Origin of the sequence: Bradyrhizobium hereditatis, from assembly GCF_020329435.1 — a bacterium.
GTDB lineage: Bacteria > Pseudomonadota > Alphaproteobacteria > Rhizobiales > Xanthobacteraceae > Bradyrhizobium > Bradyrhizobium hereditatis.
This window is the reverse complement of the sequence record NZ_JAGKJK010000010.1, coordinates 115,343-172,500: the sequence shown is the minus strand read 5'-3', so window position 1 is coordinate 172,500 and position 57,158 is coordinate 115,343. Positions and strand designations below refer to the sequence as shown.

General features: G+C 62.6%; 50 protein-coding genes and 2 pseudogenes (2 of these 52 running past the window's edge). 37 read left to right on the top strand and 15 right to left on the bottom strand.

What is annotated here, in order from left to right; genetic code table 11:
- The 4 genes in view from J6524_RS23525 to J6524_RS23510 are tightly spaced (at most 19 nt apart) and all read left to right on the top strand, a layout consistent with a single transcriptional unit that may run on beyond the window.
- Window positions 1-283 carry the 3' end of a branched-chain amino acid ABC transporter permease gene (locus tag J6524_RS23525; RefSeq protein ID WP_225674920.1) on the top strand. The gene continues 749 nt to the left of window position 1, outside the view, so 283 of the gene's 1,032 nt are visible here — the last part of the coding sequence; the start codon falls outside the window, past its left edge; it ends in the stop codon at window positions 281-283.
- Complete coding sequence (locus tag J6524_RS23520) at window positions 280-1,032, top strand: ABC transporter ATP-binding protein (protein ID WP_225674918.1); 753 nt, start codon at window positions 280-282, stop codon at window positions 1,030-1,032. Before J6524_RS23525 ends, J6524_RS23520 begins: the two co-directional genes overlap by 4 nt.
- A complete protein-coding gene (locus tag J6524_RS23515) occupies window positions 1,025-1,741 on the top strand; it encodes an ABC transporter ATP-binding protein (protein WP_225674916.1) in 717 nt (238 codons plus the stop codon). The genes J6524_RS23520 and J6524_RS23515 overlap by 8 nt, the downstream gene beginning before the upstream one ends.
- Window positions 1,742-1,760: 19 nt before the next feature.
- On the top strand, window positions 1,761-2,879 hold the full coding sequence (locus J6524_RS23510; protein ID WP_225674914.1) for a cobalamin-independent methionine synthase II family protein: 1,119 nt from the start codon (window positions 1,761-1,763) through the stop codon (window positions 2,877-2,879).
- 149 nt (window positions 2,880-3,028) lie between these two features.
- On the opposite strand, the gene J6524_RS23505 is transcribed toward J6524_RS23510, so the two are convergent.
- Window positions 3,029-4,768, bottom strand: a complete 1,740-nt coding sequence (locus tag J6524_RS23505) for a caspase family protein (protein ID WP_225674911.1) — start codon at window positions 4,766-4,768, stop codon at window positions 3,029-3,031.
- A gap of 187 nt (window positions 4,769-4,955) precedes the next feature.
- Between J6524_RS23505 and J6524_RS23500 the strand changes: the two genes are divergently transcribed.
- From J6524_RS23500 to J6524_RS23470, 8 genes and pseudogenes are all read left to right on the top strand, one after another.
- A complete protein-coding gene (locus tag J6524_RS23500; RefSeq protein ID WP_225674909.1) occupies window positions 4,956-6,308 on the top strand; it encodes a hypothetical protein in 1,353 nt (450 codons plus the stop codon).
- A gap of 57 nt (window positions 6,309-6,365) precedes the next feature.
- Window positions 6,366-7,562 carry a methionine adenosyltransferase gene (gene metK, locus J6524_RS23495; RefSeq protein WP_225674907.1) on the top strand — a complete coding sequence of 399 codons (1,197 nt, stop codon included), beginning with the start codon at window positions 6,366-6,368 and terminating at the stop codon, window positions 7,560-7,562.
- A 119-nt stretch (window positions 7,563-7,681) separates the two neighbouring features.
- Window positions 7,682-9,109: an adenosylhomocysteinase gene (gene ahcY, locus J6524_RS23490; RefSeq protein ID WP_225674905.1), complete on the top strand. Its 1,428-nt coding sequence runs from the start codon at window positions 7,682-7,684 to the stop codon at window positions 9,107-9,109.
- 409 nt (window positions 9,110-9,518) lie between these two features.
- Window positions 9,519-10,820, top strand: a complete 1,302-nt coding sequence (locus J6524_RS23485) for a hypothetical protein (protein WP_225674902.1) — start codon at window positions 9,519-9,521, stop codon at window positions 10,818-10,820.
- A gap of 54 nt (window positions 10,821-10,874) precedes the next feature.
- A pseudogene (locus J6524_RS37435) lies at window positions 10,875-10,934 on the top strand (hypothetical protein); the annotation flags it as partial.
- Between the two features lie 15 nt (window positions 10,935-10,949).
- A pseudogene (locus J6524_RS23480) lies at window positions 10,950-11,117 on the top strand (adenosylhomocysteinase); the annotation flags it as partial.
- 211 nt (window positions 11,118-11,328) lie between these two features.
- Window positions 11,329-12,795, top strand: coding sequence for a flavin-containing monooxygenase (locus J6524_RS23475; RefSeq protein ID WP_225674899.1), 1,467 nt, complete (start codon window positions 11,329-11,331; stop codon window positions 12,793-12,795).
- 169 nt (window positions 12,796-12,964) lie between these two features.
- Complete coding sequence (locus J6524_RS23470; RefSeq protein ID WP_225674897.1) at window positions 12,965-13,120, top strand: hypothetical protein; 156 nt, start codon at window positions 12,965-12,967, stop codon at window positions 13,118-13,120.
- 265 nt (window positions 13,121-13,385) lie between these two features.
- Here the strand turns inward: J6524_RS23470 and J6524_RS23465 are convergent, their stop codons facing one another.
- A complete protein-coding gene (locus J6524_RS23465; RefSeq protein WP_225674895.1) occupies window positions 13,386-13,700 on the bottom strand; it encodes an EthD family reductase in 315 nt (104 codons plus the stop codon).
- 507 nt (window positions 13,701-14,207) lie between these two features.
- Between J6524_RS23465 and J6524_RS23460 the strand changes: the two genes are divergently transcribed.
- From J6524_RS23460 to J6524_RS23450, 3 genes are all read left to right on the top strand, one after another.
- On the top strand, window positions 14,208-14,396 hold the full coding sequence (locus tag J6524_RS23460; RefSeq protein WP_249789589.1) for a hypothetical protein: 189 nt from the start codon (window positions 14,208-14,210) through the stop codon (window positions 14,394-14,396).
- Between the two features lie 51 nt (window positions 14,397-14,447).
- Window positions 14,448-15,149, top strand: coding sequence for a hypothetical protein (locus J6524_RS23455; RefSeq protein ID WP_376712065.1), 702 nt, complete (start codon window positions 14,448-14,450; stop codon window positions 15,147-15,149).
- A gap of 542 nt (window positions 15,150-15,691) precedes the next feature.
- Window positions 15,692-16,066, top strand: coding sequence for a hypothetical protein (locus J6524_RS23450; protein WP_225674889.1), 375 nt, complete (start codon window positions 15,692-15,694; stop codon window positions 16,064-16,066).
- Window positions 16,067-16,257: 191 nt separating this feature from the next.
- On the opposite strand, the gene J6524_RS23445 is transcribed toward J6524_RS23450, so the two are convergent.
- The 3 genes from J6524_RS23445 to galE form a co-directional block, all read right to left on the bottom strand.
- Complete coding sequence (locus tag J6524_RS23445; RefSeq protein WP_225674887.1) at window positions 16,258-16,959, bottom strand: fumarylacetoacetate hydrolase family protein; 702 nt, start codon at window positions 16,957-16,959, stop codon at window positions 16,258-16,260.
- A 40-nt stretch (window positions 16,960-16,999) separates the two neighbouring features.
- Window positions 17,000-18,820 carry an ABC transporter ATP-binding protein gene (locus J6524_RS23440; RefSeq protein ID WP_225674885.1) on the bottom strand — a complete coding sequence of 607 codons (1,821 nt, stop codon included), beginning with the start codon at window positions 18,818-18,820 and terminating at the stop codon, window positions 17,000-17,002.
- A gap of 104 nt (window positions 18,821-18,924) precedes the next feature.
- Window positions 18,925-19,938 carry a UDP-glucose 4-epimerase GalE gene (gene galE / locus J6524_RS23435; protein ID WP_225674883.1) on the bottom strand — a complete coding sequence of 338 codons (1,014 nt, stop codon included), beginning with the start codon at window positions 19,936-19,938 and terminating at the stop codon, window positions 18,925-18,927.
- A gap of 116 nt (window positions 19,939-20,054) precedes the next feature.
- Here galE and J6524_RS23430 point away from each other — a divergent pair, with 116 nt between their 5' ends.
- Window positions 20,055-21,113: a glycosyltransferase family 4 protein gene (locus tag J6524_RS23430; RefSeq protein WP_225674881.1), complete on the top strand. Its 1,059-nt coding sequence runs from the start codon at window positions 20,055-20,057 to the stop codon at window positions 21,111-21,113.
- On the opposite strand, the gene waaF is transcribed toward J6524_RS23430, so the two are convergent.
- Window positions 21,095-22,162, bottom strand: coding sequence for a lipopolysaccharide heptosyltransferase II (gene waaF, locus J6524_RS23425; protein WP_225674880.1), 1,068 nt, complete (start codon window positions 22,160-22,162; stop codon window positions 21,095-21,097). The two genes, J6524_RS23430 and waaF, sit on opposite strands and share 19 nt — an antisense overlap.
- A 163-nt stretch (window positions 22,163-22,325) precedes the next feature.
- Here waaF and rfaD point away from each other — a divergent pair, with 163 nt between their 5' ends.
- The 5 genes from rfaD to J6524_RS23400 all read left to right on the top strand — a co-directional run bounded on the left by rfaD (window position 22,326) and on the right by J6524_RS23400 (window position 29,333).
- Complete coding sequence (rfaD, locus tag J6524_RS23420) at window positions 22,326-23,303, top strand: ADP-glyceromanno-heptose 6-epimerase (RefSeq protein WP_225674878.1); 978 nt, start codon at window positions 22,326-22,328, stop codon at window positions 23,301-23,303.
- A gap of 18 nt (window positions 23,304-23,321) precedes the next feature.
- Entirely contained in the window at window positions 23,322-24,794 is a 1,473-nt protein-coding gene (rfaE1, locus tag J6524_RS23415; RefSeq protein WP_225674876.1) for a D-glycero-beta-D-manno-heptose-7-phosphate kinase, read from the top strand.
- Window positions 24,791-26,089 (top strand): O-antigen ligase family protein, encoded by a 1,299-nt coding sequence (locus J6524_RS23410; RefSeq protein WP_225674874.1) that lies wholly within the window; start codon window positions 24,791-24,793, stop codon window positions 26,087-26,089. Before rfaE1 ends, J6524_RS23410 begins: the two co-directional genes overlap by 4 nt.
- Window positions 26,090-26,171: 82 nt before the next feature.
- Entirely contained in the window at window positions 26,172-28,088 is a 1,917-nt protein-coding gene (locus J6524_RS23405) for an SDR family NAD(P)-dependent oxidoreductase (RefSeq protein ID WP_225674873.1), read from the top strand.
- A gap of 48 nt (window positions 28,089-28,136) precedes the next feature.
- A complete protein-coding gene (locus J6524_RS23400; RefSeq protein ID WP_225674871.1) occupies window positions 28,137-29,333 on the top strand; it encodes a glycosyltransferase family 4 protein in 1,197 nt (398 codons plus the stop codon).
- On the opposite strand, the gene J6524_RS23395 is transcribed toward J6524_RS23400, so the two are convergent.
- Entirely contained in the window at window positions 29,330-30,352 is a 1,023-nt protein-coding gene (locus J6524_RS23395; RefSeq protein ID WP_225674869.1) for an MraY family glycosyltransferase, read from the bottom strand. The two genes, J6524_RS23400 and J6524_RS23395, sit on opposite strands and share 4 nt — an antisense overlap.
- A 17-nt stretch (window positions 30,353-30,369) precedes the next feature.
- On the bottom strand, window positions 30,370-31,335 hold the full coding sequence (locus J6524_RS23390; RefSeq protein ID WP_225674867.1) for a lysylphosphatidylglycerol synthase transmembrane domain-containing protein: 966 nt from the start codon (window positions 31,333-31,335) through the stop codon (window positions 30,370-30,372).
- A 182-nt stretch (window positions 31,336-31,517) separates the two neighbouring features.
- On the opposite strand from J6524_RS23390, the gene J6524_RS23385 reads away from it, so the two are divergent.
- From J6524_RS23385 to J6524_RS23355, 7 genes are all read left to right on the top strand, one after another.
- Complete coding sequence (locus J6524_RS23385; RefSeq protein ID WP_225674865.1) at window positions 31,518-32,507, top strand: NAD-dependent epimerase; 990 nt, start codon at window positions 31,518-31,520, stop codon at window positions 32,505-32,507.
- A 7-nt stretch (window positions 32,508-32,514) separates the two neighbouring features.
- Window positions 32,515-33,927: a mannose-1-phosphate guanylyltransferase/mannose-6-phosphate isomerase gene (locus J6524_RS23380; protein WP_225674863.1), complete on the top strand. Its 1,413-nt coding sequence runs from the start codon at window positions 32,515-32,517 to the stop codon at window positions 33,925-33,927.
- 156 nt (window positions 33,928-34,083) lie between these two features.
- Window positions 34,084-35,100 (top strand): Gfo/Idh/MocA family protein, encoded by a 1,017-nt coding sequence (locus J6524_RS23375; protein WP_225674861.1) that lies wholly within the window; start codon window positions 34,084-34,086, stop codon window positions 35,098-35,100.
- Between the two features lie 26 nt (window positions 35,101-35,126).
- Window positions 35,127-36,278 (top strand): DegT/DnrJ/EryC1/StrS family aminotransferase, encoded by a 1,152-nt coding sequence (locus J6524_RS23370; protein WP_225674859.1) that lies wholly within the window; start codon window positions 35,127-35,129, stop codon window positions 36,276-36,278.
- A 53-nt stretch (window positions 36,279-36,331) separates the two neighbouring features.
- The gene (gene murJ / locus J6524_RS23365; protein ID WP_225674857.1) at window positions 36,332-37,873 is read left to right on the top strand and encodes a murein biosynthesis integral membrane protein MurJ; all 1,542 of its coding nucleotides are present in this window, start codon (window positions 36,332-36,334) and stop codon (window positions 37,871-37,873) included.
- Between the two features lie 336 nt (window positions 37,874-38,209).
- Complete coding sequence (locus J6524_RS23360) at window positions 38,210-40,519, top strand: xanthine dehydrogenase family protein molybdopterin-binding subunit (RefSeq protein WP_225674855.1); 2,310 nt, start codon at window positions 38,210-38,212, stop codon at window positions 40,517-40,519.
- 104 nt (window positions 40,520-40,623) lie between these two features.
- Window positions 40,624-41,070: a c-type cytochrome gene (locus J6524_RS23355; RefSeq protein WP_225674853.1), complete on the top strand. Its 447-nt coding sequence runs from the start codon at window positions 40,624-40,626 to the stop codon at window positions 41,068-41,070.
- 211 nt (window positions 41,071-41,281) lie between these two features.
- Here J6524_RS23355 and J6524_RS23350 read toward each other — a convergent pair whose 3' ends face one another.
- A complete protein-coding gene (locus tag J6524_RS23350) occupies window positions 41,282-41,689 on the bottom strand; it encodes a CHRD domain-containing protein (RefSeq protein WP_225675243.1) in 408 nt (135 codons plus the stop codon).
- A gap of 176 nt (window positions 41,690-41,865) precedes the next feature.
- Between J6524_RS23350 and J6524_RS23345 the strand changes: the two genes are divergently transcribed.
- On the top strand, window positions 41,866-42,792 hold the full coding sequence (locus J6524_RS23345) for a c-type cytochrome (protein ID WP_225674851.1): 927 nt from the start codon (window positions 41,866-41,868) through the stop codon (window positions 42,790-42,792).
- 21 nt (window positions 42,793-42,813) lie between these two features.
- Here the strand turns inward: J6524_RS23345 and J6524_RS23340 are convergent, their stop codons facing one another.
- Window positions 42,814-43,605 carry a J domain-containing protein gene (locus tag J6524_RS23340; protein WP_225674849.1) on the bottom strand — a complete coding sequence of 264 codons (792 nt, stop codon included), beginning with the start codon at window positions 43,603-43,605 and terminating at the stop codon, window positions 42,814-42,816.
- A gap of 420 nt (window positions 43,606-44,025) precedes the next feature.
- A complete protein-coding gene (locus J6524_RS23335; RefSeq protein WP_225674847.1) occupies window positions 44,026-44,271 on the bottom strand; it encodes an Lrp/AsnC ligand binding domain-containing protein in 246 nt (81 codons plus the stop codon).
- A 142-nt stretch (window positions 44,272-44,413) separates the two neighbouring features.
- Between J6524_RS23335 and thiD the strand changes: the two genes are divergently transcribed.
- Together thiD and ppc are read left to right on the top strand one after the other, a co-directional pair.
- Window positions 44,414-45,214 carry a bifunctional hydroxymethylpyrimidine kinase/phosphomethylpyrimidine kinase gene (thiD, locus tag J6524_RS23330; protein ID WP_225674845.1) on the top strand — a complete coding sequence of 267 codons (801 nt, stop codon included), beginning with the start codon at window positions 44,414-44,416 and terminating at the stop codon, window positions 45,212-45,214.
- Between the two features lie 122 nt (window positions 45,215-45,336).
- Window positions 45,337-48,129: a phosphoenolpyruvate carboxylase gene (gene ppc, locus J6524_RS23325; RefSeq protein ID WP_225674843.1), complete on the top strand. Its 2,793-nt coding sequence runs from the start codon at window positions 45,337-45,339 to the stop codon at window positions 48,127-48,129.
- A 163-nt stretch (window positions 48,130-48,292) separates the two neighbouring features.
- On the opposite strand, the gene J6524_RS23320 is transcribed toward ppc, so the two are convergent.
- Together J6524_RS23320 and J6524_RS23315 are read right to left on the bottom strand one after the other, a co-directional pair.
- Window positions 48,293-49,228 carry an SMP-30/gluconolactonase/LRE family protein gene (locus J6524_RS23320; RefSeq protein WP_376712070.1) on the bottom strand — a complete coding sequence of 312 codons (936 nt, stop codon included), beginning with the start codon at window positions 49,226-49,228 and terminating at the stop codon, window positions 48,293-48,295.
- A gap of 468 nt (window positions 49,229-49,696) precedes the next feature.
- Entirely contained in the window at window positions 49,697-50,611 is a 915-nt protein-coding gene (locus J6524_RS23315; protein ID WP_225674839.1) for an SDR family oxidoreductase, read from the bottom strand.
- Here J6524_RS23315 and J6524_RS23310 point away from each other — a divergent pair.
- Entirely contained in the window at window positions 50,610-50,762 is a 153-nt protein-coding gene (locus J6524_RS23310) for a hypothetical protein (protein WP_225674837.1), read from the top strand. The two genes, J6524_RS23315 and J6524_RS23310, sit on opposite strands and share 2 nt — an antisense overlap.
- Here the strand turns inward: J6524_RS23310 and J6524_RS23305 are convergent.
- Both J6524_RS23305 and J6524_RS23300 read right to left on the bottom strand, forming a co-directional pair.
- Window positions 50,759-51,898: a thiolase C-terminal domain-containing protein gene (locus J6524_RS23305; protein ID WP_225674835.1), complete on the bottom strand. Its 1,140-nt coding sequence runs from the start codon at window positions 51,896-51,898 to the stop codon at window positions 50,759-50,761. The genes J6524_RS23310 and J6524_RS23305 overlap by 4 nt on opposite strands.
- Window positions 51,899-51,903: 5 nt before the next feature.
- Entirely contained in the window at window positions 51,904-52,317 is a 414-nt protein-coding gene (locus J6524_RS23300; RefSeq protein ID WP_225674832.1) for a Zn-ribbon domain-containing OB-fold protein, read from the bottom strand.
- A 221-nt stretch (window positions 52,318-52,538) separates the two neighbouring features.
- Between J6524_RS23300 and J6524_RS23295 the strand changes: the two genes are divergently transcribed.
- The 5 genes from J6524_RS23295 to J6524_RS23275 all read left to right on the top strand — a co-directional run.
- A complete protein-coding gene (locus J6524_RS23295; RefSeq protein WP_225674830.1) occupies window positions 52,539-53,888 on the top strand; it encodes an amidase in 1,350 nt (449 codons plus the stop codon).
- Window positions 53,881-54,567, top strand: coding sequence for a DUF2848 domain-containing protein (locus J6524_RS23290; RefSeq protein ID WP_225674828.1), 687 nt, complete (start codon window positions 53,881-53,883; stop codon window positions 54,565-54,567). The genes J6524_RS23295 and J6524_RS23290 overlap by 8 nt, the downstream gene beginning before the upstream one ends.
- 198 nt (window positions 54,568-54,765) lie before the next feature.
- Window positions 54,766-55,506: a 2OG-Fe(II) oxygenase gene (locus tag J6524_RS23285; RefSeq protein ID WP_225674827.1), complete on the top strand. Its 741-nt coding sequence runs from the start codon at window positions 54,766-54,768 to the stop codon at window positions 55,504-55,506.
- Between the two features lie 12 nt (window positions 55,507-55,518).
- Complete coding sequence (gene alkB / locus J6524_RS23280; protein WP_225674825.1) at window positions 55,519-56,172, top strand: DNA oxidative demethylase AlkB; 654 nt, start codon at window positions 55,519-55,521, stop codon at window positions 56,170-56,172.
- Window positions 56,173-56,387: 215 nt separating this feature from the next.
- Window positions 56,388-57,158: the 5' portion of an MFS transporter gene (locus tag J6524_RS23275; protein WP_225674823.1), read on the top strand. Its footprint extends 453 nt past the window's final position; only the first 771 of its 1,224 coding nucleotides appear in the window; it begins with the start codon at window positions 56,388-56,390; the stop codon falls past the right edge of the window.

The window sequence follows — 57,158 nt, the reverse complement described above, 5'->3', positions numbered from 1 at the left end:
ATTCGAGCGCTCGGCCGATCTGATGCTGGTGCTCGTCATCGGCGGCACCGGCTATCTCTATGGCGGGCTGATCGGCGCGGTCGTCTTCAAGATGCTGCAGGAGCTGTTTCAGACCATCACGCCGCAATACTGGCTGTTCTGGATCGGGCTCGTTCTGGTCGTGATCGTGCTGGTCGGCCGTGATCGCATGCATCGCTGGGCGCTGTGGCTCCCGAACCTCATCATCCGGCAGATCGCCGGACGAAAAGCCGTCGTTGCCGTCCCCGAAAGCGATGCGCCATGACGATCGCACTCGAAACCAGGGGGCTGGAAAAATCCTTTGGCGGCCTGAAGGTCACGCGCGATTTGTCGCTGAAAGTGGAGCAGGGCGCCCGCCATGCCCTGATCGGGCCGAACGGCGCCGGCAAGACCACCGTCATCAACCTTCTGACCGGCGTGCTGAAGCCCAATGGAGGGCGCATCCTGCTCGAAGGCAACGACATCACCGATCTCGCCGTTCACAAGCGGGTGCTGCGCGGGCTGTCGCGCACGTTCCAGATCAACCAGCTCTATGCAGACCTGACCCCGCTCGAAACCATTGGGCTTGCCGTCTCAGAACGGCTTGGCCGCGGCGGCGACTGGTGGCGGCGGATGGGCACGCGCGGCGACGTCAACCAGGAAATCGCCGAAACGCTCGGGCGTTTTCATCTGCTCGACGTGATGAACGAGCGCACGGCGACGCTGCCCTATGGCAAGCAGCGCTTGCTCGAAATTGCGGTGGCGATTGCCACCCGTCCGCGTGTGCTGCTGCTCGATGAGCCCGCCGCCGGCGTGCCCGAAAGCGAGCGGCACGACATTCTGGCGGCGGTCGCCGCGCTGCCGCGCGACGTTACGGTATTATTGATCGAGCACGACATGGATCTGGTGTTTTCCTTTGCCGACCGCATTTCGGTGCTGGTCAACGGTGCCATGCTGGTGGAGGGCCCGCCGGACGAAGTGGCGCGGGATCCGCAAGTGAAGGCGGTGTATCTCGGCGAGGCCGTCCATGCCTGAGCTTCTCGCGATTGATGCCTTGCGCGCCGGCTACGGCGAGGCGGTGGTGCTGCCCTCGATGTCGCTGACGCTCGGCGAGGGCCAGGTGCTGGCACTCTTGGGCCGCAACGGCACCGGCAAGACCACGCTGATCAACTCGATCGTGGGCATCACGCGCCGCTTCGGCGGCACGATTGCGCTTGGCGGGCTTGATATCACCGCGATGCGGTCGGACCAGCGGGCGCGGGCCGGAATCGGCTGGGTGCCGCAGGAGCGCAATATCTTCCGCTCGCTGACGGTCGAGGAGAACATGACCGCTGTGGCCCAGCCCGGCCCCTGGACCGTGGAAAAGGTTTACGAGATGTTTCCGCGGCTGAAGGAGCGCCGCAATAATTTCGGCAACCAGCTTTCCGGCGGCGAGCAGCAGATGCTGGCGATCGGCCGCGCGCTCACCCTCAACCCGAAGGTCCTGCTGCTGGACGAGCCGACCGAGGGGCTGGCGCCGATCATCGTCGAGGAACTGCTCCGGGCGCTCGGCACGATCACCCGCTCGGGGGGCATCTGCTCCATCATCGTCGAGCAGAATGCGCAAAAGATTCTGGGGCTGGCAGATCGGGTTGTGATATTGGAACGCGGCGCGGTCGTGCATGATGCGGCCAGCAGCGCGCTAAAGGCCGATCCCGCCGTACTCGAACGCTATCTCGGCGTGGCCGGCGCCGGAGCGCACTAGATTGATGGGAGTTGAGACCATGCAGAGAACCAAGCCCCCGTTCCGCGCCGACGAGGTCGGCAGTCTGTTACGGCCGCCGCGCATCAAGGAGGCGCGCGCCAAGCTGGAGAAGGGCGAGATCACGGCGGAGGACCTGCGCAAGGCCGAAGATCTCGAGATTGAAAAGGTCGTGCACAAGCAGGCCTCGATCGGCCTGAAGCTCGCAACCGACGGCGAATTCCGCCGCTCCTGGTGGCATTTCGATTTTCTCGCCAAGCTCACGGGGTGCGAACTGTTCCACCCCGAAACGGGCATTCAGTTCGCGGGCGTCGAGACCCGCCATGACGCCGTCCGCGTCATCGGCAAACTCGATTTCCCCGACAATCACCCGATGCTGGATCATTTCCGCTTCCTGAAGAAGCATGCCGAGACCGCGCATGTCACGCCGAAGATGGCGATCCCCTCGCCGTCGGTGCTGCACTTCCGCGGCGGCCGCAAGTCGATCTCGAAGGAGGTCTATCCCGACCTCGAGGAATTCTTCCTCGACCTCGGCAAGACCTATCGCAAGGCGGTCAAGGCGTTTTACGACGCCGGCTGCCGTTACCTGCAGTTCGACGATACCGTGTGGGCCTATCTCTGCTCGCAGGACGAATTGCAGAAGGCGCGCGATCGCGGCGACAATCCCGACGGCCTGCAGGAGATCTACGCGCGCATCATCAATTATGCACTGGCCGAGCGGCCGGCCGATATGGTGATCACCACTCACGTCTGCCGCGGCAATTTCCGCTCGACCTGGATCTCCTCCGGCGGTTACGAGCCTGTCGCGGAGACGTTGTTGGCTGGCACCAATTACGACGGCTACTTCCTTGAATATGATTCCGACCGCGCCGGTGGTTTCGAGCCGCTGCGATACTTGCCGAAGGGCAACAAGGTCGTGGTGGTCGGCGTCATCACCTCGAAGTTCGGCGAGCTCGAGAAGAAGGATGACGTCAAGCGCCGCCTCGAGGAGGCCGCCAAGTTCGCGCCGCTGGAGCAGCTTGCGGTCTCGCCACAATGCGGCTTTGCCTCGACCGAGGAAGGCAACATCCTCTCCGAGGAGGAGCAGTGGGCCAAGCTCAGCCTCGCGGTAGAGGTGGCGAACGAGGTGTGGGGGAAGTAAGTCTCTCTGCCCGTCATTGCGAGAAGCTCGCGACACAATTGCAGAGCAATTTTGCGCTGAAGCAACGAAGCAATCCATCTGTCCCCCGTGCGGAGAGATGGATTGCTTCGCTTCGCTCGCAATGACGGGGTGAGGGTCGTGCACACTTCTCATTTCTCTGCCAGATAGACCTCCCCCAGCAGCGACGAATTCGACCACGGCACCTGCTTGCCTTTGGTCGCGGCGACGACTTCGGCGCGCACTCGCGTCAGCATCTGCTGCACTTCCAGCCCCGGCGTGCCGATGTGGCGCGACAGCGCCGCGGAGAACGGGCTGTTGGCGCCTTCGCCGTCGAGCGCGACCTGGCCAGGCGCGGTGGCAAATGCGATCAGCGTGCCCGCGCCGCGCGTCGCCCCCGTACCGAGCGTGGCGGGGGCGGCCAACCCCGAGCCGGCTTCGATATCGCGTGCCGGGCCGGCGGAAGCCAGTTTCGGCGCCATCGGATTGTTGCGGCAGGCATCGAGGATCAGGATGTTGGTGCGGATCTGATCATCGAGACCGGCCATGATCGTATCGAGGTCCATCATCGTTTCGGTGACGCCGCTGCCGGGGCGAAGCTGGATGTCGATCGGCACGAGGTAATTGCGGCCGTCGATCTGCACGCCGTGCCCGGCAAAATAGACTACCGCCACCTGCGCCCGCGCCGCGTTGCGCAGGAAGTCGCGGATCGTGGCTTGCATCGCGATGCGGTCGAGATCGGTGCCTTCGGTGACCACGAAGCCGATGTCGCGCAGACTCTTTGCCATCGCGCGCGCATCGTTGGTCGGATTGGGTAACGGCTTGACATGCGCGTAGGCGCCGTTGCCGATCACTAGCGCCACGCGCCGGCTTGTCTCGGCACGCTGGCGCTGCTCCGTGGCGCGAGGTGGGGGCGGGCTTGCCGTATCCGCAGACGCGGCCGGTGCCGCCGCACTCGGCGCAGCCACCGCCTCCTTTGCCATTCGCTGAGAGGCCGGCGCGATCGCCTCCGACAATAGCGACAGGCGAACCTTGGCGGTTGCCTGATTGGCCTTGCTGCCGGCGTCGGAAGCCTTGCCTTCGAGCAACGCAGCGTAATCCTGCCTGGCGCGGATCAGATCGCCCTTCGCCTCGTAGGCGAGGGCGCGCTGGCTGTAGGCCGAAATCAGCACGCTGCCGGGCGGGGTCATGATGTTGGTCGGCGCCTTGGCCTTGGCGAGCCGGATCGCCTCCGTAGTATCGGCGATGGCGCGATCGAAATCGCCCCTGGCGCGCCAGATCACCGAGCGGCTGGTCAATGGCTGCGGCAATTGAGGATCGAGGCGGATCGCTTCATTGATGTCGGCCAGCGCGCCGTCGAGATCGCCGAGCGCGCGTTTCGATATGCCGCGGTTCTGCCAGGAGAAGGCAGATGGCGGACCGAATTTGACCGCTTGATCGTAGTCGGCGATCGCCTTGGCGTATTCGCCCTTTTCGCGCCAGGCGTTGCCGCGGTTGTGATAGATGATGCCGCTCGGCGGGCCCATCCGCAGCCCGTCGTTGAAGTCGGCAATGGCGATGTCGTACTCGCCCTTGTCGTAATAGGCGGAGCCGCGCAGATTGTAGGCGGCGACGCTGGCGTGCAGGCGGATCGCCTCGCTGGCATCGGCGATCACCTGCGTGTAGTTACCCTTCCTGTTCCAGCCGATCGCGCGCCAGAAATAGATGGTCGCGAGCTTCTCGCCGGAAAACACCTTCAGCGCGATGATCTTGTTGCAGGCGTCGATCTGCTGATCGGCCGGCGTGGTGTCGGTCGTGCAAAGCGGCCCGAGCTGGTTGCGTAGCTGGGCGAGGGAAGGCGCTGGCCATAACGCGGCGGCGAGCAGGGCAAGTAACGGGATTGCGCGGCGCATCAGGTCCCCATGATTGGCAGTCGCAAGTGGCGGATACCGCTTTGTTGCCTCCCGCGGAACCGGGGTTCAAGGCTGGCGCAGGTGCGTGCCTCGCCACCCGGCGTGGGGCTTCCTTCGGTGGGCAGATCGTGGTAGGACGATTTGGTCACCTGGTGCTGCCCACCAGCGCTTCCCAAAACCTTGCCCGATGAAGAACGACCAGATTCTTAGCCAGATCACCGAGTTCTGCCGCCACGCCGACATGGCGGAGACGACGTTTGGCCGCCGGGTGGTCAACGATGGCAAGCTGGTGCATCGGCTGCGCGAGGGCAAACGCATCACCATCGACACGCTGGACCGCATCCAGTCCTACATCGCCGCATCCACCGGTACGCTTCCGCCGCCCCGCGGCCTCGAAGTGCCGCCTGAAAAGCGCGATCCGCGGGGTAATTTCCGGTTTTTCGAGAACCGGCAGAAATACCTGCTGTTCGTCCATACCTGCAGCGAGAAGCGGGTGATTGCCGAGCGGGTGGCGCTGGAGCTCTCCAGCCTACATCCGCGCCCGCCCGCGCTGCGGGTGTTCGATGCCGGCATCGGCGATGGCACGGTGCTGGCGCGGGTCATGCGCGCGATGCACGGCCGTTTCCCTCACATGCCGTTCTATATCGCCGGCAAGGAGCTCAGCTTGGAGGACGTCCGCCTGACGCTCGACAAGGTGCCGGACCGGCTGTTCGAGCACCCGGCGACCGTCGTCGTTCTGACCAACATGCATTATGCGGAGGCGCCCTGGCTGACGCCCGCCTCTCCAGCTGCGGCCGCCGGCATGATCTGGCATGAGGTCGCCCTGCGGGGGGCCTCTTCGGGCGAATTCGAGGCCCAGATCGCCGAATTGGGACCGTTCCTGGAGCAGAACTGGCGGGCCAATGTCAGCCCCAAATCGGGCATGCCGATCTATGAACGCCCGGTGGCGCTGGTCCTCTACCGCGAGGACCACCGGTTCCTGCTTGATTCGATCATCCCGCGGGCGGGTCGGACCGAGGCCAATTTCGACCTTGTGATCGCTTCCCAACCCTATCGGGCCAAATCCTCTGTGAATTTCCGCGCCAAGCGGATCATTGCGCCGCTGGCTCGGTCGTTGCGGGCAGGGGGCCGCTTGATTGGAATCCACTCCTACGGCCACGATCCGGGCCTGGAAATCATCCAGACGGTCTGGCCGGGAGAAAATCCTTTCGCCGTGAGCCGTCATGAGATACTGCGCGCGGTGAAATACGAGCTGGGGTCGGTGGGGCGTGACCTCAACTTTAATGCCTACGCCGATAACCGTTCGATCTTCCGCTATGATATGGAAGCGCTGCCCAACGAGGTCACCGGTTCGATCGGAACCTCGACGGCTTTTGCAGCGTGGAATGCGGCGGTGTATGTCGCCCAGATCGAGGACGACCGGTTGGCGGAAATGACGGAAAACAGCCGAGCCCTCGATGCCACGCGAGAGGTTCTGCGCAAGCATAATGGGCTTTGGTTTTACGACGAATCCTATGTCATTTCGCGTCGTCGCGACTGACATTCCGGGATAGATCACACACAGCCGCCGGCAAGCGGCGGAAACAAGGGGTTGTTGATGCGCGCGTCTTATCTTTTCACCAGCGAGTCGGTTTCCGAGGGGCATCCGGACAAGGTTTGCGACCGTATCTCGGACGAGATCGTCGACCTGTTCTACCGGGAAGGGCCGAAGGCGGGCATCGACCCCTGGCAGATCCGCGCAGCCTGCGAAACGCTCGCCACAACCAACAAGGTAGTGATCGCCGGCGAAACCCGGGGACCGAAATCGGTCACCAATGAGCACATCGAAAGCGTGGTGCGCGATGCCATCAAGGACATCGGCTACGAGCAGGAAGGCTTCCACTGGAAGACCGCGGATATTGAGATCCTGCTGCATCCGCAGTCGGCCGACATCGCACAGGGCGTTGACGCGCTGCAGCCGGGCGAGAACAAGGAAGAGGGCGCGGGCGACCAGGGCATCATGTTCGGCTACGCCACCAACGAGACGCCGGACCTGATGCCGGCGCCGATTTTCTACGCGCACAAGATCCTGCGTTTGATTTCCGAAGCGCGCCACTCCGGTCGCGAGAAGGTGCTGGGACCGGACTCCAAGAGCCAGGTCACCGTGCAGTACGAGAACGGCAAGCCGGTCGGCGTCCGCGAGATCGTGGTCTCGCACCAGCATCTCGTGGAGGACCTGACCTCCAATCAGGTTCGAGACATCGTCGAGCCCTATGTGCGCGAGGCGCTGCCGAAGGAGTGGATCAACGGCAAGACCATCTGGCACATCAACCCGACCGGCAAGTTCTACATCGGCGGTCCCGATGGCGATTCCGGGCTCACCGGCCGCAAGATCATTGTCGATACCTATGGCGGCGCGGCCCCGCATGGCGGCGGCGCCTTCTCCGGCAAGGATCCGACCAAGGTCGACCGTTCGGCCGCCTATGCCGCGCGCTACCTCGCCAAGAACATCGTCGCCGCTGGTCTTGCCGACCGCTGCACGCTGCAGCTCGCCTATGCGATCGGCGTGGCGCGGCCGCTGTCGATCTATATCGATACCCACGGCACCGGAAAGGTGTCGGAGGACACGCTCGAAAAGGCGGTGGCTCAAGCCATGGATCTGACGCCGCGCGGCATCCGCACCCATCTCGACCTCAACCGTCCCATCTACGCGCGCACCTCGGCCTACGGCCATTTCGGCCGCACGCCGGACAATGAAGGCGGCTTCTCCTGGGAGAAGACCGACCTCGTCGAACCGCTCAAGCGCGCGGTTTAGCCAACACGTCGTTCCGGGGCGCCGCGATAGCGGCGACCCGGAATCTCGACCTTCTGGATTCCGGGTTCGCTCGTTTCACGAGCGAGCCGGAATGACGAGCAAACAAACAGGAAGCTCTCATGAACGCCCCCACCAAGTCCGCCTTCACCGACTACATCGTCAAGGACATTTCGCTCGCCGATTTTGGCCGCAAGGAAATCTCGCTGGCCGAGACCGAAATGCCCGGCCTGATGGCGACGCGCGAGGAATATGGCCCGAAGCAGCCGTTGAAGGGCGCGCGCATCGCCGGCTCCCTGCATATGACGATCCAGACCGCGGTCTTGATCGAGACGCTGGCGGCGCTCGGCGCCGACATCCGCTGGGTGTCGTGCAACATCTATTCGACGCAGGACCATGCGGCGGCTGCGATCGCGGCGCGCGGCATTCCGGTGTTCGCGGTGAAGGGCGAGACGCTCACCGAATACTGGGACTACACCGCCAAGCTGTTCGACTGGCACGGCGGCGGCACGCCCAACATGATCCTTGATGACGGCGGCGACGCCACCATGCTGGTGCATGCCGGCTACCGCGCCGAGCAGGGCGACACTGCCTTCCTCGACAAGCCGACGTCCGAGGAAGAGGAAATCTTCTACGCGCTCGTCAAGCGCCTGTTGAAGGAGAAGCCGAAAGGCTACTTCGCGGAGATCGCCAAGAACATCAAAGGCGTCTCGGAAGAGACCACGACGGGTGTTCACCGCCTTTACGACATGGCGAACAAGGGCACGCTGCTGTTCCCTGCCATCAACGTCAATGACAGCGTCACCAAGTCGAAGTTCGACAACCTCTATGGTTGCCGCGAGTCGCTGGTCGACGGCATCCGCCGCGGCACCGACGTGATGATGTCGGGCAAGATCGCAATGGTCGCGGGTTTTGGCGACGTCGGCAAGGGCTCGGCCGCCTCGCTGCGCCAGGCGGGCTGCCGCGTCATGGTCTCCGAAGTCGATCCGATCTGCGCGCTGCAGGCGGCGATGGAAGGCTATGAAGTCACTACCATGGAAGACGCCGCGCCGCGCGCCGACATCTTCGTCACCGCGACCGGCAACAAGGACATCATCACGATCGACCACATGCGCGCGATGAAGGATCGCGCCATCGTCTGCAATATCGGTCACTTCGACAACGAGATCCAGATCGCGGGTCTGCGTAACCTGAAGTGGACCAACATCAAACCGCAGGTCGATGAGATCGAATTCCCCGACAAGCACCGCATCATCCTCTTGTCGGAAGGTCGTCTGGTGAACCTCGGCAACGCGATGGGGCATCCGTCCTTCGTGATGTCGGCGTCGTTCACCAACCAGACGCTGGCGCAGATCGAGCTGTTCGCCAACAACAAGGACGGCAAGTACGAGAAGAAGGTCTACGTGCTGCCGAAGACGCTGGACGAGAAGGTCGCCCGCCTGCACCTCGCCAAAATCGGCGTCAAGCTGACCGAACTGCGTCCCGACCAAGCCGAGTATATCGGCGTCAAGCCGGAAGGCCCGTACAAGTCGGATCACTATCGGTATTGAGGGAACGATCAGATCATCGGCGTTGCGGTGGCCGGGGCTTGCTCCGGCCATTTTTTTTGAGTGATAGTGAAAATGGGGCTCATGATCCGTCCCGTGGCAGTCATGGAGTCGCGAACGACCAGCCAGCCGTTGGGGATTGGCTACGTTTACGCGATGTTGATGTCTTGGACATCGAGTGCCGTTGATTAACTTCTCGCGGTTTGTTGACGCGACCGGACCAAAGATCGAATGCCGAACGTTGGCGTAGCGGCATTGCCTCGAAACAATCGGGAGCCAAACGCTTCGGAACGAAGCCAGTGAATCTCTCGCGGGGCATGCGGAATTTGCGATGACTTGGTTCGTAACATAATGTTATTTCTGATTGATAATGTAAGTGCTCGCGTGAGTTGATTGCAGGTCGGAGGGGGAATTGGCTGAAGGATTCAACGAAGCTCGTCGAAATATTGTTACGTTTCTATCGTCCCTGCGGCAGTCGATTGATCGCCCCTTCCGGGTACGGCTGCCGAAGGAAGCTGGAGATCGTGAACGGTTGATGCAAGCCATAATGATGGTGGAAGAAGCACGTATCCGCTTCAACATGTACACCCGTTATCAGCAAGAGCCGTCAGCCGATGAATGGGCGGCGGCTCGCCAGGAACTCGTGAAAGTTGTTAACTTATTTGCACGCACGTATGCAGTAGATACGTTGATTTCCGATCGACGCTTTATCTTTAGGCCACTATTGAGTGCGGAGCGTGAAAACCCCACGCCGTTCATGCAAAAGATGCTGGATCCGGAAAAGTCACTCCCTGTGATGGAAGCGTTGGCCATATTCCGTGAATACCTCGAACAAGTTGGAGTTGAATCTAGTAATACGCAGGGCTCTCTCTCTTTTGATGATTTGGAGCACATTGTTCCCCAGCAACAGGTCGCACCTGTTCAATTCGATGTAGTCGATGGTCGTATCGTCGTTTCCCAGCGTGCGCCAAAAGCTGGCGAGGCCGATAGGGCAAATGTTCGGTCGGCGCTTGAACATATCCGTGGAAGCGGCGAGCAGCTAATCAACAATTTGGAGAACTCCAATTGCGATAAGCGTCTGCTCGAAAGCGTGAAAGAGCTTCAGTCGCAGCTGGTGTCCGATGGGAACATCATAAAAATCGGGCTTACTAACCTTGCGTGCAGCGTAATGAGTGCGCAATTTCAGCCTGAACTCCCAGATGCCATTGTTGGCATGTTCAATGCATATAACGCCAGTATCTCGCTTTACGTAGCACAGTTTCCTGAATGGGATCAGTTTACGCAAAAGGCCGCGGCTATTGATCTCGATGAAGACGATATAGCGGAGCTCGATATTACTGCAGGCGAGATAGTTGAGGGGCTTACGAAAAATCCCGCGCTTGCGGATGCAGAGGTTCCTAAGACAATTACGGCCGTCAGGCAATTTTTGGCCTTTCCTGGCTCTTCGTCGAAGCGTGCAGCGTTCGCCTTGGTCCGTACTATCGAAAACCTCGTTTCAAGCATTGTTCGACATAGTATGGGCTTTTTCAGCAAGACTGCGGAAAAGACGGTGGATGCTGGGTCAACAGCGGCATCTAAAGCCATTATCGGTCTTCTTGGTATTGCTCTAATGAGTGCATCTGGCATCGGCTCAGCGGCAGTTCGCGCGGGTGCGCCGTGGGTAAAGCAAGCAGCGGAGATTATTCAAAAGCAGATTGAGAAGGTGGCGGAGTAACCCTGAGCGGTACGGTCAAGAGACCAAGTCGAACTTCGACAACTCTATGGCTGCCACGAGCCGTTGGTCGACGGCATCCGCCGCGGTACTGACGTCATGATGTCCGGCAAGATCGCGATGGTCCAACGGCAATACGAGAAGAAAGTTTACGTCCTGCCGAAGACGTTGGACGAGAAGGTCGCCCGCCTGCACCTCGCCAAGATCGGCGTCAAGCTGACCGAGCTGCGTCCCGACCAAGCCGAGTATATCGGCGTCAAGCCGGAAGGCCCGTACAAGTCGGATCATTATCGATATTGATTTCGGACAAAGCCTCGAAAAGCCCCGGAGCGATCCGGGGCTTTTTGCTGACCGGCGGAATAACCAGAGATGATTTCCAGCGTTTTTCGCGCCGGAAAGACCGTCGAATTCCGCCGGCATTTCGATACATCGTGTATCGCCGCGGTAAGCGCACAATGCGAGTTGCAATTTCTGCCTGCTGCCCATTACATCTGAAAGCAGGGAGAACGCCATGACCGGTACGGCAGAACATTTCGACGTCCTCATTGTCGGCGCAGGCCTGTCCGGCATCGGCGCGGGGTATCACCTGCAGGAGAAGTGCCCCGGCAAGAGCTACGTGATCCTCGAGGGACGCGATTGCATCGGCGGCACCTGGGATCTGTTTCGCTATCCCGGCATACGCTCCGACTCCGACATGTACACGCTCGGCTATTCGTTCCGTCCGTGGACCGAGCCGAAGGCGATCGCCGATGGTCCGCGTATCCTCAACTATGTCCGCGAGACCGCGACTGAGAACGGCATCGACAAGAGGATCCGCTTCCACCACCGCGTCAAACGCGCGTCGTGGTCGTCGCCGGATTCGCGCTGGACGGTGGAGGCCGAGCGCATTGTGGGCGAGGGAGCGACCGAGATCGCGCGCTTCACCTGCAATTTCCTGTTCATGTGCTCGGGCTATTACAAATACGAGGAAGGCTACACGCCGGAATTTTTGGGCACGGCAGATTTCGAAGGCCGCATCGTGCATCCGCAGAAATGGCCTGAGGATCTCGACTATGCGGGCAAACGCGTCGTTGTGATCGGCTCCGGCGCGACCGCCGTGACGCTGGTGCCGGAGATGGCCAAGACCGCCGCGCATGTCACCATGCTGCAGCGTTCGCCGACTTACGTAGTGGCGCGCCCGGCGGAGGATGTGCTTGCCAACAAGCTCCGCCAAAATCTCTCCGCCAGACTCGCCTATCATTTGATCCGCTGGCGCAACGTGCTGTTCGGCATGTATTTCTTCCAGCTCTGCCGCCGCAAGCCCGAGCGCGCCAAGCAACTGATCCTCGGCGGCGTCAAGATGGCGCTGGGGCCCGAATACGACGTCGCCAAGCATTTCACGCCGCGCTACAATCCGTGGGAGCAGCGGCTCTGCCTGGTGCCCGATGGCGATCTCTTCAAATCGATCCGCGACAAGCGCGCCTCCGTTGTCACCAACGAGATCGACACTTTCACCAGGCGCGGCATCAGGCTGAAAGACGGCAGCGAGCTCGAAGCTGATATCATCGTCACGGCGACTGGCCTCGTGCTGCAGGTGCTCGGCGGCCTCGAGGTGAGCGTCGATGGCCGCAGCATCGATTTCGCGCGCACGCTGAACTACAAGGGCATGATGTATTCGGATATTCCGAACCTGGCCTCGGCGTTCGGCTACACCAATGCATCCTGGACGCTGAAATGCGACCTGACCTGCGAATATGTCTGCCGCCTGATCAACTACATGGACCGGAACGGCTACAAGCAGTGCATGCCGCACAATATCGATCCGCAGGTTACGGAACTGCCGTCGATCGATTTCTCGTCCGGTTATGTGCAGCGCTCGATCGCGAAACTGCCCAAGCAAGGCTCGAAGCGGCCGTGGCGGCTGTACCAGAACTATGCGCTTGACATCATCAGCTTGCGCTATGGCAAGGTCGATGACGGGGTGATGCAGTATTCGTGATGCGGCACTTGAACGCACTTGCCGCCGGCTGCGTCCGCTCGTGCCATGCGTCGTTTCGCGTATACGTGAGCGACTTCGAATCGTCCAACATGTCCTCACGGTTAACGCCAGATTAACCGGCGTGTCGCAGGCTGCGTGTCTTGCGGCCCGTGACAGCACGAGGAAGCCCATGGACGCCCAGCGAATTGCCATCGACGCCATCGTTGCGCTGACCGATTGCGACCGTGAGGCGGCCACCGCCTTCGTCCGCAAATGCTATCTCGCCGGGGTCCGCGATCCCAAACGGCTGACGTTCAAGGGCCTGCAGGCACTGGCGCGGGGTTGAGCGGTGAACCTTTCCGTCATTGCGAGCGCAGCGAAGCAATCCATCGTTCCGCGTACGAGGTGGCAATGGATTGCTTCGCTGCGCTCGCAATGACGCGGAAGTAGCGACGCAACACTCGTCTGTCATGCCCCGCCACCGGGTCGCGCGAACGCGCGCCCGATGACAGGCTCCGGCGGGGCATCCAGTACCCCGCGGCTTCTCGGTTCAATAACTGCTGTCTCTGGAATACTGTCACCCGCCTTCGCGGGTGACGACGGCCATTCCCTCAACCCACGACGACTTCGCTGATCTGGATGACCGGGGACTGGTCGGTGTAGTTCGGGATATCGGCCATGATCTCCTTGGCGTGCGGCCCGAAGCCGGCCTGGAACGCCTCGAGCGAGTCGCAGAAGATGTGGCACATGCCGACATAGGTGGCGGGAGCGCCAGGGGCGCCGCCGGCGAGGCCCTTGTCGACCGTGTAGTACTTGCAGGCGTCGCCCATGCGCGCCTTCACGAGCGGCATATGTTTGTCGCGGTAGTAATCGTGATCGAAGCGCCCGCCGGGTGTGTTGGGATACATTACGCTTACCTTGATCATGGACGTGCCCTCCGATCTGATGTTCGCCGTTATGCTCCGGCGTCAGCCAAAATCTGCGTCAATTTTGCAGATACTGCAACTCGGGGGCTGCTTGTATCGGTGACCGGATACGATGCCCGTTGCTGCAATGCATGAGACCGAAGATGAGGCGGACCGACGAATGTCCCCTGTCGATGGAAATTGCCGATAACAGATGGGCGGACCGCCAGTTCCGCTACTGGACCGAACAACGTAGGCCAGTCGTCAATATCGCCTTCGGGTGGATTGGCGCGAATATCGCCTTCGGATGGAGGCGCGACAACGGGCGTTCGGCCATCACTCCATCAATCCAATACGGGTCGAGGTTCCGGCCTGTCTCATATCTGCCGCACTGCAGACCTATCGCTCGAACGTGTCCGACCTGCCGCACTGTAGACGTATTCTGACATTCATGCTCACGGCGTGGCTGAGGGTAGCGCGCAGCAGGTAACTGCCTCGTTTCTTCTAACCTAGAGGAAAAGTACCGTGATGAAAATTGTGATTGTAGCGGGTGCAACGCTTGCCTTGGTGACTGCAGCCGGCGCTGCCGACATCCCTCGCCGACAGCCCGTCTATCAGCAGGCGCAAATCGGCAAGATGCCGATTGGCAAGACCCCAATCGGGAAGACCCCCGTCGGCAAGACGCCCGTCGCGCCGCGGCCCTACACGCGGTACTGACGCTGGTCTCGTTAATTCTGACCTTTATCGTCGACAGTTGAAGGGCGAAGCGTGGCAACGAGGCCGAAGGGATTAGGACTATGCTTGCTTGCAGGATTCACACTCACTGTCCTGCTCCAGTGCAAAATCCATTCAGCTTCTGCACGCGAGATTGACACTCGCGCCAGTCTGGAACGTTTCATTTCCCACAAGCAGGAGGTCCGCAAGCGCGCCGCCGGCGCGAACGCGCTTGTTTCCAGTACGGCGTCCATTGAATCGAAACCGGCGCCACAGCCGATTCGAAAGCCGGGATCAGCAAAGGGCCCGTACTACGTTGATTTCAGAGCCAGAACGGCGGCGAGCTGGGGACACGCGTTCGTCTGGTTTGGCAAGACAAGCGAGCGAGCAGTTGAAGTCGCGGGCCTCACCCCTGCGGGAGACACCGTACCTTATGTACTCGGTCATCTGATGTGGGTGCCATCCGAGACCGGGGCAAGCTATGGCGATCTTGATCCGCAGTACTTGACCGCCAGTTACCGCGTTTACTTGAATGAGCCGGACGCAAAGCGGGTTTTCGCATACATCAAGAAATTACAGGCGAATTCACCGGTCTGGAACGCCGAAACAACCAATTGCACTGCGTTTATCGGTAGCATCGCGGAATTTATGGGATTGAAAGTTCCTCACCGCTGGCAGCGCCCTGAGGAGTACGTCAACAATCTCAAGGCGATGAATAGCGGGCGCCAGATAGTCCGCTTGTCGTCAGAACAATAGCTCGCGCTCGTCCAAATGTTCGAGGGCGCTGAATGCGCCGATCCGAAGCGCATGAAGATCGTCTTCGCATGCATGCTACTTCTCGTGCTTTTCATCGCATTAGTGGGCTCACGCTGAATCACTGAAGAAGATCTGTCCGATACCACGCGGCTCATCGGGCCCATAGCCGCAACAGGAATTGTAGTTTGCCTCTCCTCGCGTAGCACGTAGGAGGGGGAGTGAAGCGATACTCCATTAGTGCTACCAAGCGATGTGACGGGTTTCGCTGCGCTCTATCATCCTAAGGCTTTGCATTCCAAGGATGCCCGCCCCACACGACGCTCAGTAACAATCGAGGCTACCGCACAAACCGCCACCAGCCCGATTTTGAGCGGTTTTCTCATGCCTCGGCGTTCTTCATTCAAAACGTGCAGTGGTTGTGGTGTTCGCTTCTTAACGCTTCGATAGGAAACTGGGCAAATACTAGCCGGTGTACGACACGTATGGTTCGGTAGCACCGAAACGGAGCTGCGGTTCGATGTCATCACCGAAAATGAGGTATGATGTCCGGTGATCCTATTTGGTTGGGCTGCTTTGTCGTGCTGGGTGCGTCCGCATTCATGGTGCTGCGCCCGGTATGGTTCTTCGGTCGAAAATTGTCGTTGGAGGAAGCGCTCTCGGTCTGCTGGGTAACCTGGTCGATCTATATGGGGGCGTTCGTGATCTATATCGGGCTGAAGCTCCCGTTAGGTCTTTCACGCGATGCGCATGCACCAGCTGTCGGCATGGCCGTTTGCGCATCCTTGATTGCCATTCTGTGGTTGGCGCGGGTCACTACCGACTGGAGGAGCGCCGTAACGAGATCAATTTTTGGCCTGTTTATTCTCACTCTTATCGTGGTGCCCATCACCGCTTCCCTGGCGCTGTCCCGACATTAAGAACGCGTTCGAAAATGGTGCCCGACCAAGTTCGAGTTTATCCTGGGCGGCATGAGCGCAGCGACATGCGGGATCGGGACAATCAGAGTTCCCGGATGTTGCTTCGCTCATCCGAGCTGCATTTATATCGGTCATGAAAAAGCCCCGGATCATGTCCGGGGCTTTGCATCTCGTGATGCTTTCGCCAATCACTATTCCGGCTTGCCGATGTTCACCTTCAGCGTGCCGACGCCGTCGACGCCGCACTCGATCTGGTCGCCGGGCTGGAGCTGGGAGACGCCGGCTGGCGTGCCCGTCATGATGATGTCGCCGGCGGCGAGCTTCACCTGCTGTGAGAGCTGCCAGATGATCTCAGGCACGTTCCAGATCAGCTCGGTGAGATCGCCCTTTTGCGTCTCCTTGCCGTTCACCGTCAGCCAGATCTTGCCCTTGGAGGGATGGCCGATCCTGGCGGCCGGCTGGACCGCGGAGCAGGGCGCGGAATAGTCGAATGACTTGCCGATCTCCCAGGGACGCTCCTTCTTGCGCGAGGCGATCTGCAGATCGCGCCGGGTGAGGTCGATGCCGACGGCATAGCCGTAGACATGGTCGAGCGCCTTCTCAGCGGGAATGTTAAGGCCGCCGCTCTTCATCGCGACGATCAACTCGACCTCGTGATGCAGGTCCTTGGTCAGCGGCGGATAGGGAATCGTGGCGCCGTCGGACACCAGCATGTCGGCGTGCTTGGCGAAGAAGAACGGCGGCGCGCGCTCGTCATTGCCCATCTCCCGGATGTGCTCGAGATAGTTGCGCCCGACGCACCAGATGCGGCGGACCGGATAGACGCCAGTCTCGCCGACGACGGGAAGCGAAGGCTGCGGGGCTGCTGGTATGACGTAGGAGGCTGCGTTCATGAAAGGGATCTCAGCGGGTTAAAAATTCGGCGGGTGCCTTTTACGCGGTTGCGCTGACCGGCGCCAGACTCGGGTGACCGGCATCGCGCTGCTGCAGGCGGAAGAACGAGGCGTAGCGGCCGCCGCGGCGCAGCAAATCGTCGTGCTGACCGCGCTCGACGATCTCGCCGCCCTCGACCACCAGAATGGCGTCGGCGTGCATGATAGTGTGCAGGCGGTGGGCGATCACGATCGTGGTGCGGTTCTGGCAGAGGTGGTCGATCGCCTCCTGCACCGCTTTCTCGGATTCCGAATCGAGCGCAGCGGTCGCTTCATCGAGCAGGATGATCGGCGCGTTCCGGATCAGCGCCCGCGCTACCGCGATGCGCTGGCGCTGGCCGCCGGATAGCTGCGTGCCGTGCTCGCCGACCGGCGTGTCGTAGCCGAGCGGGAAGCTCATGATGAAATCGTGCGCGCAGGCTGCTTTCGCCGCGGCAACGATCTCGTCCTGCGTCGCGTCTTCCCTGCCGAAGGCGATGTTGGCGCCGATCGTGTCGCGGAACAGATAGACATCCTGCCCGACATAGCCGCTCTGCCGGCGCAGCGAGCGCCGCGACACAGCTGATATGTTCTGGCCGTCGATCAGAATGTCGCCCTGGTTGACTTCATAGAGCCGCAGCAGCAACGCGAGCACGGTGGACTTGCCGCCGCCGGACGGGCCGACCAACGCCGTGGTCTTCCCCGGCTCGGCAACGAAGCTCATGCGATTGAGCACCGGCTCGCTGAGCCGATAGCCGAAGGTGACGTCGCGGAACTCGACCCGCGCGTCAGTGAGATTCAGTGCCGGTTTGTCGCTGTCGTCGGGCTCGCTCGGCGGACTGTCGACGATTTCGAGCAGCTTGCGCGCGCCGATCAGATTGCTGTTGAGCTCAATATTGAGCCGCGCCAGCCGCTTGGCCGGTTCATAGGCGAGCAGGAATGCGGTCAGGAACGAAAAGAACTGGCCGGGCGAAGCGCCCATCGCAACCACGCGATAACCGCCATACATCAGGCCGCCCGCGATCGCGAAGCCGCCAAGCGTTTCCATCAGAGGGCTAGAGCGGTTGGAAACCCGCGCCATCTTGTTGGCGTTGCGCTCGACGGCGGCGATGCTGGCGTCGATCCGCTCGCGCATTGCCTGCTCCAGCGTGAAGGCTTTCACCGTGCGGATGCCCTGCAGCGATTCCTGCATCGTCTCCATGATGTCGGCGGTCCCGGAGAACTGGTTGTGCGCCAGACCCTTGATGCGCTTCACGAGCTTGCGCAGCACGATCATCGCTGGCGGCGCCACCGCAAAGCCGAGCAGTGACATCAAAGGATCGGTCATCACCATGACGACGACGAGCGCAATCAGCGACAAGAGATCGCGGCCGATGGCATTGATCAGGAGATTGAGCACCTGCGTCACCGCGGTCGCGCCTGCGGTCAGCCGTGCCAGAAATTCTGACGAATGCCGTTCGGAGAAGAACGCGATATTTTCGCTCATCAGCTTGGCGAACAGCCGGCGCTGGTTGTTGGCGAGGATCGCGTTGCCGATCTGCGACAGGATCACGGTGTGCCCATAGGTCGCCGCGCCCTTGATGGTGAAGATGACGACGGTGACCAGCGACAAGAGCGCTATCCCGCGCACATCCTTGTCGACATAAGCCTTGTTGATGACCTCGCCGAGCAGATAGGCGGAGCCGGCGGTCGTCACCGCTGCAATGCCCATCAGCGAAAAGGCAAGCAGATAGCGCCGCCAGTAGGCGAGCCCCTGTTCGGCCACCAAGCGACGAATCAGGATCGCCGCACCATAGGGGTCGTCGGTGATTTTCCTCGGAGTTTCTTTTGGAAGTTCGGTCATCCGCGTTCCATTGACGGCGCCTGGATAGCCCGGCGCGTCAGGGCTGCTGCGATGCCTCCTTGCCTGCTAAAGCGGGGTTTTTCAAGCCAAATAAGCGCCTGATCTCAGGCCGATTCCGCCCGCTGCGGAACGCCGCCGCGCTCGCTGAACAGTCGCTTTTCCCAAGTCAGCGCATGGCCGGCAATGGTCTCGAGATTGTCGTATTGCGGCGTCCAGTCCAGCACCGAGCGGATGCGGCTGGTGTCGGCGACCATGGTCATGATGTCGCCGGGGCGGCGCGCCGCGTAGGAAACAGCAAAATTGCGCATCGAGACGCGGCGCACGGCTTCGATAGTTTCCAGCACCGAATAGCCGCGGCCATAGCCGCAATTCAGCGTGATCGAGCTGCCGCCGCCGCGCAGGTATGACAGCGCGGCGCGATGGGCCTCTGCGAGATCACTGACATGGATGAAGTCGCGGATGCAGCTTCCGTCCGGCGTCGGATAGTCGGTGCCGAACACGTCGACTTTGGCGCGCTGGCCGGTGGCAGCTTCGACAGCGATCTTGAGCAGATGCGTCGCGCCGACGGTCGAGAGGCCGCAGCGACCGTTCGGGTCGGCGCCGGCGACGTTGAAGTAGCGCAACACGACATACTTCATGTCATGCGCGCTCACGACATCATGCAGCATGATTTCGGTCATCAGCTTGGAGGAGCCGTAGGGCGACATCGGGCGCGTCGGCGCATGTTCTGGCACCGGCACCTGGTCGGGATTGCCATAGACGGCCGCCGTCGATGAGAAGATGAAGCGGCTGATGCCGGCCTTCACCGCCGAATTCAAGAGGGTCCGGGTCGTCATGGTGTTGTTGCGGTAATACCCGAGCGGATCGCGCATCGAGTCCGGCACCACGACGGATCCTGCGAAATGAATGATGCTCTCGGCTCGGTGCTGGGCGATCACGTTGTCGACGAGATTTTCGTCGCCGGCATCGCCGATGAACAGCGGCACAGCGCGGGGCAGCAGAGAAGAAAATCCGGTCGAGAGGTTGTCGATCACGACGACGTTTTCGCCGGCGTCCACCAGCGCATGAACCGTATGACTTCCAATATAGCCGGCGCCACCTGTGACGAGCACGGTCATGGGTCACCTCTCCCGTTCTATTTGCGGCGATGCTAGGAGGCTCGCGGTGAAGAGTGGGTTTCGGCGCCGGCGGAACTGGCCACTATGCTTAATGTTGCGTATAGGAACTGGCCGAAATGGAGCCGGAAGTGGCGATCGAGAACAATTTGGCCAGCAATCTGCAGCTGATCGTGCCGAATCTGCACAGGCGCTATTCCGGCGTTACGGCGACCAACCGCATGGTGGCGCCGAAACTTGCCCAAATGTACCGCGCGGCATGGCTCGGGCCGCACGCGCCCGAGGGCATCGCGCGGATGGGATTTGCGGATTTGCTCAAACTCTGGCGCCGCCGCAATCCCCTGATCTGGCACGCGCGGCGCAATGACGAGATGATCGCGGGCGTGTTGCTACGGGCGCTCGGCTGGCCGCTGAAGCTCGTGTTCACCTCGGCGGCGCAGCGGCATCATAAGCGGCTGACGCGCTGGCTGATCCGGCAGATGAATGCCGTGATCGCGACCTCCGAACTGTCGGCGTCGTTTCTCAGGCGCGAGGCGACGGTCGTGATGCATGGCGTCGATACGACGCGCTATGCGCCGCCGGCCGACCGCGCAGCCGCGTTTGCAGAAAGCAAATTGCCGGGACGTTACGCGATCGGCTGCTTTGGCCGGGTTCGCGCGCAAAAGGGCACCGATGTTTTTGTCGAGGCGATGTGCCGGCTGTTGCCGCGCTATCCCGATTTTACCGCCGTCATCGTCGGCGCGGTCGTGCCGGAGCAGCAGGGTTTTGCCAACGGCCTGAAGCAGCAGATCGAGGCAGCCGGACTGCAATCGCGCATTGTCATCACCGGCGAGCTTGCGATCGAGGAAGTGCAGCGCTGGTATCAGCGGTTGACGATCTACGCCTTCACCTCGCGCAACGAGGGCTTTGGCCTGACCTTGATCGAGGCGATGGCCGCAGGCGCGGCGCTGGTGGCGGCGCGCGCCGGCGCAGCCGAATTCGTGGTCGAGGATGGCGTGACCGGCGTATTGGTCCCACCTGGCGACGCCGACGCGCTGGTGGCTGCGCTGGAGCCATTGATGCGCGATCCAGCCTCAGCGCATGCGATGGGTGAGCGGGCGCGTGCGCGTGTGGTGGAAAAATTCAGCCTCGAGGCGGAAGCAAACGCGATCGCCGCGGTCTATCGAACGCTCGGCTGACTGACCAGCAGGCGATGCGCGACATCGGCCACATAGGCGGGCTCGATATCGCGCATGCAGCGATGGTCATTCATGGTGCAGACGGTGCGCTGGCAGGGCTGGCAGGGCAGCACGGATTTGGTCTGTTGAACCGTCGCGGCAAGGCCATTCAGTGGCGCCCAGAGGTAGGGGCTGGTCGGGCCGAAAATGCCCATCGTCGGCGTGCCGATTGCGGCCGCGATGTGCATCAGGCCGGAGTCGTTGGAGATGGCGACGCCGGCCGCCGCCATCGCCAGCACGCCATTGCGCAAATCAGTGCCGGTGAGGTCGCGGGCCTTGCCGCCGGTGGCTGTGACGATTTCCTGCGCCAGCGCCTTTTCGCCGGGCCCGCCGACCACCCAGACGTCGAGCCCACGTTCGACCAGGAGCCGCGCGGCGTCGGGGTAATAGGTCCATCGTTTCGATACTCCGACGGAACCGGGCGCCATCGCTACCGCGAGGCCCGTTCCGAGGCCGTTTTCCTGCCGCCAGCGCGCGACTTCTTCCGGCGGCACGACAAGCTGCGGCACCGGCCATTCCGGCGGCAGCGGCGCGCCATCGGGCAACGCCAGCGCGGCGTTCTTGTCGATGAAGCGGGGCAGGGCCTTCTCGCCCCAGCGCATCCGGTTGATCAGCCCAAACCTTGCTTCGCCGAAAAAGCCGACGCGCTCGGGGATGCCGGCCAGCGTCGGCGCAATGGCGGCCTTCCAGGTGCGGGGCAGGACGAGGGCGGTTCCATAGCCCTTCGCGCGCAGTTCGGACGCAAGACCCCGCTGCTTGGCCGGCGCCAGGCGGCTGCGCGGCAGGTCCCAGACGATGCCCGCCCGGACACCGGGCATATAGTCCACCAGCGGAGCGCAGAGGGAGGTCACCAGGAGGTCGACCGGGCGATTCGGCCAGCGCTCCTTCAATACCCGCACCACGGTGTGGCCCCGGACGAAATCGCCAATCCACATATAGGGGACGATCAGGATCGGCCTGGTATCGGCGGCATCCTCCATTTCGATCCGATCTTGTGAATTTAAATTCATATCTTGACTGCATTGGCGCTAACTGATTGCGGTCCGTCGGTAACCGCTCTGCATGAACACGTAAAGCCGGGTTCGACGGGGCTTTCATTCTCCCCACAAGCGAAGTTGCCTGCCGCGCGGGAGTGGGGCAAAGCTTTGCCCGACAATCATGGCAGGGGATGGCATGCTGCTGGTGACCGGGGGCGCCGGTTTTATCGGATCGAACGTCGTGGCTGCGTTGAATGACGCCGGCCGGGACGTGGCCGTGTGCGACGTGCTCGGCCATGACGGCAAATGGCGCAACCTGGCCAAGCGCCGGCTCGCCGATTTCGTGCCGCCTACGGAGCTGATGGACTGGCTGAAGGGCCGCCGGCTCGAGGCCGTCATTCACCTCGGCGCCATCTCCGAGACCACGGCGACCGACGGTGATCTCGTGATCGAGACCAATTTCCGCCTGTCGATGCGGCTGCTCGAGTGGTGCACGGCGAGCGGCACTCCACTGATCTACGCATCCTCGGCGGCAACCTATGGTGACGGCGAACAGGGATTCGCCGACGACCAATCCATGGATGCGCTCAAGAAGCTGCGGCCGATGAACCTCTACGGTTGGAGCAAGCATCTGTTCGACATGGCGGTCGCCGAGCGCGCCGCGCGCGGCGAGCGGCTGCCGCCGCAATGGGCCGGGCTCAAGTTCTTCAACGTGTTCGGCCCCAACGAATATCATAAGGGCACGATGATGAGCGTGCTGGCGCGCCGCTTCGACGACATCAAGGACGGGCGTCCCGTGCAACTGTTCAAGTCGCACCGGGAAGGCATCGCCGACGGTGACCAGCGGCGCGACTTCATCTATGTCGACGACGTCGTGCGCGTGATGATGTGGCTGCTCGGAACACCTGCCGTCAGCGGCATCTTCAACGTCGGCACTGGCACCGCGCGCAGCTTTCGCGACCTGATGTTGTCGGCCTATGCCGCGCTCGGCGCCAAACCGAACATCCAGTATGTTGACATGCCGGAAGCTATCCGTGGCAGCTATCAATACTTCACCCAGAGCGAAGTCGATCGGCTGCTGCACGCCGGATATAATGGCGGCTTCACCGCGCTCGAAGACGCGATCGAGACCTACGTGAAGAATTTCCTCAATCGCAGCGATCGCTTTCGCTGACGGGCAACGGATAGACAGATGTTCGATTTCGAAGCCCTCAGCCAGGCGATCCGCCGTCAGACCGTGCTCTGCGTCGGCGATCTCATGCTCGACGAGTTCGTCTATGGCGAGGTGTCGCGTGTTTCGCCGGAAGCGCCGGCGCCCGTCATCGCCGTCCAGCGCAGCGAGAGCAATGTCGGCGGCGCCGGCAATGTCGCGCGCAACATCGCTTCTCTCGGCGGGCGCTGCATCTTTGCCGGCCTGGTCGGCGAGGACGAGGCGGGCGCGAAACTGAAGGCCGATCTGGCGCAGGAGAAGCTGATCGAGGCGGTGCTGGTCTCGGATTCTTCCCGACCGACGACGCGCAAGGTGCGCTTCGTTTCCGAGCATTTTTCCACCCACATGCTGCGCGCGGATTGGGAGCTGGCGACGCCAGCCTCGCCGGCGACCGAACAACGGCTGATCGACGCCGTCCTGCCGCACCTGCCGCGCGCCGATATCGTGCTGCTATCCGACTACGCCAAAGGCGTGCTGACGGCGCGCGTCATCCGCAACATCATCGATGCCGCCAAGAAGCTTGGCAAGGGCGTGATCGTCGATCCCAAAAGCGCTAATTTCGCGATCTACCGCGGCGCCACGCTGCTGACGCCCAACCGCAAGGAATTTGCGGAGGCTACACGCAGCCGTGCCGATACTGAGCAGAACATTGCGGGTGCGGCGCAGGACGCGATGTATCTAGCCGATTGCGAGGCCATGCTGGTGACGCAGAGCGAGCACGGCATGACGCTGGTGCTGCGCGGCGGCGAAGCCATCCACGTGCCGGCGCTGCCGGTCAAGGTGCGTGACGTGTCAGGCGCGGGCGATACGGTGGTCGCGGCGCTTGCGCTGTCGCTGGCGGCCAAGGCCGATTGGGAGACCGCGCTACGGGTAGCGAATGCGGCGGCGGCCGTAACTGTCGGCAAGAAGGGCACCGCGACCGTGACCGCGGCGGAACTGCGGCGGAAGATCCTGCCGCATGCCTCGCTCGCGGCCGAAGAGAAGATCGTGCCTGCTGGCGGCGATCTCGATGCGCATCTTGAGGACTGGCGCCGGCAGGGATTGCGCATCGGCTTCACCAATGGCTGCTTCGACATTCTGCACCCCGGCCACGTCAAGGTGCTGACGGCGGCGCGCGGCGCTTGCGACCGCCTGATAGTCGGTCTGAACAGCGATGCGTCGGTGAAGCGGCTGAAAGGCGAGGGGCGGCCCGTGCAGGACGAGCGCGCGCGCGCCGAAGTGTTGGCGGCGCTGGAGGCCGTCGATCTCGTCGCGATCTTCGAGGAAGACACGCCGATCAATCTGATCACGAAAGTGCGGCCGAGCGTGCTGGTCAAGGGCGGCGACTATACCCGCGAGCAGGTCGTCGGCCATGAGATCGTCGAGGCGGCCGGCGGCCAGGTCATGCTCGTCGACATTCTGCCCGGCCACAGCACGACATCGCTGGTCGGCCGCGCGCGGGGAGGCAAGACATGAGCGTGGATGCGATGCCGGTGCTGGAGCCGCGGAAACGGCGGGATTGGCGTGACCAGGCGACGTGGACGACGGTCGCAGATGTCTTCGCCATTCTGGCGGTGCTCACGCTGCCGTGGTCCACGACCCTGCCGGGAATTTTCGTACCTTGTTGGCTCGGCGCCATGGCCTGGGTGATGGACTGGCGGGCTTTTGCGCGATTCCTAGCGCAGCCGATCTGCTATCTGCCGTTGGCGCTGGCTGGTCTTGCTGCCGTCGGCACGCTCTGGTCGGACGCGGCGTGGGGCACCCGGTTCTATGCCCTCGGTCACATGCTGAAGCTTCTGGTGTTGCCGGGGCTGTTCTATCATTTTGAACGGTCATCCCGCGGGATGTGGGTCTTTATCGCGTTCCTGGTCTCCTGTGTCCTGCTGATGATCGTGTCGTGGCTAGTGGCGATCGAGCCCAGCCTTTCGCTGAAGGCGCCCGGCGAAGCCGGGGGACGCGGTATCTTCGTCAAGAACTACATCGCCCAGAGCCAGGAGTTCGCGCTGTGTGCGGTGGCGCTGGCCTATCCGATCATCCGCCTTGTGCAGGCGAAGCGGCTCTGGCTGGCGCTGATGCTGGGCGCAATCTCGCTCGGCTTCATCCTCAATATGTCGTTTGTCATCGTCTCGCGAACGGCGATGGTCACGATCCCGATCATGCTTGCGGTGTTCGCCGTGCTTCACCTGAAATGGCGAACCAGCTTGTTGATGTTCGCCGGACTGGCCGTCATCGCGGCGCTGGCCTTCGCCACGTCGCCGCAACTGCAACAGACGGTCAATACCTTCTCCCGTGACTACCGGCTCTACACGACGGAAAATGTCCCAACCGCACTCGGATTGCGACTCGAGTTTTGGAAGAAGTCGCTTCGCTTCTTTGCCGAGGCGCCAGTGATCGGGCATGGCACCGGTTCGACACAGAGATTGTTCGAGCGGGCTGCCACCGGCAGCACCGTCAGCGCCACAGGACAGATCATCAACAATCCACACAACCAGACACTGAACATCGCGGTTCAATGGGGCATCGCCGGGATCATCCTGCTATACGCGATGTGGTGGGTGCATCTGCGGCTATTTCGCGGCGACGGGCTAGTGGCCTGGATCGGATTGCTGGTCGTCGTACAGAATATTTTCACCTCGCTTTTCAACTCACACATCTCCGATTTTCATGAAGGTTGGATGTATGTGCTGGGCGTCGGGGTGGCCGGCGGCATGGTGTTGCGCGCCAGATCTCGTGACGAGGCCAGGGAACCTCCCGAAATTGTTCGGCCATGATCGCTGGCATGCACGCCGCAGATAAGATATCAGCGGACTAAGGACCTGCCACGAATCCTCCGTTTCGCCGCCGACCATTGGAATGACACCTCTTTCGCAACTGACCCGTCGCAATTACCTGATCGCAGCGCATGACGCGCTGGCGACGGCGGTTGCGTTGCTTGCGAGCTTCTACTTGAGATTCGATGGCGGCGAGGCGTTCTATGAGCGCCTGCCGCTGGTGCTGCGTATTCTACCGCTGTTCGTCGCTTTCAGCGTCGTGATCTGCTACGTCTTCAATCTGACGACGACGAAATGGCGGTTCATTTCGCTCCCCGACGCGCTGAACATCCTGCGCGTGGCGACCGTTCTGACGGTAGCACTGGTCGTGCTGGACTATGCCTTCATTTTCGGAGCATCGGGCGGCAAGGCGCCGGTGCTGTTTGGCCGTATCACCATCGTTCTCTACTGGTTCCTCCAGGTCTTCACGCTGAGTGCGCTGCGCTTCGGCTACCGTTATTTCCGTTACACCCGTGTTCGCCGCCATGCCCGGACCGAAGGCGCGTCGCCGACGTTGTTGATCGGTCGCGCGGCCGATGCGGAGGTGCTGCTCCGCGCCATCGAGAGCGGCGCCGTCAAGCAGCTTTGGCCGATCGGCGTGCTGTCGCCGTCGGCCGCGGACCGCGGACAATCGATCCGCAACGTGCCCGTGCTCGGAGGCATCGACGATATCGAGGACGTGATCCGCGACTATGCCGGGCGGGGAAAGCCGATTTCTCGGATGGTCATGACCCCGTCGGCGTTCGAACCGGAGGCCCATCCCGAGGCGGTTCTGATGCGGGCCAAGCGGCTTGGCCTATTCGTCAGTCGCCTGCCGTCGCTCGAAAGCGGCGACGTGCCGCGCCTGACCAACGTCGCCGTCGAGGATCTCCTGCTGCGACCGAGTGAGAAGATCGACTATGCGCGGCTCGAAGCCTTGGTGCGAGGCAAGGCGGTGATCGTCACCGGCGGTGGTGGCTCGATCGGTTCAGAGATTTGCGACCGCGTTGCGACTTTCGGCGCGGCGCGTCTATTGGTGATCGAACATTCGGAACCGGCGCTTTATGCGGTCACCGAGGCGCTGACGGCGCGTGCCACCAATGCCGCCATCGAGGGCCGCATTGCCGATATCCGCGATCGCGACCGGATCATGAACCTGATGAAGGAATTCAAGCCCGACATCGTGTTTCATGCCGCGGCGCTCAAGCACGTGCCGATCCTCGAGCGCGACTGGAGCGAGGGCGTCAAGACCAACATCTTCGGCTCCGTCAACGTCGCCGATGCCGCGCAGGCGGCGGGCGCTGAGGCGATGGTGATGATCTCGACCGACAAGGCGATCGAGCCGGTCTCGATGCTGGGCCTGACTAAGCGCTTTGCTGAAATGTATTGCCAGGCGCTCGATCACGACCTGATGACACAATCGGGCGGCAAGCCGCACATGCGGCTGATTTCGGTGCGCTTCGGCAACGTGCTCGCCTCCAACGGATCGGTGGTGCCGAAATTCAAGGCGCAGATCGAGGCCGGCGGCCCGGTCACGGTGACGCATCCGGACATGGTCCGCTATTTCATGACCATCCGCGAAGCCTGCGATCTCGTGCTGACCGCAGCGACGCATGCGCTGACGCCGGCGCGGCCGGATGTGTCCGTCTACGTGCTCAATATGGGACAGCCGGTCAAGATCGTGGAGATGGCCGAGCGAATGATCCGCCTGTCCGGCCTCGAGCCCGGCATCGATATTGAGATTGTGTTCACCGGCATGCGGCCGGGCGAGCGGCTGAATGAGATCCTGTTCGCGAGCGAAGAGCCGCCGGTGGAGATTGGGGTTGCCGGCATCATGGCGGCCAAGCCGAACGAACCGCCGATGCAGACATTGCGCAAATGGCTCGCGGCGCTGGAGGAGGCGATTGCGCGGGACGACCGTTCCACCATCCGTGCGGTGCTCAAGGATGCCGTGCCTGAATTCGGATCGCACGCCGCCTGATCTTGTTCAGTGCTCGCGCACAATGCGCAGCCGCTTCGAAAAGCCATCATGCAGAAATCGGGCAAAGTCGTCGTCGTCAGCCAGCACTATCCGCCGGATCCGAGCACGACGGCCGCCATCATGGCGGCGATTTCAGAGCGCGTGGCGCAAGACGCCGACGTTCTGGTGCTGTCGGGAACGGCAGGCTCCGCCACCGCGGCGGCTGCCGGCAAGCCTGAGGTCATCGAGGTCAGGAACTGGATGCCCGGCAAGGCCGCGTTGCTCAAGCGCGCTTTGGCCGAACTGCTGTTCACGGCGAGGACGTTCGTTGCGATGCTGGCGCGGCTGCGGCGCGGCGACGTCACGCTCACCGTTCCAGCTCCCTTTATGCTGCCTTACGCGTTTGCCGCCGCCGTGAAACTGAAAGGCGCGAGATCGGTGCTGGTCATGCACGATCTCTACCCCGACGTCCTCATCATGGCGGGCCTCCTGAAGCCGGATTCGCTACTGGCGAAGGCCATGCATGCCCTGAACGCACCGATGTTTCGCGCGCTCGACGCCATCGTCATCATCGGCCGCGATACCGAAAAGCTCTTGCTGCGTTATAGCGGAGTGACCAGCGACAAGATCCGTTTCATTCCGAACTGGGCGACGCTTGCACCCGGCGTTCGCGCCATCACGCCTGATAATCCGTATCGCCGCGCGCTTTCCGCCCGCTACGTTGTCGGGCTATCCGGCAATCTCGGCTTTACCCATGATCCCGTCATCGTGTTCGAGGCCGCACGTCTCTTGCGCGATAACGGCGACATTCATTTTCTGCTGTCGGGCTGGGGAATGGGTTTCGACCGGTTGAAGGCCATGCAGGGCGAAGCCAAGCTTCCCAACGTCACATTGGTGGACCGCGTCGAGGACGAGCAGCTGGAGACGTTTCTGTCGGCCGCCAATGCCTGGATCATTCCCTACCGCAAGAATGTCGCCGGCGTATCGGTGCCGAGCCGGTTCTACAATTTGCTGGCGATCGGCCGTCCGGTGATCCTGGTTTCCGAAGTGGACGCCGAGGCGGCGTTGACGGTGACCGAGCACGATATCGGCTGGGTCGTGGCGCCGGGCAGGGCGGATGAACTGGCCGAGACGGTGCGTCGCGCGGCAGGTTCGGACGACACGCAGAGGGCCGAACGTGCGACCGAGATATCCAGGCGTTACGATTTCAACACGGCCATCACCGGGTACGCCAGCCTGATCTCCGAACTCGCAAAGAGACCTTAACCAGCGGACGGCCGCGGCCGCGAGAAGCGGCGCATCAGGAACGCCGTGGCGATGCCGCCGACTGCGAAAAGCAGGATGGCGACCGTGGTCGACGACGTCATGACCGAACCGATCGCCAGCGCGGCCAGCAGAAGATTGAGTGCGAACACCTCACCCACCACTTGCCGCACCGAGAAGCCGTTGTCGGTGGCGCGCTGGTAGAAGTGGGTGCGATGCGCCGCCCAGAACGGCTCGCGCCGCGCCATGCGTCGGAACAGCGTGACGGTGGCATCGGAAAGATAATAGAGCGGCAGCAACAGCGCGGCGGTCACGTGCTGATGCCAGGCGAGCTGCAGCAGGCACCAGCCGACGAGCAGGCCAATCGGCAAGCTGCCGACATCGCCGAGAAAGATTTTTGCGACCGGCCGGTTGAAAGGCGCGAAGCCAAGCATCGCCCCGAACAGCGCCGCGGCAGTGATCGTCACAGACGCCGGAAGGTCGATGAGCCAGCCGAGCAGGACGAGCGCACCGGCGATTGGAACGATCTCGGCTGCCGTCATCAGGTCGAGGCCGTCCATGAAGTTGACGAGATTCACGAACCACAGGCCTGCGAGCAATAACAGGCCGCGCTCGATCCAGAGCGGGCAGGCCGGAGCGATTCGCAGCGTTTCCGGCGCGGCAAAGATGACTGCCGCGACGGCGATCCCCTGCAGCAACAGCCGCGGCACGACGGGTATGGATTTGACGTCATCGGCAAGGCCCACGGCCGCGATGAACATAGTCGCGCCAAAGACGGCGATCGGAATGGTCGTCTGCGCCATCCCGACGAGCGCGATGGCAGCGACAGCGGAGATCAGCGTGGCCGCGATCACCGCAATGCCCGCACCTTGCGGCGTTGGCACCCGGTGGGAGGAGCGCGCATTCGGCTTTGCCAGCGCGATCCGCACCATCAGTGGTCGGATCGCCCATGTCAGGACGCCTGATAGCAGCGCAGCGGGCACCGCTGCGGCAAACGACAGCAATAGTTGCGAATTGGCCATTCTAACCGCGCGGAGCGTTACGATTTTTGGGGAACTTCGATCGGCACCGCACCTTGCGCGGCCTTCTCGGCGCTGAGGATCCAGACCAAGCCGCCGATCAAGCCGACGATGAAGGATACCGCGCCATAGAGCAGCGAGATATTGACGCCTTCATTGGCCATCAGACCGGCATAACCGAACGCCAGCCCCATGGTGGCCTCGCGGACACCCCAGCCGGCAATCGAGATCGGCAGCATGGTGATCAGCATCACGGGAGGAACGAGCTGGAAAATCTGGCCGAACACCACGGGGGCTGCGATCGACTGCACCACGCACCAGGCGATCACGACGGCAAGCACGTGTACGAGCAGCGACAGCACCGCGACTTTCGGGCCGTGAACGCGGCTGAACAGCACGCGGTTGGCGATGACAGAGCAGGCGTGAATATGATGGGTGCCCCACCAGTGCTTCAGCCACGGCCATTTGAGCCTGCCGAGCAGGAGAAACCCGAGGCCGCCGGCCAGCGCTGCGAAATCGACGAGCAACAGCGCCGATCTGCCGTGGGGATCGGTAATCAGGCGATAGCTCCAGGGCAGGCTCGCCACGATGACCACGGCGAGCGCGATCAAGCCGATGGCACGGTCGACGAAGATGGAATAGGTCGCCGCGCGCCAGCCGGCGCCGTTGCGGGCCACCAGCCACAGCCTGACAGCGTCACCGCCGATCGAGGAGGGCAGCGTCTGGTTGAAGAAGGTTCCTATCACATTGAAGCGCATCGCCTGGCGGATCGGCAGCGGCGCGCCGCATTCGGCACTGATCTCGCGCCAGCGCAAAACGCCGATGAAGATTTGCAGGAACGTGACGGCGATCGCGGCCCCGATCCAGCCAAGGCTTGATACGTCGATGCGGGCGACGAGGTCGGCCAGATCGACCTTGCGCAGCGAGAAGTAGAGGAGCGCCGCCGAGACCAATATCTTCAATGTCGAAAGCAGGATTCGGCGCATCTCGCCCGTGCCGGTTTGGGGGAAGTGGGTGCAAAAAGCGATGCAATTCGGGCGCCTTGGTATGGTTTTCGAGCCGTTCTGGCAATAGCGCCCTGGTAGGTGTTGCGGCGGCCTCGGCAACACGGGTAAAGAGGCCCCGGGGACAGACATTCCAGCCGTAAAGCGGTGCTTTCAAGGATACGATGCCGGATCCATCCATATTGGTCACAGGAGCTGCGGGTTTCATCGGCTTTCACGTTGCCCGCCGCCTGCTGGCCGAAGGTCGCGCCGTGGTCGGCCTCGACAATCTCAACGACTATTACGACCCGGCGCTGAAACGCGCGCGGCTTGATGTCCTGCGCGAGAATCAGGGTTTTGCGTTCGAACAGATCGATCTTTCCGATCGCGCGTCAGTGGAACGCCTGTTCGCCGAGCACCGCTTTGCGCGGGTGGTACATCTCGCGGCGCAGGCCGGTGTGCGCTACTCGATCGATCATCCGCATGCCTATGTCGACGCCAATCTTGCCGGCTTCGTCAATGTGCTGGAGGGGTGCCGGCATCATGGCTGCGGTCACCTGGTCTACGCCTCGTCCTCATCGGTCTATGGGGCCAACACCAAGCAGCCGTTTTCGGTGCAGGACAGGACCGACCATCCGATCAGCCTCTACGCCGCGACCAAGAAGGCCAATGAGCTGATCGCGCATTCCTACAGCCATCTTTACCGCCTCCCGGTGACGGGCTTGCGCTTTTTTACCATTTACGGGCCATGGGGCCGGCCCGACATGGCGGTTTTCCTCTTTACCAAGGCGATCGTGGAGGGCACCCCGATCAAGCTCTTCAACCATGGCAGGATGCGGCGCGACTTTACCCATGTCGAGGACGCGACCCGTGCCGTGGTGAAACTGGTTGACCAGCCTCCGCGCGATGGCGGCGAGGCGGCCGGGCCGCTCGCAAAAGTCTACAATGTCGGCAATAATCATCCGGAAGAGCTGACCCATGTGGTAGCGGTTCTGGAGCGCGAGTTGGGCCGCACCGCGATCAAGGAAATGTTGCCGATGCAGCCCGGAGATGTGACCGAGACTTTCGCTGACGTAACCGAACTGATGCGTGATACCGGCTTTTCGCCGCAGACCTCGATCGAGGACGGGCTTTCCGACTTCGTTGCCTGGTATCGCGGCTACTACAGGATTTGAGGCGCCGATGAACCGACGAATTATTCCCCTGATCATGTGCGGCGGCGCGGGAACGCGGCTGTGGCCGGCCTCGCGCGAGGTTCACCCCAAGCAGTTCATCTCGCTGTTCGGGGCGCGCTCGACGTTCCAGGACACGCTGCTGCGGGTCTCGGACGCTGATCTGTTCGAGCGGCCGATTGTGATCACGAACAACGCCTATCGCTTCATGGTGCTCGAGCAACTGGCGGAGATCGGACTAGAGGCCGACGTGCTGCTCGAACCGATGCGGCGTGACTCCGGCCCTGCGATTGCGGCGGGCGCCGCGTTCGCACAGGCGCGCGACAAGGATGCGATCGTGCTGGCGCTTGCCGCCGACCACGTGGTGCGCGACACGCCAGCCTTCCTTGCTGCCTGCCGCGAGGGATTGGCTGCGGCGGAAGTCGAGCACATCGTCACTTTCGGCGTCCAGCCCGAACGCGCCGCCACCGAGTATGGCTACATCAATCCCGGCGAGCTCATTTCCGGCAAGGTTCGCGCGGTTGCGAGGTTCGTCGAGAAGCCGGATCCGGCAACCGCGGCTGATTACGTCAAGTCAGGCTATCTCTGGAACAGCGGCAACTTCATGTTCCGCGCCGCCGTGCTGCTCGACGAATATCGCAACGTCGATGCGGACAGCGTCAAAGCCGTCACTGATGCGGTGGCGAAAGCCGGCACCGATCTCGGCTTCGTCAAGCTCGACGAGGCCGCGTTCGGTTCGGCGAAATCGATCTCGATCGATTATGCGGTGATGGAAAAGACCTCGCGCACAGCGGTCGTGCCGGTCGCGTGCGGCTGGTCCGATGTCGGCTCCTGGCATGCGGTGTGGGAATTGTCCGCCAAGGACGGCGACGGCAACGCGGCGCGCGGTGCGGCGGTGTTCGAGGACTCCCGCAATTGCAACGTCGCGACCGACCGCGCACTGGTCGCGCTCGAAGGCGTCGATGATCTGGTGGTAGTCGCCACCCAGGATGCGGTGCTGGTCTCCCGGCAAAAGGATGCCAACGGACTGAAGCGGCTGGTCGCCAAACTGAAGACGGTCGCGCCGCAGGTGACCGAAGATCACATCAGGGTGCACCGGCCCTGGGGATCCTACCAGTCGGTCGACAATGGCGACCGTCACCAGGTCAAGCGCATCATCGTCAAGCCCGGTGGGCGGCTGTCGCTGCAGAAGCACCACCACCGCGCCGAGCACTGGATCGTGGTGCGCGGCACGGCGCAGGTGACCGTTAACGAACTGGTAAAGACCGTGCACGAGAACGAATCGATCTACATCCCGATCGGCGCGGTGCACCGGCTGGAAAATCCCGGCAAGATTCAGCTCGAGCTGATCGAGGTCCAAACCGGCAGCTATTTCGGCGAGGACGACATCATCCGCATCGAGGACGACTACCGGCGCAGTTGAGCGGGGACCGTAGTTCTACCGACTAGGCGGTTGTAACCGTTTGAATCAAAACGTGTCCGAAAACCGCCGATCGCATTTCGCCAGGTCTGTGACGGCATGCTAGAGAACCGCTGGGGGAAGTACCGGCTGCCGAATCTGCTTGGGGGTCTACACATCATGAGTTCCGTAAGGTCCGCATCTGACGCGAAGGCCGATGCGAAACGTGGCTTGCGCGTCGGCGTCGTAGGGGCGGGCGTGATGGGCAGCAACCATGCCCGCGTGCTGGCCGGTCTGCCGGGCGTGACGCTGGTGGGCATCGTCGATCCGTTGCCGGAGCACCGCGCGCGCGCCACCGCGCTCGCCGGTTGCCGTGCCTTCACCACTCTCGAAGAGCTGTTCGACGAAGGCGTCGACGCTATCACCATTGCGGCACCGACTCATCTGCATCACGAGATCGCGCTCGCCTGCATCAGACGCAATATCCACATCCTGGTCGAGAAGCCGGTCGCCTCCACGGTCGAAGAGGGCGAGGACATCGTCACTGCCGCGCGCAGCGCCGGCGTGACGCTGATGGTCGGTCATGTCGAGCGCTTCAACCCGGCGGTCGCCGCGATCAAGCAGGCGATCTCGGGCGAGGACATTCTTTCGATCGGCATTACCCGCGTCGGACCGTTTCCGCCGCGGATGTCGAATGTCGGTGTCGTGATTGATCTCGCCGTGCACGATATCGATCTGATCCGCTGGTTCACCGAGTCCGATATCGTCGAGGTGCAGCCGCAGCTCTCCAGCGCGGTCGCCGAGCGTGAGGACATCGCCCTGTTGCAGTTCCGCACCGCCTCCGGCGTGCTCGCCCACATCAACACCAACTGGCTGACGCCGTTCAAGGCGCGCAGCGTCACCGTTGCGACGCGCGGCAAGTATGTGATGGGCGATCTGTTGACACGGCAGGTCACGGAGTGCTTCGGCTTCAAGCCCGATGGCAGCTACTCGATGCGCCATCTGCCGGTTGGCCATGATGAGCCGCTGCGCGCCGAACTGATCGCATTTCTCAATGCCGTCCGCACCGGCAATGCGCCGGCGGTTTCCGGCGACGAGGGCGTTGCCAGCCTCGAAATCGCGATCCGCTGCCTTGAGCAGCCGGCCAAGCCTGCGGCGTCTGCCGTGCGCAAGGGACCGCGCCGCGTCGTCGGCTGAACTCCTTTAAGGCCAAGCAAGGCTCCATGAACCAGCACATGCGCTCAGAACCCGTTCCCTTCTACGACCTCGCCTCGCAGCGCCAGCGGCTCGGCGCATCGATCGACGAGGCGATCTCGCGCGTGATGAGCCATTGCCTGTTCATCAACGGTCCGGAAGTGACGGTGCTGGAGAAAGCCTTGGCCGAATTCTCTGGCGCCAAGCATGTCGTGAGCTGCGCAAGCGGCACGGATGCGCTTCTGATGGTGCTGATGGCAAAGAAGGTCGGCCCAGGCGATGCCGTGCTGTGTCCATCCTTCACGTTCTGCGCAACCGGTGAAGCGGTAGCGCTGACCGGCGCGACGCCGGTATTCGTCGATGTGGATGAGACCACCTTCAACATCGATCCGGAATCGCTCAAGCGCGGCATTGCGACCGCAAGGCAGCGCGGGCTGAAGCCGGTCGGCGTGATTCCGGTCGACCTGTTCGGGCAGAGCGCGGACCATGACGCCATCGGCGCGATCGCGCAGGCTGAAGGCCTGTTCGTACTCGACGATGCCGCGCAAGGATTTGGCGCGAGCTACAAGGGGCGGCGGATCGGCTCTCTCGGGCTTGCGACCGCGACCAGCTTCTTTCCGACCAAGCCGCTCGGCTGCTTCGGCGACGGCGGCGCGATCTTTACCAATGACGAGAAGCTCGCCGAGACGCTGCGCAGCATCCGCGTGCACGGCCAGGGCTCAGACAAATACGACAACGTCCGCCTCGGCCTGACCGGACGGCTCGACACCATGCAGGCGGCGGTATTGATCGAGAAGCTGAAGATATTCGACGATGAGATCGCGGCGCGCAACCGCGTCGCCGAGCGTTATGCGCGCGGCCTCGACAATGTCGTGACCGTGCCGCGCCTTGCCGAGGGATGCACCTCGGTCTGGGCGCAGTACACCATCCGCCTGCCAAAAGGTACCGATCGCGACGGTTTCGCCGGGGCGCTGAAGGCGCAGGGCATCCCGACGATGGTCTATTATGCGAAATCGATGCATCAGCAGACCGCCTATCGTGATTTCCCGGTCGCCGACGGTGGCCTGCCGGTGAGCGAAAAGCTCTCAGGCAACGTCATCAGCCTGCCGATTCACGCCTATCTCGACGAGGTGACGCAGGCGAGGGTGATCGAGGCGGTGCGCGGCGCGCTTTCCGCCTGATTTCGCCGTCGTTCTGATTTCACCGTTTGGCGAATATGCGCTAGAAGCGGCGCATGCTCGGACGCATCTTCACCGTCGGTGGGTACACGCTGCTGTCGCGGCTGACCGGATTCGCGCGCGACATCATGCTTGCCGCCATTCTCGGCGCGGGACCGGTGGCGGACGCGTTTTTCGTGGCGCTGCGGCTGCCCAATCATTTTCGCGCGATCTTCGCCGAGGGCGCCTTCAACGCCGCCTTCGTGCCGGCCTATGCGCATCTGCACGGCAAGGGCGAAGCGTCGGCGCGGCTGTTCGCCGACCGCATCTTCACGCTGCTGTTTGCCGTCCAGCTCATCCTCCTGGTTCTGGCCTGGTGGTTCATGCCGGAGGTGATCGCGATTCTCGCGCCGGGTTTCAAGGACGATCCGGCGCGCGGTGAACTCGCGATATCGCTGACGCGGATTACGTTTCCGTATCTGCTGCTGATCACGCTGGTGACGCTGTATGGCGGGATGCTCAACGTGATGCACCGCTTCGCCAGCGCAGCCGCGGCGCCGATCTTTCTCAATTTGTCGATGATGGCGACGTTGGCGTTGGCTGCGTTTTTTCCCGGCGCGGGCTACGCCGCCGCGTGGGGCGTCCTGCTCGCCGGCATACTTGAATTCCTGCTGCTGGCCGGCGACGCGGCAAGGACCGGGATCCTGCCGAAGTTTGCCATACCTCGGCTCGACGAGGACGTTCGGGCGTTCTTTCGAGCCCTCGGACCTGCGACCATCGGGTCAATGGGAACGCAGATCGCAATGTTCGCCGATACCATCATCGCCACCTTTTTGGCAGCCGGCGCGCTTTCGGCGCTGTACTACGCCGACCGCCTCTTTCAGTTGCCAATCGGCGTGATCGGAATTGCTATTGGCACCGTGCTATTGCCGGAAATGTCGCGGCGCCTCACCGCGAACGATGTCGCCGGCGCATCCGCCGCGCAGCGGCGGGCGTTCGAATTCTCATTGTTGTTCTCGGTGCCGTTCGTCGCCGCTTTCCTCACCGTGCCTGATGTCATCATGCGCGCGATGTTCGCCCGGGGGGCGTTCTCAAAGGCGGATGCGATGGCTGCGGGCGCCACACTGGCGGCGTATGCGATCGGGCTCATTCCGTTCGTGACCATCCGCAGCGCGGTGGCGACCTTCTATGCCCGCCACGACACGGCGACGCCGGTCAAGGCGGCGCTGACCGGCGTCGCCGTCAACGTGGCGCTCAAGATTGCGCTGATGGGCCCGCTGGCGCAGATCGGTCTTGCCCTCGCTACCGCCATCGGTGCCTGGGTCAATCTGCTCTTGGTGCTCGCCTTCGCGGTGCGGGCCGGCTACCTCGAACTGGACCGTAGCTGGTTGACGTCGCTTGCCAAGTTTGCCGCGGCAGGAGCCATCCTGGCCGCCGGGCTATGGGGCACCGCCCGATTCGCCAGTTTCTATTTCGCGCAAATGCACGCCTTCCGCGATGAGACTTCGCTGCTGCTGCTGATCGTGGCCGGCGCGTTCGTTTATGGGGTCGCCATCCTTCTGCTGTTCGGCAGGGGATGGCTGTTCGTGCTGATCCGTGATCGCCAATCCCGGGTCTAAACTTTTGTGAATAAAAGAAATTTTCTGGAATTCGCGCGGCGATCGCGTTGACTCAGTTCATGTCCGCACGCCGGCAAGGCGTCGGCATTGTGGGTCGGGCATCATCAATTTTTCTTGTTGTGCAGATGCGGAAAATCCGGCCGCTGGAATAACGGTCGGGGCAGCAAGCGGATTTGCGCTGGCTCGCGAACCGCTGCAATATAGAACGCTTCCAGATGCGTGATCCGGAAAACGCGGGGACCGGCTTTCCCGAAAGGGATCATGCTCAACAACAAAAGTGAGCGCGGTGACGTTTCCACGAACAATCATCACGCGCTAAGGGGAATTGGAGACAAGATGGCAGCTCCCATCAAGTTCGGCGTCGGTCAAAGCGTTCTCCGCAAGGAAGACGACGCGCTCATCCGCGGCAAGGGTCGCTATACCGATGATCACTCGCCGGCGCCGGCACTGCACGCGCTGATGCTGCGCTCGCCGCATGCGCATGCGAAATTCACCATCAACGTCACCAAGGCCCGCGGGATGCCGGGTGTGGCATTGATTCTGACCGCGGCGGAAGTCGCCGATCTCGGCGATCTGCCGTGCCTGTTCAACCTGGAGACCGATCCGTTCACCAGCCCGCCATACCCGATCCTCGTCAAGGACGAGGTGCGCCATGTCGGCGACGCCGTCGCCTTCGTGGTCGCTGACACCGTCGATCAGGCGCGCGACGCGATCGAGGCGATCGATGTCAAATGGACGCCGCTGCCGGCGGTGGTCGGCGTCGCCAATGCCGTCAAGCCGGGCGCGCCGCAGGTGTGGCCCGACAAGCCCGGCAACGTGCTGTTCGACGTGTCGGTCGGCGACAAGAAGGCGGCGGAAGACGCCTTTGCCAAGGCGCATGCGGTCGCCGAAATAACGGTCGTCAATCCGCGCGTCATCACCAACTTCATGGAGACGCGCGCCGCGGTCGCCGAATACGACGCCAAGCGCGATCATCTGACACTGACGGTCGGCAGCCAGGGCAGCCATCGTCTGCGTGAGATCCTGTGCGGCATGGTGCTGAAGATCCCGATGGAAAAGATGCGCGTGATCTGCCCCGATGTCGGCGGCGGCTTCGGCACCAAACTGTTTCCCTACCGCGAATACGCGCTGATTTCGGTGGCCGCGAAAAAGCTGCGCAAGACCATCAAATGGACCGCCGATCGCTCCGATCACTTCATGGGCGACGCGCAGGGGCGCGACAATGTCACGACCGCGAAGATGGCGCTCGCCGAAGACGGCAAATTCTTAGGCATGGACGTCGACCTGATGGGCGATATGGGCGCCTATCTCTCGACCTTCGGGCCGTACATTCCGCATGGCGGCGCCGGCATGCTGCCCGGGCTTTACGACATCCAGGCCTTCCATTGCCGCGTCCGCACGGTGTTCACCAACACCGTGCCGGTCGATGCCTATCGCGGTGCCGGCCGTCCTGAAGCGGCCTATGTGGTCGAACGCCTGGTCGACGCGGCCGCGCGAAAGCTTGGCATGACGCCGGATGCGATCCGGCGCAAGAACTTCATTTCGCCGAAGGCGATGCCGTACAAGACCGCGACCGGGAAGGTCTACGATTCCGGCGACTTCACGGCGCATATGAAACGCGCAATGGAGGTCGCCAACTGGAAAGAATTTCCCAAGCGCGCCAAGGCCGCGAAGAAGGCCGGCCTCGTGCGCGGCATCGGCATGGCGAGCTATGTCGAGGTCTGCGGCACCATGGGTGAAGAGACCGCCAATGTCGCGCTCGATCCCAATGGCGACATCAATATCCTGATCGGCACCCAGTCGAGCGGGCAGGGCCACCAGACGGCCTACGCGCAACTCGTCGCCGAACAGTTCGGCGTGCCGCCGGAGCGTGTTCACGTCCTGCAGGGCGATACCGATAAGATCCCCACGGGTCTCGGGACCGGCGGTTCGTCGTCGATTCCGACCGGCGGCGTCAGCGTTGAGCGCGCCACGCGCGAGCTCGGCAACAAGCTGAAGGAGATCGCGGCCGAGGCGCTGGAGACCAGCGCCGGCGACCTCGAGATCAGCAATGGCGTCGTGCGCATCGCCGGCACCGATCGTTCGATCAGCTTTGCAGACCTCGCAAAACGTCCGGGCGTCGACTCTTCGAAACTGAATGCGAGCGCGACTTTCGCGCAAGCCGACGGCACCTATCCGAACGGCACGCATCTCGCCGAGGTCGAGATCGATCCGGCAACCGGCATCATCAAGATCATCAACTATGTCATCGTCGATGATTTCGGCGTGACGCTCAATCCACTGTTGCTCGCCGGTCAGGTGCATGGCGGGGCGATGCAGGGCATCGGTCAGGCCTTGATGGAGCAGGCGGTCTATAGCGCAACCGATGGCCAGCTCGTCACCGGCACCTTCATGGACTATGCGGTGCCGCGGGCGTCCGACGGGCCGTCATTCCATTTCGAAACGCACAACGTGCCGTGCACGACCAATCCGCTCGGCGTCAAGGGCGCGGGCGAGGCGGGCGCGATCGGCTCCTGTCCCGCAGTGGTAAATGCGATCATCGAGGGGTTGTGGCGCGAGTACAAGATCGACCACATCGATATGCCGGCCACGGCGGAACGGGTCTGGATCGCGATCCGCGAGGCGCAGAAACGGCATAACCTCTGATATTTTGTCGCAGGCGGAATGAAGCTCCGCCTGCGGTGTTTGCAAACAGCCGGTCCGCACTATCTTGCGGCCGGTGCAAACCCGAATTGAAGGGAATTCAGCCAATGAAGCGGATCGTCGTCGTCGCAGCTGTGCTTGCATTCAGTGCCGGTGCGGTCGTTGCGCAGCAGGATCAGGTCAAGCGGACCCAGGCCATGATGAAGGACAATGGCAAGAACGCGGGCGCGTTGTCGGCGATGGTCAAGGGCGAAAAGCCCTACGACCAGTCGACCGTCAATGCCGCGCTGGCCCAGTTCGAAGACACCGCCAAGGCCCTTCCGACGCTGTTTCCCGAGAGCATGAAAGGTCTTAAGATGGAGGGTGATTACGATCCCTCGCCGAAAATCTGGGAAGACAAGGCCGGCTTCGAGACCCAAATTAAGAACTTCGCCAAGGTCGTCGCCGATGCCAAAGGCAAGGTCAAGAATCTCGACACGCTAAGGGCGGAACTGCCGGTCATCGGCAAACAGTGCAGTGGCTGCCACGAGACATACCGGATCAAGAAAGGCTGATCGCATTCTAACTTTGAGCATGATCTCCGCGCAAATGCGTTCCGCGTTTGTCGCGAGGGAAAACCGTTACACATTTTTCCGGATCATACTCTGACTCAAAAAGGGCGGACGCCGCGTAGCGTCTGCCCTTTTGTGTCAGCCTTTTCTTGTTCTTGTTTACTCGCGTTCGAACCTATCTACTTCGTCACCAAATTTACTTTGGTGACTTGATTTACTTCGTAACCTGGCCGCGAATTTCGCCGCCCGGATTGGCTGCGGTGTGAATGTTGATGTAGTACCTGCCGGCCACGAGGTCTGCGGCTTGCGCATCGGTCAACGTCGCGCTGCCCTCAACCGGGCTCGATGCTGCATTTGGAATGGCGACAGCGACGCCGGCATTCTTGCCGGCTTCCGCGGGACCGTGGAAATGTGCGGCGGTGGCGGGGCCGGACAGGCCGGAATAGGAGAGCTTCCAGCTCAACTTCTTGCTGGCAGGATCGTAGTCGATGTCGGCGGTGCCGGTAGCTGTGCTGGTGTTGGGCGGCACCTGGGATTTGCCGTCGAGCGTCGCCTTCATCTTGTCGGCAAAGGCGGGCCCGGCAAAACCGATCGCTGCCCCCAGCGCAAGCGTGACAAGCATGGTCTTGTTCGACAAGGTGTTTCTCCCTGTTGACGTCAAACGGCTGTGTCACCCTCAAAACAATGGCTTCCCGAGTTTATTCCCGAAATGACCATGACCCGCGAAATTTCGTGGAAGCCTATGGCGCAAACTACGTCATACTGTTCATTGTGAGACGCTTGATGACGGATCTGTGAATGCTGCGACGAGTTCTCTTCGGATTGATTTTGATCGGAGCCATTGGCGCCGGCGTTTACTGGTGGCTGACGATCCCGGCTGTTGTTGCGGCGGCTTCGCTGCCGCCGCGCACGCCGAACCTCGCCAATGGCCTTACAGCGTTCAATGCAGGTGGCTGCTCCTCCTGCCACGCCGTACCCAACCAGCCTGATCGCTTGAATCTCGGCGGCGGGCTCGCAATGCCTTCGCCGTTCGGGACGTTCTACGTTCCCAACATCTCGTCCGATCCCACTTACGGCATTGGCCGCTGGAGCGAAGCGGATTTCGTCACCGCGGTGCTGAAGGGGACGTCGCCGGATGGCGCGCATTATTTTCCGGCATTTCCCTACACGTCGTATCAGTTCGCCACCGTGGATGACGTGCGCGATCTCTTCGCTTACCTGAAGACGCTGCCGGCGGTGAGCGGCAAACCGCGCGATCACGATGTGCCGTTTCCATTCAACATCCGCCGCAACATCGGCGTATGGAAATGGTTGTTCATGGATCGCAAGCCTCTTGTCGCGGACGCCTCGCGCTCGGCGTCATGGAATCGCGGCGCCTATTTCGTCAACAGTCTGGGCCATTGCGCCGAGTGCCACAGCCCGCGCAATTTTCTCGGCGGCATCGTCGAGGCGCAGCGCTTTGCCGGGGGGCCCAATCCGGAGGGCGAGGGCTGGGTGCCCAACATCACCCAGAAGCGATTGGGCGAGTGGAGTGCGAATGATATCGCCTACTTCCTCGAGACGGGGCAGATGCCGGATGGCGACACTGCCGGCGGATCGATGGTCCGCGTAATCAAGAACACATCGCAATTGCCAGCTGAGGATCGCGCGGCGATCGCTGAATACGTGAAATCGCTGCCGCCGGTCGAAGGGCCACCGCGGCCGACAAAAGCAAAGGAAGGTTGACAGCGGTGACGCCGCGCGCCGTCAGGGCGTCAAGGCGGCGGTCATCGGCTCGCGCCTTTCCGGCAGCGAGGGCACGATCATCAACGGCTTGCGTGGCACGGGCGCAGGCGATGCGGCATTCTTGGTCCGCTTCAATTCCGTGGGTCGTTTAGCTGACGTGATATCGGCGAGCGGGCGGTCGAAGTCGCCGGCGCGATACAGCACAAACCCGCGATCGAAATAGGCGGCTGCGAAGCGCGGATAATACTGTACCCCGAGATTATACGTGGCGAAGGGCGCGACCGGCTCGAAACGGCCGATTGGCGTGGCGCCGGTTTCTTTCGCCGGGGGCTCAGCGGCCAAGGTGGCTGCTCCAGTGATCGAAACGTCCTTCTCTTGCTGGCTACGGGCTTCGTCCCGAGCGGGAGTATCGGGCTGCAGCGCGGCGAGCTGTTGCACGCCATCAGGCATTTCCGCCGCGACGGGCTTTGAAAAAAGTCCGAACAGGGTGTAGCCGCCCACCAGCACCGCCGAGATGATCGTTGCCGCCATGGTGTTTGAGGCGACCTTGTGCATGGTCTCGTAGGTGCGGGTCGCCTTTGTGGCCGGCTCCGGCTGCAGCGCGATGGCGAGCAGATGATCGTAGGTCGCGCGCTGCTCGTTATCGGTCAGGATGTCGTAGGCGCGTACCAGCTCCCTGAACCTCTGCGCAGCCTCTGGATTGTCGGGGTTCAAATCGGGATGCGTCGCCTTCGCGGCCTTGCGGAACGCGGTCCGCAACTCCTCGGCGTCATCACTCGGAAGCGCTCCGAGCAAATCGTACAGCGTCCCCATTTGGTGGTACTCGCGACTGTTCCCCCTCGGAATGTCCCCGCCGCGGAGCTTCCGATTGACGACGCCCAATCTAATGAAAAACTTCAAGGCGGTAGGATGATCCTCATATGGCAAAACAGTGCCGTCAGGGATCCTCGTTAACCATATGTTGCCACGAAGCTATTCGGCCGAGCCTAGCAGGGCGCCGCAGAAGGTTCCAGCCCCGAGATCCATCGCAGGCGCTGCGCGCCAGGACGCGGCCTGGGGCACGTGCTTCGCTTGACAGTGGCGAGGCGGCCGAAGGCGGCGTTGATCGCAGCGATCGGCAAGCCACACGGCGATGAGCCTTCAGCCGGATGGACGGTGACCAATGTTTCGGACAGCAGCGCGCTCCCGGAGACCGCTGGCGTGGTCGCGCGCCGGTAAAGTCAGCGGCGGGTGCTAACCCGTGCCGAATGCCTTGAAGGTGATGATGGTGTGGGTGTCCTGGATGCCCGGAATCACCTGCACCTTCTCGTTGACGAAGTGGCCGATATCGACGTCCTTGTCGACGTAGAATTTGACAAGCAGATCGTAATGGCCGGCGGTCGAATAGATCTCCGAGGCGATCTCGGCCTCTGCAAGGGCATTAGCGACGGTATAGGATTGGCCGAGCTTGCATTTGATCTGGACGAAGAAGGGAACCATCGCTGTCGTCTCCGAATAGGTTGGCCCAATAGGCCAAAAACCGCAGATGATGGCAAGCCAGCTTGCTGCCAACAGGAGGGCGCGTTAGGACAAGCGGTGGCTCGAACATCGGCCTGAACGCCGCATTTTCACGAGACTTCTAATGACTATTCCGATCGCGCTGACCATCGCCGGCTCCGACTCCTCAGGGGGCGCCGGTATTCAGGCTGATCTGAAGACGTTTGCCGCGCTCGGCGCTTACGGCGCCTCGGTGATCACGGCGCTGACCGCGCAGAATACGCAAGGGGTGAGCGGCATCCACCAGGTGCCGGCGGAGTTTGTGACGGCGCAGATCGATGCGGTGTTCTCCGATCTCATCGTCGGCGCCGTCAAGATCGGCATGGTGGCGCAGGTGCCGGTGATCGATGCCATTGCGGCGGGCCTGAAGCGCTGGTCGCCGAAACATGTCGTGCTCGATCCGGTCATGGTTGCAACCTCGGGCGACCGGCTGCTCGCGGAAGAGGCGGTCAACGCGCTGCGAACCAGGCTGATCCCGCTGGCGTCGGTGATCACGCCGAATTTGCCGGAAGCCGCCGCTTTGCTTGACGAACCGATGGCACGAGATACGGCCGCGATCGAACATCAAGGCAGGCGGCTGCTGGCCCTGGGATGCGAGGCTGTGCTGATCAAGGGCGGTCACGGCGAGGGCGCTGAAAGCACCGACTATCTTTTCACTGCTAGCGGCACCATCGCCCTGACCGCCCCACGCATCGCGACCAAGAACACTCATGGCACCGGCTGCTCATTGTCCTCGGCGATTGCCGCGGGGCTCGCAAAGGGGGAGGGCATGGAGACCGCCGTGCGCAACGCCAAGACCTGGGTCACTGCCGCGATCGCCGCCGCAGACCGCTTCAGCGTCGGCCGCGGGCACGGCCCGGTCCATCATTTTCACAAGTTCTATTGAGGCCCGCTCTGCTGTCCCGCCTTTGCGAGGACAGTTGTTGGGGTGCCTCCATGTTTATCTTGCACTGCGGCAAAAAAATTGCACACTTCGGACAGCCGGCCAGTTTCTGAGGGTGCGAGCCGATGTCTTCCGAGACCATGCCATCCCAGACCGAGGCCCGGTCCAATCGCAGCGACGAGGCGCTGGCGCTGGAGGAGGATGCCCGGCTGCGGACGGATATCCGGCTGCTCGGGCGCATTCTCGGCGATACCGTCCGCGACCAGGAGGGCGCCGAGGTGTTCGACCTGGTCGAACGCATCAGGCAGACCTCGATCCGATTCCACCGGGATGAAGACAAGCTGGCGCGGCGCGAGCTCGAGACCATCCTCGACAGCATGTCGATCGCTGACACCCTGCGGATCGTTCGCGCCTTCAGCTATTTCTCGCACCTCGCCAACATCGCCGAGGACCAGAACAATATCCGCCAGATGCGCGGGCGAGGCCCCGCGGGACCGCGTCCGAGCACGCTGACGCAGACGCTGGCGCATGCAAAGGCGGCCGGCATCGGTGCCGCCGAGTTGCGCCGCTTCTTCCGTGACGCGCAGGTCAGCCCGGTCCTGACCGCACACCCGACGGAAGTCCGCCGCAAGAGCACGATGGACCGCGAGATGGAGATCGCCGCGCTGCTCGACCGCCGCGAGCGGGTGCAGCTCACCGCGGAGGAAGCCGAGGCCTGCGACGAGCAGCTGCGCCGCGCCGTGCTGACGCTGTGGCAGACCAATCTCTTGCGCCGAACCAAGCTGACAGTGCTGGATGAAGTCTCGAACGGTCTGTCGTTCTACGACTACACCTTCCTGCACGAGGTGCCGCGCCTGCATTGTGCGCTGGAAGACCGGCTGAACCAGGAAGAGGGCGGCGCGCCGGGCGAGCTGGCCTCGTTCCTGACCATGGGAAGCTGGATCGGCGGCGATCGCGACGGCAATCCATTCGTCACGGCCGACGTGATGCGCGGCACGCTGCGCCTGCAGTCGAGCCGCATCATGAGCTTCTATCTGGAAGAGCTGCATGTCCTTGGCTCGGAATTGTCGCTGGCGGCGCATCTTGCCGATGTCTCCGACGAATTGCGCGCGCTGGCCGAGCGCTCGCCCGATACCTCGCCGCACCGGAGCGGCGAACCCTATCGCCTCGCGGTATCCGGCATCTATGCGAGGCTGACCGCGACCGCGCTGCGGCTCGATGTGGAGACCGCGCGCCGGCCGGTTGGCGAAGCCGCGCCATACGCCAGCGCCAAAGAATTCAAAGCCGATCTCGACGTGCTCGATCGTTCGCTGATTGCCAACAATTCCGGCGTGATCGCGCGCGGGCGGCTGCGGCTGCTGCGCCGGGCCGTGGATTGCTTCGGCTTCCACCTCGCCCGGCTCGACATCAGGCAGAACTCCGCAGTGCATGAGCGCACCGTGGCCGAGCTGCTCGATGCGGCGATTCCTGGCATGTCCTACATGGCCTTGGGCGAGGAGGCGCGCGTCAATCTGCTGCTCAGCGAGCTGCGCAGCGCCAGACCGCTCAGCTCGGTCTTCGTCAAGTACAGCGAGGAGACGCTAGGAGAGCTCGCGGTGTTTCGCGCCGCCGCCGAGGCGCATGCGCGGTTCGGACCCGACGTCATCCACCAATGCATCATCTCCATGTGCAAGGGCATGTCCGACATGCTGGAGGTGGCGGTGCTGCTCAAGGAAGTCGGGCTGATCAACCCGTCCGGCCGCAGCGCCGTGAACATCGTGCCACTGTTCGAGACCATCGAAGATTTGCAGGCCTCTGCCGGCATCATGGACCGGATGCTGGCGCTGCATGATTACCGCCGTCTCGTTGACAGCCGCGGCGGCATTCAGGAAGTGATGCTCGGCTATTCCGACAGCAACAAGGATGGCGGCTTCGTCACCTCGGGCTGGGAGCTCTATAAGGCCGAGATCGGGTTGGTCGAAGTGTTCGAGCGCCACCACGTCCGGCTGCGGTTGTTTCATGGCCGCGGCGGCTCGGTCGGCCGCGGCGGCGGGCCTTCCTATGACGCAATCATCGCGCAGCCCGGCGGCGCGGTGAACGGTCAGATCCGCATCACCGAGCAAGGCGAGATCATCTCCAGCAAATATTCCAACCCTGAGGTTGGCCGCAGCAACCTGGAAATCCTCGCCGCGGCCACGTTGGAGGCGAGCCTGCTGCATCCGCGCCAGAGCGCGCCGCGCAAGGAATATCTGACCGCGATGGAGCAGCTCTCGGCGCTCGCCTTCAAGGCCTATCGCGGGCTGGTCTACGAGACCGAAGGCTTTGCCGATTATTTCTGGGGCTCAACCGTTATCACCGAAATCTCGACGCTCAACATCGGCAGCCGCCCGGCCTCGCGCAAGAAGACCCGCGAGATCGAGGACCTGCGCGCTATTCCCTGGGTGTTCAGTTGGGCGCAGTGCCGGCTGATGCTGCCGGGCTGGTACGGTTTCGGCTCTGCAGTTGAGACGTGGATCGCGGAGCATCCGGAGCAGGGCATGCCGTTCCTGCAGGAGCTCTACCGGGAATGGCCATTCTTCCGCACACTATTGTCGAACATGGACATGGTGCTTGCCAAGAGCTCGATCGCGATCGCCTCGCGCTATGCCGAACTGGTGCCTGATGTGAAGCTGCGCGACAGCATCTTTGGGCGCATCCGGCGCGAATGGCATTCCTCGATCGAGACGCTGCTCGATATCATGGGACACGAGCGGCTTCTGCAGGGCAACCCGCTGCTCGAACGCTCGATCCGCAACCGCTTCCCCTATCTCGATCCGCTCAACCACGTGCAGGTGGAGCTGCTAAAGGAGCATCGCGCGCAGAACCCGGACGAACAGGTGCTGCGCGGGATTCAGCTTACGATCAACGGTATATCGGCCGGCTTGCGGAATAGCGGGTGAGGTGAGGGGGCGCGACGGCCTCGCCCCGTCATTGCGAGCGAAGCGAAGCAATCCACCTCTCCAAATACGCGGATGGATGGATTGCTTCGTCGCTTCGCTACTCGCAATGACGACTGTGAGTGTAGATCCGCCTTTTATGACGCTGTTGACGTCTCAGAGCCTCTCACGGCTTCATCGCACCTTGCGCACTGGTGTAGACGGCATAGAGCGATGACGAGCCGCAGATGTAGAGCCTATTCCGCTGCTGGCCGCCGAAGCACAGATTGGCGACAGTTTCCGGTATGTGGATCTTGCCGAGGAGATCGCCGTCAGGCGTGTAGCAGCGCACGCCGTCTTCGTTCGGATCGCCCCAACCTACGGAGCACCAAAGGCGCCCGGCCGTGTCGCAGCGCAGCCCGTCGGTAATGCTGGGCTTGGGCATCTCCGCAAAGACCTTGCTGTTCGAAAGCTTTCCGGCGGCGAGATCCACATCGAACACGCGGATATGCGACGGGTTGTCCGGCCCGTCGGTGAAGCCGGTATCGCAGATATAGAGCTTCTTCTCGTCAGGCGAGAAGCAAAGGCCGTTCGGCTGCACGAAGTCATCGACCACCATCTTGATGTCGCCGGATTTCGGATCCACCCGGTAGACGTTTTTCTTTTCCTGCTCGGGCTCGGCCTTGATGCCCTCGTAATAGCCGCCGATACCGTAGGCTGGGTCGCAGAACCAGATCGAACCGTCGGCCGCGACGACCGCGTCATTCGGCGAGTTCAGCTTCTTGCCGTTGTATTTGTCGGCGATGATGGTGATCGAGCCGTCGAGTTCGGTCCGGGTCACGCGGCGGCCGGAATGCTCGCAGGTGATCAAGCGTCCTTCGCGATCTATGGTGTTGCCGTTGGAGTTCATCGACGGCTGCCGATAGACGCTGAGATGGCCGTCATCTTCCGAAAAGCGCATGATGCGGTTGTTGGGAATGTCGGAGAACAGCACGTAGCGCCCCGCCGGAAAGTAGACCGGGCCTTCGGCCCAGCGGAACCCGGTCGCGACGCGCTCGACCGCCATGGTGCCGGCAAAGGCCGGAAAGCCTGTCGGCCCGAACGAAACCTTCGGCTTCTTCATCGACTCCAGGCGAGCATCCGGATAGCGGGCGCCGGGAAGCGGGCCGAGCGGCAGGGGCTGCGTTGCCGTGGTCGGCGCGGCGGTCTGGCCGAGCGGCGCGACCGAGGCGGCAGAAGCCGTCTTCACCGTCACGGCGGAGGCGGCAAGCGCTGCTGCGCCCGTCAGTATCTTGCGACGGTCAAAGCCGCCGCCCTGTTGCTGGGGATCGGAAAAGGTCAGCGAGGTTGTCATGATTTCCTCCCGTGTATTTTTTGTTTGGGAGGAAAAACATCAGCCCGCATTCCGGCATAAAGCGGGCGGGCGTGTATGAAACGACCTGATTCCGTCATTGCGAGCCAGCGGGTCGCGCGAACGCGCGCCCGATGACACTCTCCGCGAAGCAATCCATCTCTCCGAGTGCGCGGACGCATGGATTGCTTCGTCGCTTTCGTTCCTCGCAATGACGGCGGTGCGTTGGGAAGCACGCGCTCAGATCGGATCCCAGGTGAAGATATCAGCCGAGCGGTCGAGCTTGGAGAACGATCCCTTCAGCGCCGGCATGCCGTGTTCGGCGATGGTCTGCGGCGTCCAGCCTTCGCCGCGGTGAACCGAACGCACCGGACGATTCTGGCTGAACAGGAATATCTCGTTCATGCGCACGCCGAAGATTTGTCCAGTGACGTCCTTGGCGGCATCCGAGAGCAGATGGGCGCACAGCGGCGCGATCTTCTCCGGGCCCATCTGCTTGATCTTCTCGACGCGCGCCTTCTCGGCTTCCGTCTCAGTCGGAATGGTGCCGATCATGCGAGTCCAGGCAAACGGCGAAACGCAGTTGGAGCGCACGTTGAAGCGGCCCATGTCGAGCGCGATCGACTTCGACAGGCCGACGATGCCGAGCTTGGCGGCGGCGTAGTTGGCCTGTCCGAAATTGCCGATCAGGCCTGAGGTGGAGGTGAAGTGCACGAAGGAGCCGCTCTCCTGCTCGCGGAACAGCCGCGCCGCGGCGTGAGAGACATAGAACGAGCCCATCAGGTGTACCTTGATGACGGCCTCGAACGCTTCCACGCTCATCTTGTGGAAGATCATGTCGCGCAGAATGCCGGCATTGTTGACGACGCCGTCGAGCCGGCCAAAGTGATCGGTCGCGGTCTTGACGATCTTGCTGGCGGGGATCGCTTCCGCCACCGACTCGAAATTGGCGACTGCGGTGCCGCCGCGCTTCTTGATCTCCTCGACTACCTCCTCGGCGGGCGCAGCGCTCGAACCGGCGCCATCAGCAGCACCGCCGGGGTCATTGACGACGACCTTGGCGCCCTCGGCGGCGCACAGCAGCGCAATCTCCCGGCCGATGCCGCGGCCTGCGCCGGTGACGATGATGACTTTGTCTTGCAGTGATTTTGTCATGATGCTTTCCATCCTTTGTTTGATGGCCGAGCCAGAACTCCACTCGTCATGCGCGGGCTTGACCCGCGCATCCATCTTTCTTCAGAAGAAGATGGATTGCCGGGTCAAGCCCGGCAATGACGGATTGAGCGCCCGCGCCAGCCATTTCTAACGTTCGTTCGTAAAGATGATCGTGCCACTTGCGGCGAACATGCCGCCGACGCCGTGGCAGACCGAGATCTTTGCATTCGGTACCTGCGCCGGGGCGATACCGCGCATCTGCCGCACGCTTTCCTGCAGCGCGTACATGCCGTACATGCCGGAGTGCATATAGCTGAGGCCGCCGCCATTGGTGTTGAGCGGCAGCTTGCCGCCGGGGCGGGTATTGCCGTCGGCGATGAACTTGCCGGTCTCTTCGTGTGGCATGAAGCCGAGGTCGCCGAGGCCGTAGAGCGGCAGATGTGCAAAGGCGTCGTAGATCATCAGGTGATCGACGTCCTTGTGGGTGATGCCGGCTTCCTTGAAGGCGGTGGGGCCGGCGACCTTGAATGCGCGCGAGGAGTTGAACGTCTCCATCTGGCTGACCATCGGCGTTTCCACGCTCTCGCCGGTGCCGAGGATGTAGACCGGCTTCTTCGGAAAATCCTTGGCGCGGTCGGCGGCGGTGAGGATCAGCGCGCCGCCGCCGTCAGTGACGAGACAGCACTGTAGCAGGCGGAACGGGTAGGCGATCATGCGCGAGTTGAGGACATCGGCGACCGTGATCGGCTCCTTCATCATGGCGCGCGGATTCTTCGCGGCCCATTCGCGCTGCACGACCGCCACCATGGCGAGCTGCTCATGGGTGATGCCGTAGGTCTTCATGAAGCGCAGCACGGGGATCGGGAACATGCTGGGCGGGCCGAACACCCCGAACGGCGCTTCGAACTGGCCCTGCAGGCTGTCGGCCGGGATCGAGCGCGGCAGTTTGCCGATCATCGACTTGCCGCTTTCGGCATGCGTGATCAGCACGGTCTTGCAGAGGCCGGCTTCGATGGCCGCGGCGGCGTGGCGGACGTGCAGCATGAACGAACAACCGCCGACCGAGGTGCCGTCGACCCAGGTCGGCGTGATGCCGAGGTAATGAGCGATTTGCTGCGGGGTTTCGACGGCTGTGGCGATGCCGTCGATGTCGGAGAGTTTCAGCCCGGCGTCCGCAATGGCGTTGAGCGCGGCATCCGCGTGCAGCTGGATCTGTGACATGTTGGGGATGACGCCGAGTTCGGTGGTCTCGGCAGCGCCGACAATAGCGACCTGGTTTCTGCGCATGGTGCTTAGCCCTTCGCCGGACGGAACAGGGGAAGGGTGATCTTGTCGTCAAGTTTTTCGAACGCGACCTCGAGCTTCATATCGAGCTCCAACGCCTCCGGCGTCTGCGGACAGTCGATGATGTTGCTCATCATGCGCGGGCCTTCGTCGAGCTCAACGACCGCGATCGCGTAGGGCGGGGTGAAGCCGGGCGCAGCCGGGCGATGGTTGATGACGTAGCTATAAAGCTTGCCCTTGCCGCTCGCCTTGAACACGGAAACCTTGCGCGAGGCGCAGGAGGGGCAGAACGGGCGCGGCGGGAAATAGACATTGGCGCAGGCATCGCAGCGCTGCAGACGCAATTCGCCGACCTGCGTTCCATCCCAGAAATGCTGGGTTTCGGGTGTGGGCTTTGGTCTCGCGCGGGCGGGCTCGGCCATATCGGCAATTTCTCCTCGGGAGGTCGGGCGTTTGCTTAGCTGTTGCGGCCTTGATGCGCCATTTGGCTGTTGCCCGTCAACGGTTCAGCGGCAGCGGCGATCGCATGGCCGCATTCCTGCGGGCCGAGAGCGCTTGTATGCCACCCCATCATCGGAGATAGTCCGCGCCACGGTAAATTGCTCCACTCCGGAAGCGATTCAGAGAGACGATCAAGAGAACCATGCCTGACCATCCGACGCTTGCGAGCCTTGCCGCCGATCTCGATGCCGGACGCACCACCGCGCGCAAACTGGTCGAGGAATGTCTCGCGCGCATTGCCGACCCTTCCGGAGAGGGCGCGCGCACCTTCATCCATGTCGACAAGGACGCCGCGCTGTCGGCCGCCGACGCGATGGATCACTTGCGCAAAGCCAATGCCGCGCCGTCGCCTTATGCCGGCATTCCCGTCTCGATCAAGGACCTGTTCGACATCAAGGGGCAGGTGACGCGTGCCGGCTCCCGCGCGCTGGAGGATTCGGCTCCTGCCGAGGCCGATGCGCCCGTGGTGGCGCGGCTGCGGCGGGCCGGCTTCATCGTGATCGGCCGCACCAACATGACCGAGTTCGCCTATTCCGGCATCGGCATCAATCCGCACTACGGCACGCCGAAGAGCGTGTTCAATCGCAGCGTCGGCCATGTGCCGGGCGGCTCCTCCTCGGGCGCGGCGGTGTCGATCGCCGATCGCATGGCCTATGGCGCGCTCGGCACCGATACCGGCGGCTCCTGCCGGATCCCGGCGGCCTATAATGGCATCGTCGGCTACAAGCCGACGCAGCGCCGCGTGCCGCTCACAGGCGGCGTACCGCTGTCGTCCTCGCTCGACAGTTTTGGGCCGCTGGCGCGTAGCGTCGCCTGCTGCGCGGTGCTCGACGCCGTGCTGGCCGATGAAGCCATGCAGCCGTTGCAGCCACGCCCGATCAGGGGCATGCGGCTCGCGGTACCGACGACGATTGCGCTCGATGATCTCGACGATGAGGTCGCTAAAACGTTTGAGCGCGCGCTGGCGACGCTGTCGCGGCAGGGCGCCTTGATCGAGCGCATCGAGGTGCCGGAATTCAATGACGTCCTCGTCATGAATAGCAAGGGCGGATTTGCCGCCGCGGAGAGTTTTGCGTGGCACCGCTACCTGCTCGCCAGCAAGGGAGATGTCTACGATCCCCGCGTTCGCGTCCGCATCCTGCGCGGCGAAAGCATCAGCGCCGCCGACTATATCGATATTTTGGACGCGCGCCGCTCGTTCATTGCGCGGACCGAAAAGCGGATCGCGCCTTATGACGCGCTGGTGCTGCCGACCACCGCCAACGCGCCACCGAAAATCGCCGATCTTGCCGACGACCAAGCTTTTGCCACGCAAAATTTGCGCTCCTTGCGCAACTGCACGCTGATCAACATGCTCGATGGCTGCGCGATCTCGCTGCCGGCGCATCGCGAAGGCGAAATGCCGGTCGGGCTGATGCTCGCCGCCGCTGGCGGTTCAGACCGCCGTATCTTCGAGCTCGCGGCCGGAATGGAGGACATCATCCGTGTTTGACCTGACCTTCAACGTCGATGATAAGGGTATGCTGACGCCGTTGACGCTGGCGATCGATCAGGCCGTCATCGCCGGCTGGACCGGGCGCGATCCGGTGGCACGCGACAAGCACATCGCCGAACTCGAAGCGCTCGGCATCGCGCGCCCCGCGACCACGCCGATCTACTACCGCTGCTCGGCGCGGCGGATTACGCAGGACGACCGCATCGAGGTCTGCGGCGAAAATTCTTCTGGTGAGGTCGAATTCGTGCTGATCGGCTGGCAGGGTCGCATCTTCGTCGGCTGCGGCTCCGATCATACCGACCGCAAGGTGGAGAGCTACAGCGTCACCGTTTCCAAGCAGATGTGCGACAAGCCGGTGGCGTCCGTGCTGTGGGAACTGGAAGAGGTCATCGCCCATTGGGACAAGCTGATCCTGCGTTCCTGGGCCATCATCGGCGGTGCGCGCGTGCTCTATCAGGAGGGCACGCTGGATGCGATGCTGCCGGTGAAGGAGCTGATCGAGCGAGGTTTCGGCGGCAAAGGCCTGCCCGATGGCTGCGCCATGTTCGGCGGCACCTTTGCAGCCAAGGGCGGCATCCGCCCGGCCAGCCGGTTCGAGTTCGAGCTGGAGGATCCCGTGCTGAGACGGAAGATCAGCCACGGCTATGATGTGATCACGATGCCGGTGTTGGGGTAGCATTCCGCTCCAACCACCGTCATTGCAAGGAGCGAAGCGGACGAAGCAATCCATCTATCCCCGAGCTGCGGTATGGATTGCTTCGCGGAGCCTGTCATCGGGCGCGCATTCGCGCGACCCGGTGGCTCGCAATGACGGGGATGGAACTCGTCGGAAATCGGGTGGTTTTGTTGTGGCCTGATTGCGAAATTTCCCGCCATGAGAGCAACCGCAAGAACTATCGACCGTCCGCTCACCATCGCCGCCCGCGTCGACGCCATCGACTGGGCGCAGGTAGACGCTGATCTCGACGCGCAGGGCTGCGCCGTCCTGAAGGGATTGCTGTCGCCGGAAGAATGCGCGGCGCTGGCCGTGCTCTATCCCGACGACAAGCACTTCCGCAGCCGGATCGTGATGGGCCGTCACGGCTTCGGCCGCGGCGAGTACAAATATTTCGCGTATCCGCTGCCGAAGCTGATCGCGGAACTGCGGCCCGCGCTCTATGTGCGGCTCTGCGACACGGCCAATCGCTGGAACGAGACGATGGGGATCGATATCCGTTATCCCGACCGGCACGAGGCTTTTCTGAAGCGCTGCCACGACGCCGGGCAGACGCGGCCGACTCCGCTGCTGCTGCAATATGGCGAGGGTGACTACAATTGCCTGCATCAGGATCTCTATGGCGAGCATGTGTTTCCGCTGCAGGTCGCGATCCTGCTGTCGGAGCCGGGGCGCGATTTCGACGGCGGCGAGTTCGTGCTGACCGAGCAGCGGCCGCGGATGCAGTCGCGGCCCGAAGTGGTGCCGCTCAGGCAAGGCGATGCGGTCGCGCTTGCTGTGCATCACCGTCCCGTGCAGGGGACGCGCGGGCCGTACCGCGTTAATCTGCGCCACGGCGTCAGCCGTATCAGATCCGGCCATCGCCACACCGTCGGCGTGATCTTCCACGATGCCAAATGAGCGCGAATTGAATTGACTACGGATTTGTTCGACGTCGTTCCCGATGTGCGCCCATCGCGCGAGGCGATGGCGGATGGCGCGGTGCTACTGCGCGGCTTTGCGCGACCGTTCGAAGCCGAGCTGCTTCCGGCACTGCGCGAGATCGTCAAACAGGCACCGTTCCGGCATCTGATCACACCGGGCGGCCACCGCATGTCGGTCGCGATGACCAATTGCGGCAGCGTCGGCTGGGTGTCGGACCACACTGGTTATCGATATGACGCCATCGATCCCGAATCCGGACAGAAGTGGCCGGCGATGCCGCCTGTGCTGCGCAAACTCGCGGCCGACGCTGCGGCGGACGCCGGGTTCAACAGCTTCGGGCCGGAGGCCTGCCTGATCAATCGCTATGTGCCCGGCGCGAAGCTGTCGCTACATCAGGACAAGGACGAACTCGATTTTGATGCGCCGATCGTCTCGGTCTCGCTTGGGCTACCAGCGATCTTCCTGTTCGGCGGCCCAAAGCGCGCCGACAAGCCTGCGCGCTACCGGCTGGAGCATGGCGACGTTGTGATCTGGGGCGGCCCGTCGCGGCTGTTTTTTCACGGCGTGGCGCCGCTCGCCGACGGCGAGCACCCCGTGATGGGGCGGCAGCGGATCAATCTGACATTTCGCAAAGCGCGGTGACTCGTGTCCCGGACGCGGTGCAGCGCTCCCGGCGATGCGAAGCATCGTCCGGTGCGCTGCGCCGCAGAGCCGGGACCCATGGTGCCCCACGTGAATGGGCCCCGGCCTAGCAGCGCACCGTTTCACGCTGCGCTGCATCCGGGGCACGAGACCGCATCGGATCGCTTTTCAGCGAAGTGTCCGCTGGTCTATGCTCCCCGCGCCGGGGGGCCGACATGAGCACGACAGAAGCAGCATCCAACAACAGCGCCAATCGCACTGGCGTCTATCTCGCCGTTCTGCAACTCGTCTTCACGCTCGGCTGGACCACCTACGTCGTCTACCTGCCGAAACTTTGCGCCGATGTCGGTATCGCGCCATCGGCGGTCATTCTGATCCTGATGCTGGACCAGGCGATCTTCACGATCACCGACACCGCGATGGGCATTGCCGCCGACAGGATCGTGCCGTTCGTCGGCAGGCTCGGCGTGGTCGTCGGCGGCTTGACTGCGATTTCGTGCGCAGCGTTTGTCGCGCTGCCGTTCGTGGCCGGCACCGGACCCGCCGCGCAAGTCTGGTTCATCGTCCTGATCCTGATCTGGGTCGTGACGTCTTCGGCGCTGCGCGCGCCGCCCCTGACGCTACTCGGAAAATACGCCGCACGGCCGGCAATACCGTTTCTCTCGGCCTTGACGATGCTCGGCTACGGGCTCGCGGGCGCGGTGTCGCCTTACCTCGGCGTAGTCTTGCGCAATCACGATCCGCGGCTGCCGTTTGTGATCTCCGGCGTCGTGTTGCTGCTCACCACGCTCGCTCTGTCCAAGGTCGAGCGCGATCTGGCGCAGGCACCGCCGGTCGCGAAACGGCCGGCGGCGGCAAAATCGCTCGGCGCGGTGCCGATGTTCTTCATCGGCTCGATGGTGATCCTATCGCTCGGCTATCAGCTGCATTTTTCCATCAACAGCACGCCGTTCTTCCTGCGCTTCGCCAAGCCGGACGAATTGCAG

Excerpts from the sequence above, each read along its gene's own strand:
- J6524_RS23520 (WP_225674918.1), top strand. The coding sequence starts at position 280 with ATGACGATCGCACTCGAAACCAGGGGGCTGGAAAAATCCTTTGGCGGC.
- J6524_RS23515 (WP_225674916.1), top strand. The coding sequence starts at position 1,025 with ATGCCTGAGCTTCTCGCGATTGATGCCTTGCGCGCCGGCTACGGCGAG.
- J6524_RS23510 (WP_225674914.1), top strand. The coding sequence starts at position 1,761 with ATGCAGAGAACCAAGCCCCCGTTCCGCGCCGACGAGGTCGGCAGTCTG.
- J6524_RS23505 (WP_225674911.1), bottom strand. The coding sequence starts at position 4,768 with ATGCGCCGCGCAATCCCGTTACTTGCCCTGCTCGCCGCCGCGTTATGG.
- J6524_RS23500 (WP_225674909.1), top strand. The coding sequence starts at position 4,956 with ATGAAGAACGACCAGATTCTTAGCCAGATCACCGAGTTCTGCCGCCAC.
- metK (WP_225674907.1), top strand. The coding sequence starts at position 6,366 with ATGCGCGCGTCTTATCTTTTCACCAGCGAGTCGGTTTCCGAGGGGCAT.
- ahcY (WP_225674905.1), top strand. The coding sequence starts at position 7,682 with ATGAACGCCCCCACCAAGTCCGCCTTCACCGACTACATCGTCAAGGAC.
- J6524_RS23475 (WP_225674899.1), top strand. The coding sequence starts at position 11,329 with ATGACCGGTACGGCAGAACATTTCGACGTCCTCATTGTCGGCGCAGGC.
- J6524_RS23470 (WP_225674897.1), top strand. The coding sequence starts at position 12,965 with ATGGACGCCCAGCGAATTGCCATCGACGCCATCGTTGCGCTGACCGAT.
- J6524_RS23465 (WP_225674895.1), bottom strand. The coding sequence starts at position 13,700 with ATGATCAAGGTAAGCGTAATGTATCCCAACACACCCGGCGGGCGCTTC.
- J6524_RS23460 (WP_249789589.1), top strand. The coding sequence starts at position 14,208 with ATGAAAATTGTGATTGTAGCGGGTGCAACGCTTGCCTTGGTGACTGCA.
- J6524_RS23450 (WP_225674889.1), top strand. The coding sequence starts at position 15,692 with ATGTCCGGTGATCCTATTTGGTTGGGCTGCTTTGTCGTGCTGGGTGCG.
- J6524_RS23445 (WP_225674887.1), bottom strand. The coding sequence starts at position 16,959 with ATGAACGCAGCCTCCTACGTCATACCAGCAGCCCCGCAGCCTTCGCTT.
- J6524_RS23440 (WP_225674885.1), bottom strand. The coding sequence starts at position 18,820 with ATGACCGAACTTCCAAAAGAAACTCCGAGGAAAATCACCGACGACCCC.
- galE (WP_225674883.1), bottom strand. The coding sequence starts at position 19,938 with ATGACCGTGCTCGTCACAGGTGGCGCCGGCTATATTGGAAGTCATACG.
- J6524_RS23430 (WP_225674881.1), top strand. The coding sequence starts at position 20,055 with ATGGAGCCGGAAGTGGCGATCGAGAACAATTTGGCCAGCAATCTGCAG.
- waaF (WP_225674880.1), bottom strand. The coding sequence starts at position 22,162 with ATGAATTTAAATTCACAAGATCGGATCGAAATGGAGGATGCCGCCGAT.
- rfaD (WP_225674878.1), top strand. The coding sequence starts at position 22,326 with ATGCTGCTGGTGACCGGGGGCGCCGGTTTTATCGGATCGAACGTCGTG.
- rfaE1 (WP_225674876.1), top strand. The coding sequence starts at position 23,322 with ATGTTCGATTTCGAAGCCCTCAGCCAGGCGATCCGCCGTCAGACCGTG.
- J6524_RS23410 (WP_225674874.1), top strand. The coding sequence starts at position 24,791 with ATGAGCGTGGATGCGATGCCGGTGCTGGAGCCGCGGAAACGGCGGGAT.
- J6524_RS23405 (WP_225674873.1), top strand. The coding sequence starts at position 26,172 with ATGACACCTCTTTCGCAACTGACCCGTCGCAATTACCTGATCGCAGCG.
- J6524_RS23400 (WP_225674871.1), top strand. The coding sequence starts at position 28,137 with ATGCAGAAATCGGGCAAAGTCGTCGTCGTCAGCCAGCACTATCCGCCG.
- J6524_RS23395 (WP_225674869.1), bottom strand. The coding sequence starts at position 30,352 with ATGGCCAATTCGCAACTATTGCTGTCGTTTGCCGCAGCGGTGCCCGCT.
- J6524_RS23390 (WP_225674867.1), bottom strand. The coding sequence starts at position 31,335 with ATGCGCCGAATCCTGCTTTCGACATTGAAGATATTGGTCTCGGCGGCG.
- J6524_RS23385 (WP_225674865.1), top strand. The coding sequence starts at position 31,518 with ATGCCGGATCCATCCATATTGGTCACAGGAGCTGCGGGTTTCATCGGC.
- J6524_RS23380 (WP_225674863.1), top strand. The coding sequence starts at position 32,515 with ATGAACCGACGAATTATTCCCCTGATCATGTGCGGCGGCGCGGGAACG.
- J6524_RS23375 (WP_225674861.1), top strand. The coding sequence starts at position 34,084 with ATGAGTTCCGTAAGGTCCGCATCTGACGCGAAGGCCGATGCGAAACGT.
- J6524_RS23370 (WP_225674859.1), top strand. The coding sequence starts at position 35,127 with ATGAACCAGCACATGCGCTCAGAACCCGTTCCCTTCTACGACCTCGCC.
- murJ (WP_225674857.1), top strand. The coding sequence starts at position 36,332 with ATGCTCGGACGCATCTTCACCGTCGGTGGGTACACGCTGCTGTCGCGG.
- J6524_RS23360 (WP_225674855.1), top strand. The coding sequence starts at position 38,210 with ATGGCAGCTCCCATCAAGTTCGGCGTCGGTCAAAGCGTTCTCCGCAAG.
- J6524_RS23355 (WP_225674853.1), top strand. The coding sequence starts at position 40,624 with ATGAAGCGGATCGTCGTCGTCGCAGCTGTGCTTGCATTCAGTGCCGGT.
- J6524_RS23350 (WP_225675243.1), bottom strand. The coding sequence starts at position 41,689 with ATGCTTGTCACGCTTGCGCTGGGGGCAGCGATCGGTTTTGCCGGGCCC.
- J6524_RS23345 (WP_225674851.1), top strand. The coding sequence starts at position 41,866 with ATGCTGCGACGAGTTCTCTTCGGATTGATTTTGATCGGAGCCATTGGC.
- J6524_RS23340 (WP_225674849.1), bottom strand. The coding sequence starts at position 43,605 with ATGGGGACGCTGTACGATTTGCTCGGAGCGCTTCCGAGTGATGACGCC.
- J6524_RS23335 (WP_225674847.1), bottom strand. The coding sequence starts at position 44,271 with ATGGTTCCCTTCTTCGTCCAGATCAAATGCAAGCTCGGCCAATCCTAT.
- thiD (WP_225674845.1), top strand. The coding sequence starts at position 44,414 with ATGACTATTCCGATCGCGCTGACCATCGCCGGCTCCGACTCCTCAGGG.
- ppc (WP_225674843.1), top strand. The coding sequence starts at position 45,337 with ATGTCTTCCGAGACCATGCCATCCCAGACCGAGGCCCGGTCCAATCGC.
- J6524_RS23320 (WP_376712070.1), bottom strand. The coding sequence starts at position 49,228 with ATGAAGAAGCCGAAGGTTTCGTTCGGGCCGACAGGCTTTCCGGCCTTT.
- J6524_RS23310 (WP_225674837.1), top strand. The coding sequence starts at position 50,610 with ATGATGCTTTCCATCCTTTGTTTGATGGCCGAGCCAGAACTCCACTCG.
- J6524_RS23315 (WP_225674839.1), bottom strand. The coding sequence starts at position 50,611 with ATGACAAAATCACTGCAAGACAAAGTCATCATCGTCACCGGCGCAGGC.
- J6524_RS23305 (WP_225674835.1), bottom strand. The coding sequence starts at position 51,898 with ATGCGCAGAAACCAGGTCGCTATTGTCGGCGCTGCCGAGACCACCGAA.
- J6524_RS23300 (WP_225674832.1), bottom strand. The coding sequence starts at position 52,317 with ATGGCCGAGCCCGCCCGCGCGAGACCAAAGCCCACACCCGAAACCCAG.
- J6524_RS23295 (WP_225674830.1), top strand. The coding sequence starts at position 52,539 with ATGCCTGACCATCCGACGCTTGCGAGCCTTGCCGCCGATCTCGATGCC.
- J6524_RS23285 (WP_225674827.1), top strand. The coding sequence starts at position 54,766 with ATGAGAGCAACCGCAAGAACTATCGACCGTCCGCTCACCATCGCCGCC.